The organism is Streptomyces sp. NPDC101151 (assembly GCF_044768335.1).
In the GTDB taxonomy this organism is placed as follows: Bacteria; Actinomycetota; Actinomycetes; order Streptomycetales; family Streptomycetaceae; genus Streptomyces.
On sequence record NZ_JBIWPP010000001.1, the window covers coordinates 55,136 to 112,167 of the forward strand.

A 57,032-nucleotide genomic window follows, 5' to 3' on the forward strand; every position below is an offset into this window, starting at 1 on the left:
ACGGCAACGGCTATCCGGGGGAACGCCAGTCGCTTCGGGAGTGGTGGGGCGTCACCAGCCGCGAGGAGTGGCAGGTCCAGCAGCGGGCCCTGCTCGACCCCGACGGCGCCAACCCCGTCTGGGAGTTCGCCCTCGGACTGCGTCGTACCATCGCCCGCGACTTCGGCGGTCATGTCGACACCGCCTACTGGCGTGACGCGGTCGCCCGGGTGCTGCGCGGGCGTGCGGAAGGGGAGACCGTCATCACCCCGGACGGGGTCACCAGCACGCCCACCGTTCCGGAGGCGGAGACCGAGGCGCGCATCAAGGGCGTGCAGCATCTCGTCGGCCGCATCACGCGGTACGAGGCGCGCTTCCGCGCCGACGGCATCCTCGACGGCAACCGGTTCGTCAGCTCCGTGGACGCCTGGAACTTCGGGCGGGCCTCCGCCATGGCCCGCTGGGGGCTGGGCGCCAGGTACTGCTCACTGCCGGAGGCCGAGTCCGCCGTCATCGAGGCCGGCCGGGCCTCCGCGCGGTCCTACAAGTCCTGGCAGGACTTCGCCGCCGGGTACATCCTCGGGCGCTGTCTGCACTTCGACGACGAAGAGTTCGGCAGCTGGTACACGGACATGGTCGAGGTCCACGGGATCCTGATGTCCGAACCCGGCAGCCCCTGGCTCACCGTCCCCTTCAAGTGAGGCCCGGCCATGTGCATCTCGACGGGTGAGGCCGCCTTCTCCGGCACGATCCTGTACTGCGGACGGCAGCAGCACCCCCTGCACGGCCTCGTCCACGTCATGGGGTACCAGAACACGGCCGTCAATCTGTCGGACGGCCCGAACGCCATGCTGCTTCATCTGCCCGCGCGGCGGCTCACCTCCGAGCACTTCATCTCCGCCGGGCGCAGCGCCGACGTCCTGCACCGCATGGTCGCCGCCGTCGAGACCGGCGAGGCCCAGGACGACGGCATCGCCTGGATGGAGGCGAGTCCGCGGTCCGTCCAGGTCTTCGAACACGACGTGTACACGGTGCTCCTCGCGGCCGACCCGACCCTGATCCCGGCAGCGCTCGCGCAGGTGCCCCCGCGGCGACGCCCGGCTCTCGACCCCGCCCTGCTGGGCTTCTACGCCGACCACTTCCCCGAGCACACCATCGCCGTGTGCTGCTTCGACAACGCCGACGCCCAGCACGCCAAACCCCTGCTGGCCTGGTACCCGCCCCTCGACCCCGATCGGCTGGTCCTGCCCGCGCTGGACAGTCACACGGGCCGGGCGCCGGACCTGAACACCGCGGTTCCCGTGGACCACTGGGTGCTGCTCTCCACCGACCAGGCTCCGTCCGGCTGGGGCGTCCCCGTCGACCATCCGCGCACCATGCGCCACAGCCTGCGCTCGTTCCTTCCCGACGCCGTCGTGGGCCGGTACTTCGGCGATGGGCAGACCCTGCTCAACGGAGACTTCGTCATCAGCCACGACGATCTCCTCGCCGGAGACCTCGACCGCATCGAGCGACTCCCGCCGACCCGCTGCTGACCGCCCGGTCGAAGAGCGTGCCGCACCGGCTGTTTCCGGTCGGTGCCACCTTGAAACACCCTTGACCTGACCATGCCAACCCTTCACCATGAGCGCCAAACCCGCACAGCCGGCCCACAGCAAGAAGCGCAACAGCCGGCACGACAGCACGCACAGCAACACGCACCACACATCCGCACCCGCACGTCGCACTGAAGCACCCCCCAGCTCCACTCCCCACATCCGGCGACCCCGGATTTCCTGGAGACCCAAGGAGAGTTCATGCGACTCCGCATTCGCGGCTCCGGCGCACGCGGCGGCAGGCGTACCGCCGCGCTCGGCGCGCTGCTGGCCCTCGCCCTCGCCGCCCCCGTCTCGGCCACCGCCACCCACGCCACCGCCGACAGCGCCCGGAAGGCCCCCTCCTCCGGCGAGGACATCCGGCAGTACGAGATCCATCAGAGCACCACTCCCGTGACCCGTACCGCCATCCAGGCCTCCGGTGTCACCGTCGACGAGGCGGACGAGGAGACCGTCGTCGTCTCGGGCCGGGCCGGGCAGATCAGGAAGCTACGGCGACTCGGCTACGACGTTAGCCCGCTGGGCGCGGCACCGCAGCGTTCCGGGGCCCGGCTCTACGACTTCCCCGGCGCCGACTCGAAGTACCACAACTACGCCGAGATGAACGCCGAGATCGACCAGCGGCTCGCCGCCTACCCGAACATCATGAGCAAGCGGGTGATCGGGATGTCCTACCAGGGGCGGGACATCGTCGCCATCAAGATCAGCGACAACGTGGGCAGTGACGAGGACGAGCCCGAGGTGCTCTTCACCGCGCACCAGCACGCGCGTGAGCATCTGACCGTCGAGATGGCCCTGTACCTGCTGCGTGAATTCGGCGCCGGGTACGGATCCGACTCCCGGATCACCAACCTCGTCAACAGCCGCGAGATCTGGATGGTGCCGGACCTCAACCCGGACGGCGGCGAGTACGACATCGCCACCGGGTCGTACCGCTCCTGGCGGAAGAACCGGCAGCCCAACTCCGGCTCCTCGTACGTCGGGACCGACCTCAACCGGAACTGGGACTACAAGTGGGGCTGCTGCGGCGGGTCGTCGGGCTCGAAGTCGTCCGAGACCTACCGCGGCTCCGCCGCCGAGTCCGCGCCCGAGGTGAAGGTCGTCTCCGACTTCGTACGGAGCCGGGTCGTCGGGGGCAAGCAGCAGATCAAGGCCGGGATCGACTTCCACACCTACAGCGAGCTGGTGTTGTGGCCCTTCGGGTACACATACTCGGACACGGCCACGGGGATGACGGCGGACGATGCCGCCACCTTCAAGGCCGTGGGCCAGAAGATGGCCGCCAGCAACGGGTACACGCCCGAGCAGTCGAGTGATCTGTACATCACCGACGGGTCGATCGACGACTATCTCTGGGGCGTGCACAAGATCTTCGACTACACCTTCGAGATGTACCCGACGTCCGCGTTCGGAGGCGGGTTCTACCCGCCCGACGAGGTCATCGAGCGGGAGACGTCCCGGAACAAGGATGCGGTGCTGCAGCTGCTGGAGAACGCCGACTGCATGTACCGGGCGATCGGGAAGGCCGCCCAGTACTGCAGCTAGGCCTCCTCGAAGTACGCGTCGAGGACCGCGTCCAGCTCCGACTCCCACTCCTTGAAGCGCGCCCTGGCCGTCGCCTCGATCTCGATCGGGTACCAGCGGCGGTCAGGGGTGTGCACCGTGATGGTGAAACGCTTGCCGAAACGGGGGGACTCCGTCTCGACCGCCGCCACCTCGTCCCAGCGGAACTCGCAGTTCTCCTCGTCCAGGCTGAGCCTGACCCCGCGGTGGTCCGCTACGAACTTGGCCCGGCGGTCGGCGGCCTCGAAGACGGGGCCGCCCTCCGGCGCCTCCTCCTCGGCCTCCGGCTCTGCCGGTGCGTCGGACGCCTGCGCCTCCGGCTCCGGCTCCCCGGCAGGTTCCGGCACCGCCTCCTCCGACTCCGCCGTCGGCTTCGCGTCCTCCGGCTCGGCCTGCGCGGGCGCGGTGAGCCCGGGGATGAAGGCCGGGTCGAATCCGGCGCCCTCGACGGGCTCGCCCTCCAGGGGCTGGCTGCTCGATCCTATGCGCTGCTCCACGGCGGAAGTATGGACGACATTCCTGTGCCGGAACCAGTCGGACGGTCCGACGCACGGGTTGCCCCTGGTCACTCCTCCACGAATCACCCGTTCACGAATCACTTCTCCACGGTTCACTCGTCCATGAAGACGATCCGCCGCGTCCGGCCCCCGTCACCCGGCACCGGCGTCACCGCCGCCCGGCCCGCCGGCACCGCGCGCTCGCGGCCCCAGGCGCGGATCTCCTCGATCTGCTCGGGGTTGCTGACGCTGAGCGGGCGCACCTGGGCGAAGGTGTCCATGACGTACGAGTCCTTCAGCCGGTCGAAACCGCCGCGGCGCACGGCCTCCTCGGCCACGTCGTGCAGTGCGGCCTCCAGGTCGGAGCCGGCGAAGCCCTCGGAGAGGTCGACCAGGCGGTCGAGCTGCTCGGGGGTGGGATCGGCCTGGAGGTAGCGGTGGTGGTAGATGCGGATGATCTCCTTGCGGTCCTGGGCGTCGGGCAGGTCCACGAAGAAGAGCTCGTCGAAGCGGCCCTTGCGCAGCAGCTCCGGGGGCAGGCTGCGGATGTCGTTCGCGGTGGCGACCACGAACGCCCGGGACTGGGACTCCTGGAGCCAGTAGAGGAACTGGCCGATGATGCGCTGCGGGACGCCGGACATGTCGTCGCGGCCCGCCAGGCCCTTCTCGATCTCGTCGATCCACAGCACGCAGGGGGCCACTCGGTCCGCCATCGCCAGTGCCTCGCGGAAGCGGCCCTCCGACTCGCCCAGGTACTTGCCGTGGATGCTGGCCATGTCCAGGCGGTAGAGGGGCAGCTGCCAGTCGTGGGCGATCGCCTTGGCCGACAACGACTTTCCGCAGCCGGGGACGCCGACCAGCAGGACGCCCCGGGGCGGGCGCAGCGCGGTGTGGCGCAGATCGCGGGAGATCATGTCGTGCTTGCGTTCCAGCCAGGTACGCAGGCCGGTCAGGCCGCCGATGGCGTAGTCGCTCTGCTTGAGGTGGACGCGTTCCAGGCCGGTGAGGTCGCTGAAGATGCGGTCCTTGGCCTGGGCGAGGCCGAGGACGTCCTCACGGCGGATGGCGCCCTTGGCGGCGATGGTCGCCATGAGGTTGACGCACTCGGCCTCGGTGACGCCGCTCAGGAACTCGGCCGCGCGGCGGGCGTCCTCCTCGGTCCACTCGATGGGGATGTGCCCGTGGTGGTCGCCGAGGAAGCCGCTGAGGATCCCGTACATCTCCTCGGCGTCGGGCAGGTCCAGACGCAGGCTCATGCCGAGCCGCTGCAGGCCGCTCCAGATGGGGGTGTCCGTGATCAGGACGATACTGCCCATGTTGCTGTCGGCCAGTCGGGCCAGCTCGGCGAAGTGGCGGGTGACCGGGGTGTCCGACTCCAGCTCGTCGGGGTCGACGAAGACGACCGTGGCGTTGGCGCGGCTGCCGAACTGGGCCGCGGCGAAGTCCATCGCGCCGGCGAGCGAACGGTCGTCCTGCACGGGCGCGTTGGTGCGCAGGTCGCGCAGGCCGGTGGCCCGGGTGTAGATCCAGAACGGCATGCTGCTGCGCCGGGACTGGGTGGCCGCCTCGCGCAGCAGGCGCAGGGCGCGCTGCTGTTCGATGGTGCGCATCGCGATGACCGGGACGCGGGCGGAGATGTAGCTGTCGAGGTGGCTGAGGCTCTCGGCGTAGTTCGACATTCGGGCCTTCTGGGAGGTGGTCGGGGACGGCGGGGCCAGGGCCTGTGGCGAACGCCGCGTCGTCCGCCCGGAGGGCGGGCCCGGCGCCCGCCGCGGCAGCGGCCGATGTCGCGGCCGGTGCGTGCTCTCGGCGTGCCGGGCGTCGCGGGGCGGGCGGGACGTTCGCAACCGGCCCTGGTTCCTCAGCCGGGCACGATGCGGCGTCTGGGCGGAGCCGCCGGGTCGTACGCCCAGGCGTCCTGGGCCGGCCGCACCGTGAAGGTGGCGGTCAGCGCGTTGTCGCGCAGGGTGCGGCGGCGGCGCTCCACCAGGCGCGGGTCGGTGCCGCGCCTGGTCTCGGCGTCCAGGTTCCGCTCCAGCTGGGCCTGCACCTCGGTGATCTGGTTGTCGACCAGCTCGGTCAGCGCGGTACGCAGGGACTCCGGGAGGCCGGGGTGGGCGGCCAGGGCGCGGACGCTGTGCAGGCCGGTGCGGGCCTGGGCGAGTTCCCGGCCGTAACTGAACTCGTCGCGGGACTCGCCCAGGGCGCGGACCAGGTGCTCGGCCCAGGTGACCAGGCGGGCGCTCAGGGCACCGGTGAGGTGTTCGGTCAGCCGGACCCAGGTGTCGCTGTCGTACTGCTCCTCGGCGAGCACGGGCAGGACGGCCGGGTCGGCGGGTTCCAGGGCCGCCCAGCGGTGCAGGAAGCCGACCCAGGCCTGGTAGGGGCCGCCGTCGCCCCACAGGCCGCTCATGCCGTACTGCCCGGCCGGCGTACGACGGTCTCGCCGGGCGGCACCGGCTCCCAGTCCGGCAGCCCCTCCACGACCCGGCGGAGCCTGCTGGTTTTCCTTTCCTGCTGCGGGCGACGCTGCGCGGCCCACGGGGAGGACTGGGAGCGGCCGGAGTCGGCGGAGGCGGCCCAGGGGGAGGCGGCGGACTGCTGTGCGGTGCCGCTGCCGGCGGGCTGCGGGGCGGCCGCCCAGGGCGCGGGGGCGGCTCCCTGGGCCTGCGGTGCGGCCCCGGTCTGCCCGGTCGCGGCCCAGGAGCGCTGGGACGCGGTCGCCGACGGCGGTGCCGTGGTGTTCCCCGGCGGCACGGCACCCGCCTCGTGCGGCGCGGGGTGTGCGGCGTTCGCCCACGGCGACCGGTCCGGTGCGCTGCGCGGCGCCGGCGGCGTCGGGTCGGGCTGGTGGGCGGGCGGCGTTGGGGTGCTCATCGGGCGCTGTCCTCCTCGGGCTCGGGCACGGTGTCCTTTCGGGCCGACGCCTCGGGCGCGGACTCCTTACCGGTCTGGGCCTCGGCCACAGACTCCTTGCCGGTCCGGGACTCGTCTGCGGACCCCTCTCCCGGCTGGGGCTCGGCCGCGGCCCCCTGACGAACCTGAGACGCAGGCACGGCGTCCTCACGGACCGGAGCCCCGGGCGCGGCCCCCTCACCGGTCCGGGCTTCGGCCGCGGACCCCTTGACCGTCTGCGCCGCGGCCGCGGCCTCACGCGCCCACGCCTCGGCCGCGGCGTCCTCACGGGCAGCCGGAACCCCGGGCGCGGGCTCCCTGCGTACGGTGCGGCCCTCGAACGGTGAGGCGCCGCCGCCCGCCGTCGGCAGGGTGGCGATCAGCTCGCGCACCTTGGCCTCGGTCCGGTCGGCGGCCGTGAACTTCTCGTACCAGTCGGTGAGTTCGGCGGAGGCGCCGCGCAGCTGGTGCAACGACTCCGTCTTGGCCCGCTCCAGCAGTTCGCGCGCCGCGTCCTGGGCGCGCTGCGCGGTCTGGGCCTGGTTGCGCAGGATCAGTCCCCAGACGAGGGCGACGATCGCCGCGGCGCCGATCGCGAAGGCGGGCCAGGTGCCGGCCAAGAAGAGCAGGATGGCCGCGACGACGCCCACCGGCGGGGCCACCTTCTTCAGCCACGGGAAGGCGAACGCGTCCACGAACGGGCCCGTGCAGTGGTCCCAGTGGTCGCTCAGGGCCTTCTCCAGGGATGCCAGCGGCTGGGTGAACGAGCCGACCCAGGTGGGCAGCTGGAAGAGCCGCGAGCCCACGGAGTGGGAGGTGGCGAACTGGGCCTGCACGTCCTGCGGCACGGCGGCCCGGTAGTCGCGGGTGTGGGCGGCGTGCGCCTGCTGGAACCAGTCGTGGCAGGCCGCGACGGAGAGCCGCTGGGTGGCCGGCGAGGTGCCGATGGCCTGCGGGTTGAGCGCGGCCGTGGTCTGCACGGTGAGGTAGTCGAGGGTCTCCTCGTACGAGGCCGCGTCCGCGTCCGCGATCCTGCGGGCGGTGCTGAGGTCGCCGTCGTGGTCGACCACCGCCTGGTTGAAGGCGAGGTCGCGGCGCAGCGGAAGTTCCTCGTTGTCGTACTCGGAGACCAGCCGGTCGAGGATGTCGTCGACGGCGTCCTCGATGCGCTCGGACGGCTGGAACTCGCGGTCCATGACGGCCTTGTACTTGTCCAGCACCGGCTGCTGGCCGCGTGCGGAGGAGAGCACGCCGTCGAGGGTGACCCACTGCGGGGAGACGGCGGCCAGGCGCGGGAACTCGGCGGCCTGGGAGGGGCCACGCAGGGACTCCAGCTCGTCGCGCCAGCGCCGGACCTGCTTGGCCTGCGCCTCGGCGCTGTCCATCAGCTGGGACCGCCACTCGGCGAGGGTGCGGTCCAGCAGCTCGCGGCCGACCGGGCCGAACGCGCCCTGGGCGATGGCCTCCAGGATGACCGCGAACTCGCGGCCCAGCGCGGCCGGGTCCTGGGCGAGGAGGTAGTGGCGCAGCCAGCGCACCGCCGACTCCGGGCGGCCCTGGCGGCGCAGGACGAGCGCGAAGAAGAGGGAGGTGCGGTCGGGCGAGCGGCGGAACGCCTCGTCGACGGCGCGGTCGCACAGGGTGCGGTCGTCCGCGGACCAGGAGGCGAGGGCGACCAGGGCGGGGGCGAGCCAGTAGCGGGGGGTCTGGAGCATCAGCTGGTCGCCGACCATCCGGACGTTGTCCTCCGAGACCAGGCCGATGTCGAAGGCCTGGAGCATGCCGACCGCGGTGCGGCGGACCGTCTTGTGGTGGCCGTACTCGTGGTCGATCTTGTCCTCGATGGCCCCGATGCGAGTCTCGGCGCGCTGCACGTTCGCGGTGGCCTCGGCCTGCTTGACGAAGGCCATGAACTCGTCGCGCAGCTGCTGGAGTTCGGTGCGTGTCTGCTGCTGGTTGGCCTCGACGGTGGAGACCTGGCCGGAGACGGAGCCGACCTGTTCGCTGAGTCTGATGACGAGGTTGCTGACTTCCTGCACCTTGCGGTGCAGCGCGAGGTCGACCTCGGACATGCGGAACTCCGTTCGAGTGCTGCGGGGTGAGCGGGTTGGGGTCAGGGCCGGACGACGGTGCCGTCGTCCAGGACGGGCAGGATCAGGCCGTCGTCGTAGACCTCGACGTAGGCGTAGCCGCCGGAACGGGCGAGCATGCGGGCGGCCGAGAACGGCTCGGGCATCGGCTCGGCGGGCGAGAAGTGCCGGACGATGACGTGGAAGAGGTTCAGCTGGTGGTCGACGTACGGAGGGCCCAGGTGGCAGCGGGCCACGAAGCCGAGCGGCACCGAGGCGTACGCCGTCGTGTAGTGATCGCGGACCCACTCGGCCAGGGACCGGCAGGCCTGCTCGTCGAGACCCGCGTCGAGCCGGCCCACGGCGTCCGTCAGCTTCCGGGAGCGCGGCGTGTACAGCTCGCGGCGTACGACGCCGGGCGCCGGGTTCGCGGACGCTGCGCCCGGCCGGGTGCTCAGGCCCTGTTGTGTGTTCGGGCCCTGCTGCGCCGGCCGCACGACACGGCGCGGCCGTTCGGTGTTCCCCATGTGTCCCCCGAGAGTCATGGGTGGTGAGCGGTTGTGCGAGGCACGGAAGGTGAAGATTAGTGACGTCTCGTCAAGAGTGCATCTCCGTACGCCGTATTGACCCCATGTGACACTGGCAAACTCTCCCCCATGGGGAGGATCAAAGCGCTCCTGGTGGGCATCGACGACTATCCGGCGTCCGTGGCGAGTGCGCTCGGCGGATGTGCGAACGACATCGCCGAGGCGCGCCGGCTGCTGACGGACCTGGCCGGTGAACGGGCCGACGTCACCGTCCTGTCGAACGCCGAGGCGACCGTGGACGCGGTGACGGACACGGTGCTGCGGCACCTGGGCTCCGCCGGTCCCGGGGACACCGCGCTGCTCTGGTTCTCCGGGCACGGTACGCAGGAGGCCGCCGGCGGAGGTGATCTGCTGATCGAGGCGACGGGCCTGAACCAGGCGCTGGTGTGTGTGGACGGGCCGCTGCTGGACAAGCGGCTGGGCGCGCTGCTGGACCGGGTCGCGGCGGGCGGTGCCCAGGTCACGGCGGTCCTGGACTGCTGTCACTCGGGCGGTGCGACACGGGAGGCGGAGCTGACCGCGCGGTACGCGCCGCCCCGGCCGGGCTGGGACCTGGCCGAGCGGGAGGTACGGGGGCCCGGCGGGCCGCCAAGGCATGTGCTGCTGGCGGCGAGCCGGCTGGACGAGCCGTCGTACGAGGGCTGGTTCGAGGGGCGCCGGCACGGGGCGTTCACGCACGCGCTGGTCGGCGCGGTGCGCGCGGCCGGCCCGGGTGCCACCTGCCGGGAACTGCTGGCGGCGGCCGCGGCGCGGGTGCAGCGGGCGGGCAGCACCCAGCATCCGGTGCTCTTCCCTGACCTGCCGGGCGGTACGGCCGACCGTCCGCTGCTGGGCGGCGCGCCCCGGACGGCGGGTCCGCACCTGCTGCGCTACGGCGCCGACGGCTGGGAGGTGGACTGCGGCGCCGTGCACGGACTGCGGGAAGGCGGTGCCGAGGCGCGGGGCACCACGTTCACGGCGCTTGAGGAGGGGCCGGGCCGGGGCGCCCTACGGGCGCTGGAGGTGTCGGCCGCGCGGACGCTGGTGGTGCCGGTGGACTGGGAGCCGGAACCGGAGCGGGTGCACCCGGTCGCCCTGTCGGAGGTCGCGCTGCCGCCGGCCAGTGTGGCGGTGGACGGCTCCGCCGAGGACGTACGGCTGCTTTCGGCGGAACTCGGGCCGCTGGTACGGCTGGTGGACGGGCCCGAGAAGGCGCTGGGGCTGCACTTCCGGGTGCGGGTGCGGGACGGACGGACGCAGGTGCTGCGGCGCGACGGTACGCGGTTCACGGCGGACCTGCCGCTGCGGGGACCGGTGGACGCCGGGCGGGTCGCGGTCTGTCTGGCCCATCTCGCCCGCTGGCACCAGGTGCGCGATCTCGCCCCGCGGCCCTCGCTCCTGGACGGTCTCGTGGAGCTGGAGATCACCCCGTGGGGCTCGGACGAGCCACTGCGGCCGGACGCGTCGGGCGAGATCGTCTGCGCGTACGGCAGCGGCCTTCGCCCGCCGTGGGTGTCGATCCGCCTGCACAACCGTTCCGCCGACCGGACCCTGTGGTGCGTGCTGCTGGATCTGACCGACACGTATGCGTCCAGTTCCGTGCTCTTCCCGGGCCACTTCGTCGGGCCCGGCCGTACGGGCCACGCGCTGGACGGCGAACCGGTGCAGCTGTCGCTGCCCGCCTCCCGGGCCGTCGCCCCCGGGGCGGAGGCCCGGGACTGGCTCAAACTGATCGTCTCCGACCGGGAGTTGAACACGCTGCCGTTCAAGCTGCCCGCCTGGGACACGGTCGCCGGGCCCCGGGATCTGGGTCCGGTGCTCGGCGCGGGCGGCCGCTGGACGGCGGTGACCGTGCCCCTGCGCACGCTGGTGCCGAGGCGGGACACTCCGACGGGGGTCAGCGGCCCAGGTGGGTGAAGCCGGCCCAGGCGCTCAGGTCGTGCGGGTCGATCCTGCGGGCCCACTCGGCCAGGAACTCCGGTAGTCCGGGAGGCAGTTCGCGCTCGGGGTTGAGCATCCACAGCTGGGCCCGGCGCAAGGCCCGGGCCGGGGGTTCGCCGTGGGTGCGCAGGAAGTGATGGGTGAGGAACATCAGCACCGAGGTCGCCTCGTCCGGCACCGGCCACAGCGAGCCGACGACCGAGCGGGCGCCGGCGGCGAGGAAGGCGGTGGCGAGGCTGTAGGCCTCGTTGTGGCCGCGGCCCGAGACGTGGCTGCGGCAGGCGGCCAGCAGCACGAGGCCGAGCCGGTCGCCGCCCGCGCCGGTGATCTCCTCGGCCGCCAACTGCCCGTCGTGCAGGGCGAGGTAGGCGCTGCGGCGGGCGTTGGCGGCGACGGACGCGTGGCACGCGAGGTGCAGCACTCCCCCGTCGTGCGCTCCCCCGCCGTACGACGGATCGCGCAGCCAGCGCAGCACCTCGCCCGGGGTGCCGGGGCCGTCGGTGGGGCCGGTGGCGCGGCGGCCCAGGAAGCGGGCCTCGGGGTAGAAGGCGCGCTGCACGGCGTCGGCCTCCTCGCCCGCGTGGCGCAGGTCGCCGGTCGGGTTGCCGACGATCAGGGCGGCCCCGGTGTGCTCGGCGGCGGGGCGGGCGGCCACCTGGCACAGCAGGCGGGCCGAGGCGGCGTAGGAGATCTCGGCTGCCTGCAGCGCGTACTGCCGGCCGCGCGGCCCGCCCGCCTCCCAGGCCGCGTGCCAGGGCACGAGCCCGAGCTTCCCCATGGGCACCAGCACCAGCCGCGGCAGCCGCCCGGCCGGCACTTCGAAGGACTCCAGCAACGGCCGCATCGCCGCGTACCAGGCCCACCCGCACAGCCGGTCGAGCTGGGCACTCAGGGAGGGCGGGGCGGCGGGACGGCGGCCGGGGACCGGGCCGAGGTCGCGGGGCTGGGTGAGAGCGGAGGTGCCCGTTGCCTCGGCCGGGGCGTACTCCCCCGGGATCGGGCCGCCCTCGCGGGACAGGCCCTCCCCCGGTCCGTACTCCCTCAGCGGCGCCGCGTCCTCCGTCAGCGTCGGCAGGGGCACGGCGTGCACCGTGCCCCGCGAGGTGACGAGCAGGGCGGTGCCGGGGGTGTCGTCCGTGGCCGGTACCAGGTAGACCAGGGCGTCCTTGGTGAGGGTGCGCAGGGCCGCGGCGATCTCGTCGGGGGCGGGTGGGTCGAGGAGCCGGGCCTGGTGGGGGGCGTCGGTGCCGGTGAGGGCGGCCAGGACGCGGCGGCGCAGGGTGCTGGGCACGGTGAGGGTGGTCCGCGCGGCGGCGAGGGGGTCGGTGGGCTCTTCCGTCGGGCCGGCTCCGGCGGCCCGCCAGTCGGCCGCCAGGTCGGTGTGTCCGGTGGCGGTGAGCAGGTCGGGGACGGTCGCCGAGGTGAGGGTCGCGTGCAGGACGAGTCCCCGGCAGGCGTCCAGGGCCTGCAGGGCCTCCTCGGGGCGGTCGTCCTTCAGACACCAGCCGGCCACCTCCAGCGCGGCCCGGGTGGCCTGCGCGGCGGCGACCGTCGCGTGGTCGGTGCCGGACTGCAGCAGGGCGGCCCAGGCGTGGCCGCGCAGGGACTTCAGGCCGAGGGCGCGGGCGCCGGCCCGGTCGCGGCGGTGCACGTCGTCGCGGGTGCGGTGGGCGCGGGCGAGAGCGAGGCCGGTGTCGGCGTAGAGCCGGTGCTCGGGGCCGCCGGCCTCCGCGAGGGCACCCTCCAGCAGGGTGATGCCCTTGGCCAGGCGCTCGCGCCGGCGCACCCGGTCGATCTCCAGCTCGGACAGGGCGCAGTGGGCGATGCCCAGGCCGTTCGCGTAGCGCAGCCGGCTGTCGCTGCCGGGCTCGGACAGCTCGTGGGCCTCCCGGAGCAGACCGATGGCCTCCACGAGGCCCGGTCCGTCCTGCTGGACGGTGGCCCTCGCAAAACGGGTCATACCGGTGTCGCCGAGCACCCAGGCGCGGTGGTCGCGGGGCAGCCGGCGGGCCTGGCGCCGCAGTTCGGCCGCGCTGGGGCGGGCGGCGAGCGGCGGCAGCGGGGGTACGCCGAGGTGCTGAGCGAGGTTGTCGCGGCCGATGCGGGCGTTCTCCAGGAGGATGAGGATCTCGATACGAGAGGGGTCCTCGCCGCTGAGCGCGGCGTGCCCCTCGGTGAGTTCGGCGATGTACCGGTCGGCGGCGGCCAGGTCGCCGCGCCGGACGGCGGAGTGCGCGTCGAAGCCCGCCTGCTGGAGGTCCATCAGACGGCGCAGATGGGCGGGCAGGGCGGGGTCGGAGCGCAGCCGCCGCCAGGTGGCGGCACCGGCCTCCATGTCGTCGTCGGCGCCGCCGGTCTGGCCGCGCTGGGTCTGGGCCAGGAAGCGGGCGAGAGCGAGGGCGTAGCCGGGTTCGTCGCCGAGGCCGCCGTCGGCCTCGGCACGGTCGAAGTGGGCGAGCACCTCGTCCAGCCCGGCGCCCGAGCCGCTGCTCATCTCCTGGTGCAGCCGGGCGACGCCGGCGATGGCGTTCGCCGGACCCCGCCAGGCGGGGTCGCGTTCGGCCCGTTCCAGCACCGCCCGGGTCAGCTCCTGGCGGTGCTCGGCGGTGACGTAGGTGCCCTCGGGGTCGACGAGGGTGAGGTTGCTCAGCATCAGCGAGGCGAGCTGGGCCCGGCCGGGGCTGCCCGGTTCGAGGGAGCGCAGCCGGGCGAGGGCCTGTTCGAAGCCCTGGATGCGACGGCGGGCGCCGATGACGTCGCGTTCCAGGCCCCGCAGGAACTCCTCCTCCCCGAAGTCGACGAAGGCCCGGCCCTCGCGAAGGTCGTCGAGCAGGCTGTCCCACGTCTGCTTCAGCCGTTCGGCGTCGAGTCCCTCGGGGTGTCCGTCGGTCTCGGGGAGCACTCCGTGGTCGGCGAGGGTGAAGCGGGCCCAGCCGTCGAGCATGCGGGCGGCCTGGAGCTGGTCGTGGTCGTCGGTCCCGGAGTCCAGGACGAGACCGGCGGCCCGCAGCACGTCCCGGGCACGGTCCGGTCGGGGGTCGTCGTGGTGGCGGGACTGCTGGAAGAGGGCGAGGAAGAGCGCGGTGGCGCCGATGTCACCGTCCCGTTCCGGCCGCCAGGTGTCGATGGCCCGGCGGACGAGGGAGATTCCGCGGTCCCTGCCTCCGGGGTCGTCCCGGGCGGCGGCCCGCTCGTACAGCAGCCGCCCGAACATGTCGAGGTACTGCGGCAGCAGCTGTTCCTCGGCGCCGGGCCGCTCCAGCAGTCGGCGCAGCTCGACCTCGGCTGCCAGGCTGTGGCCGACGTCCTTCCAGGTGGCCCAGATCATGGCCCGGACGAGGAGGGCGTTGGCCTCGGCCTCGAACGCCCACTGGGGTTCGGGTCCGCCGGCCCGCCGGGTCTCGGTGAGCGCGGTGTCGAAGGCGTCCCGGGCGGCCTCCAGCTCCTCCCGGTCGGCCCGCACCCGCCCGCGCACCAACGAGGCCAGGCCCAGGCTGTAGCGCAGGTGCGGGAGTTCGGCGGGCGAAGCGGTGTCGAGGAGGGCGCGGTAGTGGCGGGCCGAGACGTCGGCGGCGTCGAGGTCCCCGTGGCGCAGGGCCCGCTGCATGGACAGGAATCCGGCTCCGGCCCGCAGGTCGGCCTCTTCCTCGCTGCCCGGCTCCACGTCCGCCAGGGCGTCGTCGTGCCGGCGCAGGGCCTCCTCCAGCAACTCGGCGGAGTCGGGTTCGGCGAGGCAGCGCAGCTTGGCGCACACGGCGAGGACATGCCGCCCCCACTCCCGCTCCCACGCGAAGTCGGGGTCCTGGCCGGGCAGCCCCTCCACCCCTGCCAGCAGCAGCTCGAAGGAGTCTTCCAGCAGGTGCCGGTCGCCGCCGTCCTCGTACTGGACGCCCCGCAGATGCCCGAACCGGACCCGCCAGGCCGACCACAGCGGCTCGGCGCCGGGATCGCGGAAGGCGTGCTCGAACGCCTCGACGGCCAGGGCGAGTTCCTCGCCCCGGCCGTCGTCGTCCCGCAGCAGATACAGCCGGTGGCTCAGCTCTCCGGCGTACCCGCACAGCTCGGCGGTTGCCGGGTCACCGGCGGAGAGCCGGGCCAACTCGTCGAGTACGGCATCGCGTTCGGCGGTGATGTCACCGAGAGGACCGGCCGGCCGGGAGGAGGAGAAGGTCACACACCCATACTGCCGACCCGAACCCTCCGCCACTGCCCGCCTACACGAACAGGCTCACCACCCCCGCCACCACGAACCCCGCCACCGACAGCACCGACTCCAGCACCGTCCAGGTCCGCAGCGTGTCGCGTTCGGTGATGCCGAAGTACTTGGCGACCATCCAGAAGCCTCCGTCGTTGACGTGCGAGGCGAAGATGGAGCCGGCCGAGATGGCCATGATGACGAGGGCGACGAAGGCCTGGGAGTGGTGGCCCTCGGCGAGGAGCGGGGCGACGATGCCGGCCGTGGTCACGATCGCGACCGTGGCCGAGCCCTGGGCGACCCGCAGCACCAGCGAGATCAGGTACGCCAGCACGATCACCGGCAGACCGACGCCGTTGAAGGTGTCGGAGAGGGCCTGCGCGACGCCGCTCGCCTTGAGGATCGCGCCGAAGACGCCGCCCGCGCCGACCACCAGCAGGATGTTGCCGACCGGCTTGAGGGACGAGGTCGACACGGCTTCGAGGGACTTGCGGGACCAGCCGCGCCGGATGCCGAGCAGGTAGTAGGCGAGCAGCAGGGCGAGGGTGAGGGCGACGAACGGGCTGCCGAAGAACTCGATCACCGAGCGGCCGGTGGAGGGGTCGAGGGCGATCGAGGAGAAGGTGGCGGCGAGGATGAGGACGAGTGGCGTACCGATGATGGCGAGGACGGTGCCGAGCGGCACCGGCTTCTCCTGCGGCGCGACCCCGGCCCTTCGCTGCTCCTCCACGACCGCCCGCTTGGCCTCGTCCGCGGCCTCCACCATGTCCTGCGGGACGGCGACGAAGATCCGCCTGCCGATCCAGGCGGAGAACGCCCAGGCGGCCAGGACGGCGGGGATGCCGCAGACGACGCCCATGAGGATGACCCAGCCCAGCTGGACGTGGAGAAGACCGGCGGCGGCCACCGGACCGGGGTGCGGGGGCAGGAAGGCGTGGGTCATCGACAGGCCCGCGAGGAGCGGCAGGCAGTAGAGCAGGATCGACTTGCCGGAGCGCTTGGCGGCCGCGTAGACCAGCGGCGCGAGGACGAAGATGCCGACGTCGAAGAAGACCGGGATGCCGAAGATCAGGCCGGTCATGCCCATCGCGAGCGGCGCCCGCCGCTCGCCGAACAGGCCGAGCAGACGGGAGGCGAGCACCTCGGCGCCACCGCTGACCTCGAGGATCGCGCCGAGCATCGTGCCGAGTCCGATGATGATCGCGACATGGCCGAGGATGCCGCCCATGCCGGACTCGATGGTGGAGACGGCGTCGGAGCGCTGGACGGTGCCGAAGAGTTCGGTGACCGAGAGGCCGGCGAGCAGGCCGACGGCTATGGAGACGGCGAGCAGGGCGACGAAGGGCTGCAGCCGGACCTTGATGATCAGGAAGAGCAGGAGGGCTATGCCTATGGCGGCGACGGTGAGCAGTCCTGCGGTGCCGTCGAGGAGGAGGAGCAGGCCTCCGGTGTGGGGTGGCGCGGCGGGGGTGGTGGCGGCGAGCGGAAAGGACATGCGGGGGTCCTCTGGGTAAGTGCATCGTGCTTTCGGGCAGGGGGGATCGCGGCACGGCGCCCCGAAGGGTGCCGTGCCGTGCGGGAGGTGCGGGAGGTGCGAGAGGTGCGAGAGGTGGGGACCGTCAGGGGTTCAGCCGAGTACGGCCAGCGCGTCGATCTCGATGAGGAGGCCGGCGGGCAGACCGACGTAGACCGTGGTCCGGGCGGCGGGCGGCTGGGTGAGGCCCTGCTCCTCGAAGTAGGTGTTGTAGATCTCGTTCATCTCGGCGAAGTGGTCCACGTCGGTGAGGTAGACGCGGATCATCATCACGTCGTCCCAGCTCGCGCCGCCCTCCTCCAGGATCGCCCGGACGTTGGCGAGGGTCTGGAGGGTCTGCTCGCGCAGGGTGGGACCGGCCGGCGTCGGGGGCTTGCCCTCCTCGGCGGGCAGGAAGCCGACCTGGCCGGCGACCTGGAGGAGGTTGCCCTTCTTCACACCGTGGGAGAACTTCGCGGGCGGGGTGGTGTGGGTCTTCGGGGTGAGCGCGATCTTCTCGGTCATCAGGGGGTGCCCTTCACTGGCGTTCTTCCGGAGTACTCGCCGCTGATCGCGTCCGCGGTACGGCGCACCTGCGGGAGCAGGGTGAGGAGTTCCTCGGCGGTGACGACGACGTTCGGCGCGGACACCGACATCGCGGCGACCACCCGGCCGTCGGCGCCGCGGATGGGGGCCGCGACGCAGTTGATGGACTCCTCGTGGCCACCGAGGTCGGTGGCCCAGCCCTGTTCGCGCACCTGCTCCAACTCCCGTAGGAACGCAGGGGCGTTGGGGGTGGAACGGGCCGTGTACAGGGGGTAGTCGAGCTTGTCCGCGAGGGCGCGGCGCTCGGGTTCGGACAGGTCCGCCAGGAGCAGCTTGGCGACGGCGGCGACCGTGATGGCGACGGGTTTGCCGATCCGCGAGTACATGCGGACCGGGTACCGGCTCTCGACCTTGTCGATGTAGAGCACCTCGTTCTCCTCGTGGACGGCGAGGTGCACGGTGTGGCCGCAACTCTCGTTGAGGCGTACGAGGTGGGGGTGCGCGATCTCGCGGATGTCGAGGTTCTCCATCGCCTCCTGGGCGAGGGCGAAGAGACGGGCGCCGAGCCGGTAGCGCTGGTCGGACTGCCGGTAGACCAGGCCGTGCTCGTGCAGGGTGCGCAGCAGGCGAAGCGCGGTGGACTTGTGCACGCCGAGCCGGTCTGCGACCTGGCCGAGGTCGGCGGGGCCCTCGGCGAGCAGGGGCAGGATGCTCAGGGCGCGGTCGACGGTCTGACTCATGGGGTGTTCGCCTCCTCCGGGGCCTCGTCGGCTTGCGTCCAGCCGGGGCCGAGTCGAAGTCTCCCCCATGCCCCGTCGTCCAGGGCGGCCAGGCGGTCGGCGTGGCTCCGGGCGGGCGGGGCGGCGAGGTCTCCGGGGACGGTGAGGGTGGCCGCCGCCATGAGGTGGCCGTGTCTGATCCGGTCCCGGAGAGGGAGTCCGCGCAGCGTGGCGGAGAGAAAGCCGGCGGCGAAGGCATCTCCCGCGCCGACCGTCGCTACGACGTCCACGTGCAGGGCGGGCTGGAGGACGGGCGGGTTCGCGGGCGCGGTACGCGGGCCGGCGGCACGGCCGTCCGTGGCCGGGCGGAGCGGCCGGGCGCCGGCGCCGTCCTCCCGTTCGAACGCCGTCGCTCCGCGCGCCCCTTCCTTCACCACCAGCAGCTTCGGCTCGGGCAGCATCCGCCGGACGGCGGCCGGACCGCCCGTGACGCCCCATGCCTGCTCCGCCTCGTCCTCCCCCACGAACACGAGGTCGGCGTCCCGGGCCAGCTCCAGCAGCACTCGCGCCCCCTCGGCGTCCCGCCACAGCCCCGGGCGGTGGTTGACGTCGAAGGAGATGAGCGGCCGCCCCGCGGCCGGCTTCACGAGGTGCCGTACGAGGTCCAGGCACTCCTCCGACAGCGCCGCCGTGATGCCGGAGAGGTGCAGCACGCGCGCGGCTCGAAGCGCCGCCAGGTCCACGTTGTCCACGGTCATCGCGGAAGCCGCCGATCCGGCCCGGTAGTACGCCACCTCGTGCGCGTCGGTGGCCCGGTCGGCCGCCGTACGGAAGTAGACGCCCGTCGGCCGGTCCGCGTCCCGCCGCACATGGGCGACGTCGACGCCGTACCCGCCGACGGTCTCGGCCAGGTGCTCCCCGAAACCGTCGGCCCCCACCCGGCTCACCCACCGCGTGGAGTGGCCGGCGGCCGCCAGTACGCAGGCCACGTTGGACTCGGCTCCGCCGATGGTCCGGTCGAAGGAGGGGACGTCGGCGAGGCGGCCGGGGCGGGTCGGCAGGAAGGTGACCATGGACTCGCCGAGCGCGACGACATCCACGACGTCGGGGGCGGCGCTGGGGTGTCCGTCGGCGGTCACGATGGGGGAGGCTCCTCGTCGGTCCCGGGGTTCGGTCCCGCCGGGCGGCGGCTTCGTTGACCCCGTGTTGGCCGAGATGTTAGACAGCAGTAAGCGACATACGCAATGGGCGTTGCAGTAAGCGCAACGCGCCAGATCAGGAGGCTGAGATGGCCCGTGACACCGGCACCGAAGCGCTCGCCCGCCTCACCGAGGAACGGGTCGACCACCGCTTCAAGGGCCTCCCGCCGGACGCCGTGGGCCTGACCGTCGCCGAGCTGGCCGCCCAGCGCCGCAACCTGTTCACCGACGGCTTCAGCACGCCCGTGCTCGCGCTCTCCGCCGAGCGCCTTGAGCACAACCTGCAGCTCATGGAGACGTACACGGCCCGGCACGGCCTCGCCTTCGCCCCGCACGGCAAGACCTCCATGGCACCCCAGCTCTTCCGGCGCCAGATCGAGCACGGGGCGTGGGGCATCACGCTCGCGGTGCCGCACCAGGTCTGGGTGGCACGGGCGTTCGGGATCGCGCGGATCTTCCTGGCCAACGAACTCGTGGACCCGGCCGCGCTGCGCCGTGTCGCCGCCGACCTGGCGACCGACCCCGACTTCCGTTTCGTCTGTTACGTCGACTCCGTGCGCGGGGTCGAGCTGATGGACACGGCACTGCGCGGCGCCGCCCGCCCGGTGGACGTCGTGGTGGAGCTGGCGGCCGGCGAGGATGCCCGCACCGGCGTGCGCACCGAGGCGGAGTGCGCCGCGGTCGCCGACGCCGTGGCCGCCGCAGGGACGCTGCGCCTGGTCGGGGTCGCGGGCTACGAGGGCGAGGTCCCGAAGGCCGACCCCGAGCGGGTGACGGCCTATCTGCGGCGGCTCACGGCGCTGGCCGCCGACTTCGACAAGGGCGGCCGGTTCGCGGCGGCGGACGAGATCGTGGTGAGCGCGGGCGGCAGCGCGTGGTTCGACGCGGTGGCCGAGGTGTTCGCGGAGCTTCCCGAACTCTCGCTGCCCGCCTTGAAGCTGCTGCGCTCGGGCGCGTACGTCTCGCACGACGACGGGCACTACCGCAGGCTCACCCCGTTCGCCCGTGTCCCCGAGGAGGGCGCCCTGGAGCCCGCCTTCCGTCTGTGGGCACAGATCGTCTCCCGCCCCGCCCCCGAGCAGGCCTTCGCCAACGCGGGCAAGCGCGACGCGGCCTACGACCTGGACCTCCCCGACGCCCAGGTGATCCGCCGGGACGGCATCGAGCGTGCGGCCGCGGGCGTCTCGGTGACCGGCCTGTCGGACCAGCACGCCTGGCTGCGTACGACGGCGGAGGCGGATCTGGAGGTGGGCGACTGGATCGGGCTCGGGCTGTCCCACCCCTGCACGTCCTTCGACAAGTGGCAGCTGATCCCGGTGGCCGAGGCGGACGGGACCGTCGTCGACTACATCCGTACGTTCTTCTGAGGAGCACCGTGGAGGACCTGGTCATCCGTGACGCGGACGTCGTCGACGGCAGCGGTGCGGACTCCTACCGCGCCGATGTCGTGGTCGACGGCGGCCGGATCGTCTCGATCGTCAAGGAGGCCGCGGCGGCGGGCTGCCAGCGGCCCGGCGCCCGGCGGGAGCTGGACGCGGAGGGGCTCGTCCTCTCCCCCGGCTTCATCGACATGCACGCCCACTCCGACCTCGCCCTGCTGCGCGACCCCGACCACAGCGCGAAGGCCGCGCAGGGGGTCACGCTCGAAGTCGTCGGCCAGGACGGTCTCTCGTACGCGCCGGTGGACGACCGCACCCTGGAGGAGGTCCGGCGGGCGATCACCGGCTGGAACGGGTACGGCGACGACATCGACATGGACTGGCGGACGGTCGGCGAGTATCTCGACCGCCTGGACCGGGGCGTCGCCGTCAACGCCGCCTATCTCGTCCCCCAGGGCACGGTCCGCGCGCTCGCCGTCGGCTGGGAGGACCGTGCGGCCACGCCCCGGGAGCTGGACCGGATGCGGCAGCTGGTCGCGGAGGGCCTGGAGCAGGGCGCGGTCGGCCTGTCCTCGGGGCTCACGTACACGCCCGGGATGTACGCCGAGGACGCGGAACTGACCGAGCTGTGCCGGGTGGTGGCGGAGTACGGCGGCTACTACTGCCCGCACCACCGCTCCTACGGCGCCGGCGCCCTGGAGGCCTACGCCGAGATGGTGGCGCTGACCCGGGAGGCGGGCTGTCCGCTGCACCTGGCGCACGCGACGATGAACTTCGGCGTGAACAAGGGCCGGGCGCCCGAACTGCTGGCCCTGCTCGACGAGGCCCTGGACTCCGGCGCCGACATCACGCTGGACACCTACCCCTACACGCCCGGCTGCACCACCCTGGCCGCGCTGCTGCCGAGCTGGGCGAGCGAGGGAGGTCCGGAGCGGATCCTGGCCCGGCTCACCGACCCGGCGACGGCCGAGCGGATCCGGCACGACCTGGAGGTGACCGGCTCGGACGGCTGCCACGGCGTGCCCGTGCAGTGGGAGACGATCGAGATCTCCGGTGTGACCGCCGCGGAGCTGGCGGACCATGTCGGCCGCACCGTCCGGGAGTCGGCGGACCTGCGCGGCGAGAGCCCCTGGACGACCGCCCGCCGGCTGCTGGCCGAGGACCGGCTCGGTACGACGATCCTCCAGCACGTCGGCCACGAGGAGAACGTCCGCGCGATCATGCGGCACCGCACGCACACCGGCGGCTCGGACGGCATCCTGCGGGGCGCCAAACCGCACCCGCGGGCCTACGGCACCTTCCCCCGCTATCTCGGCCACTACGCACGGGAGTCGGGCGTGCTGACGCTGGAGGAGTGTGTCGCGCATCTGACCGCGCGGCCCGCGGCCCGGCTGCGACTGCCGGACCGCGGGCTGGTGCGCGAGGGCTACCGGGCCGACCTGGTCCTGTTCGACCCGGACACGGTCGCACCCGGGGCCACCTTCGCCGAGCCCCGCACTCTCCCGACCGGGATCCCGTACGTCCTGGTCGACGGCCGATTCGTCATCGAGGACGGCCGCCGTACGGACGTACTGGCGGGCCGGGCGGTCCGCCGGACACCGGTGTGACCGCCCGGCCGGGAGGGACTACGGCTTGGGCAGGGTGCAGCCGGAGGCGCTCAGGTTGAGCTTGTTGCCGGTCGTGAAGCAGGCCGGGATCTGGTAGGTCTCCTCGGCGTAGTTGATGCCCTGGCGGACGGTGACCTTGCCGCTCTCGTCGACCTCGCAGGGGTTGTTCTCGGTGCAGCGCTCGCCGTCCTCGTTGCCCGTGTTGTTGACGGCGACGACCTTGCCCGTGGTGGTGTCGATCACCGGGGAGCCGGAGGTGCCGCCGATGGTGTTGCAGGCGGAGGTGTAACGCAGCGAGTCCTTCCAGGTCCAGTCGCCCTCCTTGAGCCGGTAGACGAACCCGTCGGCGTTGCAGCTGTAGATCCGCTTCCAGTAGCCGGAGACGACCTTGATGGCGGTACCGGCGGTCGGGTGCGTGTCCTGCACGGTGAGCGGGCTGATGCCGTACGAGCTCTTGATCGCCGCGTAGGTCGTGGTCAGCCGGTAGATCGTGACGTCCGTGTCCGTCATGGTCGAGTAGACGACCTGGTTGGCGCGGAGCGTGGCGACCTTCGCGCCGGAGGAGTTCAGCAGGCCGAAGGTGCGGCTGGAGGACTGGCCGGTGATGACCTCGCCCGGCTCCGGGAAACCGGTCTCCAGGCAGTGGCCGTTGGTCATCACGAGCGCCGGGTCGCTGTCCGCGGAGTTGGGGAAGCGGATGACCGAGCCGGAGCAGTTGCTGAGCGAGACGGTCCCGGCGAAGGTGACGGTCACCGCCTTGGCCGCCTTGCCCTGCGGTGCGGCGACCGCGGGGGTCGCACCGAGCCCGGCTATCGCCAGAGCGGAGAGCGCGGCCAGGAGAGGCTTGTTCATGTGGGGGTCCCCTCTTACGACTTGGGCGACCGGAGTGCTTCCGGCCACTCGATTGTCATGCGCATTGTCAGCGCAGGAGGGGGGCGGGAACAAGAAGCCGGCTCAGGCCATAGGGGTTTCCCTGTGCGGAGCGACCGCCTTAGGCTTCGTGACGACGGCAGCGAACAGGGCCGGCCCCCTTGATGACCACGCGCGGGGCACCGGGCCGTTCCACCTTGCGGGCGCCGCGCCGTTTGAACACACCGAACAGCCCGAAGCCCCTGACCTCGATGGCGATGTCGATGGCGATGGCGATGGCGATGGCGTCCGGGACGACGATCCCGGTGCCACCCCAGAGCGCGACCGCCCGGATCACGGTCTCCCGAGCGGTGAAGCGGGCCTCGCTCGGAGCGATCCTGCCGCCGCCCCACATCGACCAGGCGGTGAACCGTCCGGGGGCGACCCACCCGCACTCGCGCGCGAAGCCGCCGAACATGCCCAGCGCGAAACGGGAGGTGGGCGCCCGGTCCACCAGCAGCGAGTCCCTGGGCCCGGGTTCGGGCAGCCCGCCTGCGGCGACCGCGGGCTCGCCGAACGTCCGGGCCTCGTGGACCTGTCCGAGGCGGCCGTCCAGCTCGCTCAGCGCCGGCCGGCCGTCCGCCACGGCCGCGCGCACCCGCTCGACGACACGCTCGCGGTCCTCGTCGGAGGCGAGCAGACCGGAAGAGGATGCCGGCTCTCGGGCGCCAGAGGGGCGCACGTGCTCGGTCATGCAGGCAAGTCTCACCGCCGGGCGGACCGGCGCCGCGCACCGGCCGGCCAAGTGGCCGGTACTGGCCCATGGTTGGCGCGGAGTCGTCGCCGGCCGGTCAGTGGTGGTTCCGTCCGCCGCCGTGACCGTGCTTCCAGCCGCGTGGGGAGGAGGACGCGGAGGTCGTCGGGCTCGCATCCGTACCGGCGGACGCGGAGGGGCCGGACGCCGTCGTGGCCGGAGCGGAGGCCGAGGCGGCCGGCCCGCCGCTCGCCCGCGGCCGGGACACGTCGGCGGCCGGGGAGCCGGAGGGTGCGGCCGGCCGGGACACACCGCCGGCCGTCGGGGCGGTCACGGCCGGGGAGCCGGTGTCCGTGCGCGGGCTCGCCGTGGCGGGGTCACCGGCGCCGACGCGTGCGCCGCCCGCCGGACCGGACCTGTCCGGGCCGGGGGAATCCGAGCCGCCCGCCAGCACGGCGATCACCGCGACCGTTCCGGCGGCGCCGAGGGTGCTGGCAAGGATCACCCTCCGGCGGCGGCCGCCCGTGCGCCGCTGCTGCCGCCGGCGGTCGGCACGGCCCTCGACGGGTTCGCGCGGCGCCGGCGCCGCGGGCACCTGCACCGCGGGCAGCTCGGCCGTCTCGTCGTAGGCGTTCTGCCAGCCGTGGGCGGCGGCGGGATCGGCGTACTCCGCGTAGGACGGGGCCGGGCCGGGCTGCGGTCGGTACACGTTCGGCCGGCCGGGAGGCCCGGCGTCCGCTCCGTGCGCGTCGTGCGCCCCCACCCCATGGTCGCGTTCGGTGGACATGGCGGCGGATTCTAGAGACGCAAGTGACTACTGAGACAGCTACCGGCGATAACAGCACAAACCTCCGAGTCTCACGTGGTGGAAAACACGACCCGTGAGGCAATACCGGGCCGTAAGCTCACGGACATGCAGGTGATCCAGTCGACCAAGCTCGCCAACGTCTGTTACGAGATCCGGGGTCCGGTGCTCGAGGAGGCGATGCGGCTGGAGGCGGCCGGTCACCGCATCCTGAAGCTCAACACCGGCAACCCCGCCGCCTTCGGCTTCGAGTGCCCGCCGGAGATCCTCGAGGACATCCTGCGCAACGTCTCCACGGCGCACGGCTACGGCGACGCCAAGGGCCTGCTGGCCGCCCGCCGCGCGGTCGTCATGCACAACCAGACCCTCGGCATCGAGACGGACGTCGAGCACGTCTTCATCGGCAACGGCGTCTCCGAGCTGATCGTGATGGCGATGCAGGGCCTGCTGGACGACGGCGACGAGGTGCTCGTACCGGCCCCCGACTACCCGCTGTGGACGGCGGCCGTCTCCCTGTCCGGCGGTACGGCGGTGCACTACCGCTGCGACGAGCAGTCCGACTGGATGCCCGACCTCGCCGACGTCGAGCGCAAGGTCACCGACCGCACCAAGGCGATCGTCATCATCAACCCGAACAACCCGACGGGCGCGGTCTACGACGAGGCGATGCTCAAGGGGCTGACCGACATCGCCCGCCGGCACAACCTGCTGGTCTGCTCCGACGAGATCTACGACAAGATCCTCTACGACGGCGCCACGCACACCCCGACCGCGAAGATCGCCCCCGATCTGCTCACCCTCACCTTCAACGGCATGTCCAAGGCCTACCGGGTGGCCGGCTACCGGGTCGGCTGGATGTCGATCTCCGGCCCGCGCGCCCACGCCGACTCCTACATCGAGGGCCTGACGATCCTGGCGAACATGCGGCTGTGCGCCAACATGCCGGGCCAGCACGGAGTGGTCGCCGCGCTCAGCGGACGCCAGTCGATCAACGACCTGGTGCTGCCGGGCGGCCGGCTGAAGGAGCAGATGGACGTCGCCTACGACCTGCTCACCCAGATCCCGGGCGTGAGCTGCGTCCGCCCCAAGGGCGCGCTGTATCTCTTCCCGCGCCTCGACCCCCAGGTCTTCAAGATCAAGGACGACCGGCGGATGGTGCTCGACCTGCTGCGCCAGGAGAAGATCATGGTCGTCCAGGGCACCGGCTTCAACTGGCCCGAACCGGACCACTTCCGGGTGGTGACCCTGCCGGCCGCCGGTGATCTCAGGGACGCGGTGACCCGGATCGGAAACTTCCTGGACGGGTACGGCCAGCCGTAGCGGACGGAGAGCGGCGAACCGCAATCCGTGACCCGGCTCAACTTTAGACGAAATCCAAGCTAGGATGGTTTCCTGTCAGAGCACAGGAGGCCATCCCCATGTACGAACCGATCCGCACCAAGTCGGTCCACAGCACGATGGCCGGCACCCCTTCCGACTTCCCCCACCGGTCGCGCGAGGAGGAGCTGGACATCCAGCTGGCCGGACACCTCTCCGCGCTGCTCGCCGTCACCGACGACCTGCGCACCCTGGCCCCGTCCGCCGACCTGGACGCGGCCGCCGAGCGGCTCGCCGGACAGGTGACCCGGCTCCGGGGCGGGCGCGCACCGCTGCGGGCGACCCCCTCCGCCACCGGCACGCCCGAGCCCCTGCACCAGCGGGCGCACGCGCTCGCGGGCCGCGCCCTGGTCGTCGCCGCCTCCCGGGCGGACACCGCGGCGGCCATCCTCGCGGCCGAACGCATGGACGCGCACGCCGCCGCCCTGGCCGGTCCGAAGGAACTGAGCACGGCCCGCTGACCCCGCCCGGGGCCCCCGAACGGCCCCGGTCCGCGTGCACCCGCAGCGACGCGCGGACCGGGCGCCACACACGGCGTTGGCTTGAGCCGAGAGCCGAGATACGTCTCGCCGTAGGGGTTCGTCTCGTACTGCGACTGCCGGCCGTTCGTGGCTTGTCGCGCCCACGCGGCGGAGCCGCATGTCGACTCGGTCCCGCGCCCCTCGGGGGCGTTGCAGTGCCGGGGCCGGTATGTCACCCCCCGTTCACCGCCCGAATCGGGGAATGTCGGATTCCGGGAGCACGCTCCCCCGCGTGAGACGTATCGCGGGAATAGTCCTCGCGGTCCTGCTGATCGGCGGCGTGGTGGCTGCCGTCGTCGCGGGGCGGCACGGTGAGGACAAGGGCACGGCAACGAAGACCGTGCGTGGAGTGATCGGATCGGAGAAGGCCGACTTCTTCGCCGATCCCGACGTGGTGAAGGCCCTCGCCGCCAAGGGCTACACCGTGAAGACGGAGGCTTCGGGGTCCTGGGCCATGGAGGGCCTGGACCTCAAGGGGTACGACTTCGCCTTCCCTTCCAGCCAGGCGCCGGCCCGTCAGCTGGCCGCCAAGTACCACGTGCAGGAGCCGCTGCCCCGGCCCTTCTACTCGCCGCTCGTGGTCGTGGCCCACCGCAGCGCGGCCGAGGTGCTGAAGGCCAACGGACTCGCCGTACTCGACGGCCGGAGCCGCGGCACGCTGAAGATGGGCGCGTACCTGGACGCCGCCCGGCACGACCGCACCTGGCAGCAGCTCAAGGGCGCCTCGCGGCACGGGGAGCTGACCGGCACCCTCTACATCGCGAGCACCGACCCGGAGAGCTCCAACTCCGGCGCCCTCTACCTCGCCGCCGCCTCCTACGTCGCGAACGGCGGCAAGGTGGCCGCGGGCAAGGCCGACATCGAGCGCACCGCACCCCTGCTGCACCAGCTGGTCAGCGTCCAGGGCGCCCAGCAGTCCAGCTCGGACGCGGTCTTCCGGGACTTCATCAGCGGCGCCGGAAACCCGCTGGTGCTGGTGTACGAGTCGCAGGTCGCCTCGCTGCTCGCCGAACAGCACGGTTCCGGCCCGGACGACCTCGTGGTCCTCTACCCGGACACCACGGTCAACAGCGACCACACCGTCGTACCGCTCGACGCGAAAGGCCGGGCGCTCGGGGAACTCCTCAGCACCGACCCCACCCTGCGGGGGCTCGCCGTCCGGCACGGATTCCGGCCGCAGGGCGACGCCGCCGAGTTCGTCGCGGCCACCGCGGACCGCACCGCCTACCTCAACCAGCAGCTGACCGGCGTCCGGCAGGCGCCCGTGCCCACCTCCGCGGTGCTGCACGAGATGGCCCGCCGGGCGCGCGGATGACCGGGGGGAACCAGCAAGTGACCAGCAAGGACAACGAGTTCACGCTCACACCGCCGAGCGACGCCGAGTTCTCCCTCACCCCGCCCGAGGCCGTCGCACCCGTGCCCCGGGAGAAGGCCGGCGGGCTCGTGCCCGTCGAGGACGGCGTCCGTGCCGACATGGCGCGCAAGGCCGCCGCCTATGTCGAGGGGCTCGCCTCGCTCGACGCCCGCTCACCCGAGTTCGCGGGCAAGGTGGGCGAGATCACCGCCCTCGGCGCCGGCGAGATGCGCACCGCCGCGGCCCAGTCCAACCGTATGCTGGAACGCACCGTGCGCAGCCTGCCCGACAAGGGCGGGGACGCCCAGTCGAAGGTCGCCGGCTCGCTGGTGGAACTCCGCCGGGTCGTCGAGGACCTGGACCCGCGCGACCTGCCCGCGAGCAGGGGACGCAAGTTCCTCTCCAAACTGCCCGGCGGCAACAAGCTGCGTGACCACGTCGCCAAGTACGCCTCCGCACAAGGCACGTTGAACAGGATCGTGGGCTCGCTGCGCGGCGGCCAGGACGAACTGCGGCGGGACAGCGCCGCGTTGCAGACCGAGCGGGTCCGCCTGTGGGAGACCATGGGCAAGCTCCAGGAGTACGTCGTCCTCACCGCTGCCCTCGACACGGCCGTCGAGGAGCACATCACCGGCATCGAGCCGGCCGATCCGCAGGCCGCCGACACGCTGCGCGCCGACGTGCTCTTCCCGGTCCGGCAGAAGCACCAGGACCTGCTCACCCAGCTCGCGGTGTGCGCACAGGGCTACCTCGCCATGGACGTCGTACGCCGCAACAACGACGAGCTGATCAAGGGTGTCGACCGGGCCGCCACGACCACCGTCTCGGCCCTGCGCATCTCCGTGATGCTGGCCTCCGCCCTGGACAACCAGAAGAAGGTGATCGAGCAGGTCAACGCGCTGCGCGGCACGACCGAGGACCTCATCCGGGCCAACGCGGACATGCTCACCACCCAGAGCGGCGAGATCCAGCGCATCGCCGCCGACCCGGCCGTCGGCGCGGAGACGCTGCGGTCGGCGTTCCAGCAGATCTACCGCACGCTCGACGCCATCGACACCTACAAGGTGCAGGCGACCGAGGTGATGGCCTCGACGGTCCGGTCCCTGACGGACGAGCTGCAGAACGCGAGCACGTACCTGGAGCGCAGCCGGTCCCAGGGCGCGCTGGAGGGCGGAACGGCATGACGAGACGGACCGCACGCGTACTGGCCCTGCTCGCCACGACGGCCGCCCTCCTCACCGCCTGCACGGCAGAGGAGCAGCAGGACGACACCTCCGCCCCGAAGCCCGGCACCCTCCGTGTTCTCGCCTCCAGCGAACTCAGCGACATGACCGCCGTCTTCGACCGCGTCCGCAAGGACACCGGCGTCACGATCCGCCCCACCTACATGGGCACCCTGGACGCCGTCGACCTGCTCGCCCGGGGCAAGGCCGACGGGGCGTACGACGCGCTGTGGCTGTCCTCGGACGACTATCTGCGGCTGCGCCCCGACGCGGCGAAGAAGGTGCTCTCCGAGACGCCGGTCATGTCCAGCCCGGTCGCGATCGGCGTCAAGCCGGCCACCGTCCAGACCCTGGGCTGGAAGCCCGAGCAGGTCACCTGGTCGCAGATCGAGCAGGCCGTGCAGGACGGGAGGCTGACCTACGGCATGACCGACCCGGCCCGCTCCAACTCCGGTTTCTCCACCCTCGTCTCGGTCGCCTCGGCCCTGTCCGGAGCCCAGTCCGCGCTGACGGACGCGGACGTCGCCAAGGCCACGCCGAGGCTGAAGGAGTTCTTCAAGGGCCAGAAGCTGACCTCGGGTTCCTCCGGCTGGCTGGCGACGGCCTACAGGCGGCGCGGCACCGTGGACGCCCTGCTCAACTACGAATCCGTCCTCAAGGGCATCCCGGGTCTGACCGTGATCCACCCCCGCGACGGCGTCGTCACGGCCGACTACCCCTTCTCCTCGCTCACCGCGACCGACGCCCGCACCCGTGAGGACGTCCGCAAGGTGACCGCGGACCTGCGCACCGATGCCGTGCAGAAGCTCATCACCGGCACCACCCACCGCCGGCCGGTCGTCGCCTCGGTGCCGCCCGCGTCCGGCCTGGACACCGGCCGGCGGCGCGAACTGCCCTTCCCGGGCAGCCGTTCCGTCGCCGACGGTCTCCTCCACTCCTACGAGAACGAGCTGCGCCGCCCCTCCCGCACCGTGTACGTCCTCGACACCTCCGGCTCGATGGAGGGCGACCGGCTGGCGGCGCTGAAGACGGCGCTCTCCGGGCTCACCGGCGACTTCCGCGACCGTGAGGAGGTCACGCTGATGCCGTTCGGCTCGGACGTGAAGAGCGTACGGACGCACGTCGTGGACCCCGGGAACCCGAAGGGCGGAGCGGACGCCATCCGGCGGGACACCGAGGCGCTCGAGGCCGACGGCAACACCGCGATCTACACCTCGCTGGAGAAGGCCTACGGGCACCTCGGCGCCGATCGCGACACCTTCACCTCGATCGTGCTGATGACCGACGGCGAGAACACCGCGGGCGCGAAGGCAAGGGACTTCGACGACTTCTACCGCCGGCTCACCGGCGCCCGGCGGGACATCCCCGTCTTCCCGATCCTTTTCGGCGACTCCGACCGCTCGGAGCTGGCACGCATCGCCGACCTGACCGGCGGCCGCCTCTTCGACGCCCGGCAGGGCTCGCTGGACGGCGCCTTCGAGGAGATCCGTGGCTACCAGTAAGGTCCTCGGCTATCTCGAGTCCCGCAAGAACCTGGCCGGCGGCGCCTGCGGGCTGCTCGGCCTGGTGCTGACGTTCACCGGGGTCGCGGGCCCGTACTGGCCCGTGGTGGTGGCCGGGCTCTACGGCGCGGGCGCGCTGATCGCCCCGCCGGAGCGGCCGGCCCTGCCCGACTTCCCGGACCCGTCGGCGCAGCTGGACGCGGTGCGCGAGGACTTCGCGAAGCTCGGCGGCTATCTGGCCGGCATCGATCTGCCGCCCGCCCTCGCCGCCCGGCTCACCGAACTGACCGATCTGCTGGCCGCGTTGCTGGAGCCCGGCTGGGTCGCCGAGGCGCTCGCCCAGGACCCGGAGGGTGTGCACGCCGTCTCCCGGGCGGTGCGGCAGGACGTCCCCGAGGCCGTCGACACCTTCGTACGGACCCGGTGGTGGACCCGGCTGGCGCCCGGCACCGAACCGCCCGAGCGGCATCTGGAACGGCAGCTGGGCCTGCTGCGGCAGGAGGCGGAGCGGCTGGCGGCGGAACTCGGGGAGGCCGAGGCCCGCCGCCAGGAGTCCCACACCCGGTACCTGGAGGACCGGGGCGGGAACCGCGACGGCGGACTCAGCGCGTGACGTTCACCGTCGCCGACGCCGTCGAGCCCGTGCGCAGGTCGTCGTCCGGCCGGCTGACCGTGAAGGTCACCGAACGCCGGGTCCGCGGCAGGTCGGCGATGGTGAACGTGCCGTCGGCGGCGACGGTCACCGAGGACAGGGTGCCCGTGCCGAGCCGGTCCGTGCGCTTCACGGTGAGCGTGGCCCGCTCGGGCAGGGCCTTGCCCTGGGCGGTGAACGTGCCCCCACAGGCCGAGCTGGGCACCTCACCGGTGTCGGTGAGACGCCGGTGAAGGCCATGGAACAGGTGTGAAGATCCGGTGGGCAAGGCGGCGCGCGCGGCCGGGCCCCGCACGCCGTTGTGCGGGGCCCGGCCGGGGTTGTCACCGCGGCCGGCCGTGACGATCGCTGGTCAGGGCATCCGGACCGGCCGCGGAGTCTTTCGTGCGGGCGTCAGCCCAGGCGCTGCACCAGCGCGCGGTACTGGTCCCACAGCTCCTTCGGGGTGTGGTCGCCGAAGGTGTTGAGGTGCTCGGGGACGAGGGCCGCCTCCTCGCGCCAGACCTCCTTGTCGACCGTGAGCAGGAAGTCGAGGTCGGACTCGGCCAGTTCGAGGCCGTTCGTGTCCAGCGCGTCCCGTGTCGGCAGGACGCCGATCGGGGTCTCGACGCCCTCGGCCCGGCCGTCCAGCCGCTCCACGATCCACTTCAGGACGCGGCTGTTCTCGCCGAAGCCCGGCCAGACGAACTTGCCCTCGTCGTTCTTGCGGAACCAGTTGACGTAGTAGATCTTCGGCAGCTTGGACTGGTCCCCTTCCCGGCGCGCGGCGGCCTCGCCCACGTCGATCCAGTGGGCCATGTAGTCGCCCATGTTGTAGCCGCAGAACGGCAGCATCGCGAAGGGGTCGCGGCGCAGCTCACCGACCTTGCCCTCGGCGGCGGCGGTCTTCTCGGAGGCCACGTTCGCGCCGAGGAAGACGCCGTGGTTCCAGTCGAAGGACTCCGTCACCAGCGGCACCGCGGTGGCGCGGCGGCCGCCGAAGAGGATCGCCGAGATCGGCACGCCCTTCGGGTCCTCCCACTCCGGCGCGATGATCGGGCACTGCGAGGCCGGGACGGTGAAGCGGGCGTTGGGGTGGGCGGCCGGAGTCCCGGACGCCGGCGTCCAGTCGTTGCCCTTCCAGTCGGTCAGGTGGGCGGGCGACTCCTCGGTCATGCCCTCCCACCACACGTCGCCGTCGTCGGTGAGGGCGACGTTGGTGAAGACCGCGTTGCCCCACAGCGTCTTCATCGCGTTGGCGTTGGTGTGCTCACCGGTGCCGGGCGCGACGCCGAAGAAACCGGCCTCGGGGTTGATCGCGTACAGCCGGCCGTCCTCGCCGAACCGCATCCAGGCGATGTCGTCGCCGATGGTCTCCACGGTCCAGCCGGAGACCGTGGGCTCCAGCATGGCGAGATTGGTCTTGCCGCAGGCGCTCGGGAAAGCGGCGGCGACGTACTTGGACTCGCCCTGCGGCGGGGTGAGCTTGAGGATCAGCATGTGCTCGGCCAGCCAGCCCTCGTCGCGGGCCATGACGGAGGCGATGCGCAGGGCGTAGCACTTCTTGCCGAGCAGCGCGTTGCCGCCGTAGCCGGAGCCGTACGACCAGATCTCGCGGCTCTCCGGGAAGTGGGAGATGTACTTGGTCTGGTTGCAGGGCCAGGGGACGTCCGCCTGGCCGGGCTCCAGCGGGGCGCCGAGCGAGTGCACGGCCTTGACGAAGAAGCCGTCGTCGCCCAGCTCGTCGAGGACGGCCTGGCCCATGCGCGTCATCGTGCGCATGGAGACGGCGACATAGGCGGAGTCGGTGATCTCCACGCCGATCGCGGACAGCGGGGAGCCGAGCGGTCCCATGCAGAACGGGACGACGTACATGGTCCGGCCGCGCATCGAACCGCGGAACAGGCCGCCCTCCCCCTGGGAGCCCTGGAAGATCTCCCGCATCTCGGCGGGGGCCTTCCAGTGGTTCGTCGGGCCGGCGTCCTGCTCCTTCTCCGAGCAGATGAAGGTCCGGTCCTCGACGCGCGCGACGTCGGTCGGGTCGGAGGCGGCGTAGTAGGAGTGCGGGCGCTTGATGGGGTCGAGCTTCTTGAAGGTCCCCTTGCCGACGAGCTCCTCGCTCAGCCGCTCGTACTCGGCCTCGGATCCGTCACACCAGACCACGCTGTCCGGCTGCGTCAGTTCGGCGATCTCGTTGACCCACGAGATCAGTTCCTGGTGGTGGGTGGGGATGCCGACGGGAGCCGCGATGTCGCGCGCCACGATTGCTCCTAATTGAGGGATTTTTTGTCTTGTCGCCCCGTGGGGGCCGCGACCCGGATGCTTCACAGTGTCGACTGTTTGGCGCTCATCCGGTGCCGACCGCACTCATTTGATCATCCGATTCTAGTGCCCATCTGTCCAGAGGGCATCACAGGTGAGCGACGTGAGGAATCCCACGGTTTCCGTGATTCTTTGCGTGCACGTGGAGTTCAGCAGAAGGACTTTTTGCGTTGCGTCCACTCACGGGCGCGCGCTGACGCGCGACTTACGGAGCCGTAGGTACCATGCCCCGCATGACTGCGTCCGTCCCCGACGCGCCCACGGACACGCCGGCCGCCGGCCGCGGTCCCGCCGCGCTCTCTTTGCCGCATCCGGTCAAGCCCAGGCTTCGCGGCTGGCTGCACCTCGGCATGTTCCCGGCCGTACTCATCGCGGGGCTGGTGCTCACCGCCCTCGCCGACTCCACCAGAGGCCGCATCGCCTGCGGCATCTACGTCCTGACGGCATGCCTGCTGTTCGGCGTCAGCGCGCTGTACCACCGGGGCAACTGGAGCCCGCGGATGGACGGCGTACTGCGCCGCCTCGACCACGCCAACATCTTCCTGATCATCGCGGGAACCTACACTCCGCTGACGATGCTGCTCCTGCCCAGCGCCAAGGGCCAGTGGCTGCTGTGGGGCATCTGGGCCGCGGCCGCGGCGGGCATCGTCTTCCGCGTCTTCTGGGTCGGCGCACCGCGCTGGCTCTACACCCCCTGCTACATCGCGATGGGCTGGGCAGCCGTCTTCTTCCTGCCCGACTTCATGCGCACCGGCGGTATCGCCGTCCTGGTCCTGGTGATCGTCGGCGGCCTCCTCTACAGCGCGGGAGGCGTGATCTACGGCATCAAGCGCCCGAACCCGTCACCGCGCTGGTTCGGCTTCCACGAGGTCTTCCACTCCTTCACCCTCGCCGCGTTCGTCGTCCACTACGTCGGCATCTCGCTGGTGGCGTACCAGCACGCGTAACCCCTCCACCCCTCCCGCTTCTTGGCCACGGCTCTCGAGCCGTGGCCATTTTTGCTATGGCGTTTCTATGCTGACAGTAGATTGCCATTGACAGGCAATAGATTTTGACAGCTACTCTCACTTCATGGCTACTGTGACGCACATCGACGACACACGGCGCGACCCCCGCCGCTGGTGGGCCCTCGGCGCCCTGGTCGCGAGCATGCTCGTGCTCGGCTTCGACATGACGATCCTCAACGTGGCGCTGCCGACCATGGCGGAGCAGCTCGGCGCCACGACCGGTCAGCAGCAGTGGATGGCGGACGCCTACGTCGTCGTCTTCGCGGCGCTGATGCTCCCGGCGGGCCTGCTCGGCGACCGGTTCGGGCGGCGGCGGATGCTGATCACCGGGCTCGTGATCTTCCTGGCCGGCTCCGTGGTCGGCGCCTTGGCCGGCGACGTCGACGTGGTCGTCGCGGCCCGCGCGGTGATGGGCATCGGAGCAGCGTTGATCACACCGCTGGCGATGTCCGTGCTGCCGTCCCTGTTCACGCCCGACGAGCAGGGCAAGGCCCTCGGCCTCGTCTCCACCGGCTCCGCACTGGGCCTGCCGCTGGGACCGATCATCGGCGGCTGGCTGCTCGACCACTTCTGGTGGGGCTCGGTCTTCCTGATCAACATCCCGATGGTCGCGATCGGCATCGTCGCCTGCGTCCTGCTGCTGCCCGAGACCCGCGACCCGGCCTCCCCCCGGGTCGACAGCCTCTCCACCGCGTTCACCGTCGGTGGGCTGGGCGCCCTCATCTACGCGATCATCGAGGCCCCCGACCACGGTTGGGGCGATCCGCTGATCCTCGCCGTGTTCGCCGGAGCCGCGGTCCTGATCACCGGGCTGGTGCTGCGCTCGCGCCGGGTGCTGCGCCCCATGCTGGACATGAGCCTGCTCGCCCAACGCGGCTTCCTGCTCAACACCGTCGCCGCGACCCTGGTGATGTTCGTGCTGTCCGGCCTGATGTTCGTGCTGCCGCCCTACCTCCAGGCCGTCCTCGGCAACGACACCCTCGGCACCGGCATCCGGATGCTGCCGATGGTCCTCGGTCTGTCCGCCGCCGCGAAGTTCGCTCCCCCGGTCTCCGCGCGCTTCGGGCCACGCGCCACGGTCAGCGCGGGTCTGGTCGTGCTGGCCTTCGCCGCCCTGCTCGGCAGCCGGACGACGACCGGCTCGGGCTACGGTTTCACCGCCCTGTGGCTCACCGTCGCGGGCCTCGGCTTCGGCTTCTCGCTCGTACCGTCCATGACCGGCGCACTCGCGACCCTGCCCCGGGACCGGGCCGGCAGCGGCTCCGGCCTGCTGATGACCCTGCGCCAGGTCGGCTCCGCGATCGGCATCGCCCTGCTCGGCAGCCTGCTGGCCAACGTCTTCCGCGACCGTCTCGAGGTGACCGGCCTGCCCGCGGCCGCCGCCGACACCGCCGGGGACTCGGTCGTCGCCGCGCACCTGATCGCCGGGAGGACCGGCTCCGCGCACCTCGCCGCCTCCGCGGACAGCGCCTACGTCCACGGCATGGGCGTGGTCCTGCTGGTGTGCGCTGTCGCCGCCCTGGTCTCCGCGTTGCTGGCCGCCGCGTTCCTGCCCAACGCCCCGGTCGTACGACGCACGGAACGCGAGAAGACCCCGGTCGTGGCCGCGCCCGCGGCAGATGCCGGACAATGACGGGCATGACGGCCGCACAATCCCCCGCCTCCGCCGCCGACCGACCCCGCCTCGGCCTGCGTGAACGCAAGAAGATCAAGACGCGGGAGGCGATCCGCACGGCGACGTACGCCCTGATCGAGCAACAGGGCTACGACGCCACGACGATCGACCAGATCGCCGAACGGGCGGAGGTGTCACCGTCCACCGTCTTCCGCTACTTCCCGACCAAGGAGGACATCGTCCTCACGGACGAGTACGACGCGCTCATGCTGGAGGAACTGCGCCACCGGCCCGCGGACGAGCCGTGGACGGAATCCCTGCGGCACGTGATGAAGAAGGCCGTCCGCATGGGGCTCGAGCTGGAGGGCGAGACCACCCGGCTGCGGGCGCATCTGATGGTCCAGGTCCCCGCGGTGCGCTCGCGGATGATGGAGAGCATGTCGGCCACCGGCCGCATGCTCTGCCAGGCCATCGGGGAGCGCAGCGGCCGGGACCCGGGGAGCCTGGAGGTGCGGGTCTTCGCGATGTCCCTGATCGGCGGGCTGCACGAGGTCTCCATCTACTGGGCGGAGAACGACTTCCCGGACGACCTGGAGGTCCTCGTCGACCGCGCCATCGACGTGATCGCGCACGGCCTTCCCCCGAAAAACGCCTGAGTAGCAAGCCCTCGGCCGTGGCATCCTGACCGGGTGAACGGTCCCGAGATCCACGTCGAGTTCGCCCCCGACCTCGCCCTGTTCGTCCCGAGCGAGCGACGCCGGGGTGCCACCCCCCTCGCCACCGACGGCGCCTCGACCCTCGGCCACGTCGTCGAGTCGGCCGGCGTCCCGCTGACCGAGGTCGGATCCCTGTGGGTCAACGGCCGCGAGGTGGCGAGGTCGTACGTCCCCGCCGCCGGCGACGTGGTGGACGTCCGCTCTGTCCAGCGCCCCCAGCAGGTCCCCGGCGCTCCCCTGCGCTTCCTCCTCGACGTCCATCTCGGCACGCTCGCCCGCCGGCTGCGCCTGCTCGGCGTGGACACCTCGTACGAGTCGACGGACATCGGCGACCCGGCCCTCGCCGCCCGCTCGGCCGCCGAGCGGCGGGTCATGCTCAGCCGCGACCGGGGCCTGCTGCGCCGCCGCGAACTGTGGGCCGGCGCCTACGTCTACAGCACCCGCCCCGAGGACCAACTGGGCGACGTCCTTGGACGGTTCCGCCCCGAACTGCGTCCCTGGACACGCTGCACCGCCTGCAACGGACTGCTCAGGGAGGCCACCAGGGAGGAGGTGGCGGACCAGTTGCACGGCGGCACACAGCGGTCGTACGACGTCTTCGCCCAGTGCACGGACTGCGGCCGCGCGTACTGGAAGGGCGCGCACCACGACCAGCTCGAAGCCATCGTGGAGCGCGCCCTGACGGAATTCAGCGGCCGGAACTGACGCGCCCCCCACAGGCACGGGGACACTGCGCGACCAGCCACTGCGTACCCGCGGCGACAGGCCCTAGCGGACGTCGCCCTTCCCGCACGCGACCCCGTCCCTGTTGCGGTCCAACCCCAGCGGATCGTCACCACCGTTGACCTTCAGCCGGCCATAGTGGTTCTGCTTCAGCCAGGTGCAGCGGGCCGCGGCCGACTTCTTCACCCGGGGCGGGAAGTCCGTCGGCACACACACGTTGACCGAGCCGTAGTGCCGGTCGCAGCCGGAGATCGTCGGACTGACCTTCTGCGACGTCTTCTTCTTGCCGGGCCCGGAGACCTTGCCCCGGAGGGAGTCGGCGAAGGAGTGGACGTGCGCCGAGGCGTCGGAGGCGCTGAGCGCGGCCGGGCCCTGCAGATGCACCCACTTGGCCACCGACGGCACCCCGTTGGCGTCCACCGCGAAGAGCATGTACCAGCCGGGCGGGGCCAGGTTGGGGTTGCTCGTCACATTCAGGTCGACGTTGTTGCCGTCGACGGACAGCGGCAGGTCGACGAACCGCTGGTTCGGGTCGGAGGAGTGGGTGACCGCCGCCGGACGGATCAGCTCCGCCTTGGCGATGGGCCGGTCGACGGTGATCCGCTGGGTGTCGCCGTACTTCCACTCCTGGTTGATCACCGAGGTGATCGTCGGGCGGGTGCCCTTGTAGAGGTAGGGCGGGGTGTAGATCGACACATTGTGGTTCCAGGTGCCGTTGCCCGGGTTGTCACCGGTGGCCATCACACGGCCGTCGGGCAGCAGGAACGCCGAGGAGTGGTAGCCACGGGACTCGGGGTCGGCGGCGACGGGGTCGAAGGTGTTGGTGCCCGGGTCGTAGATCGAGGACTCGTAGACCGGGTTGGCGCGGTTGTGCAGCGCGCCGCCCGTCTCCAGCACCTTGCCGTCGGGCAGCAGGACGGCGGACACGTACATCTTGCCCTGGTTGCCGGTCTCGGCGATCTTGCCGCCTCCGAGGTCCACCGTGCCCTGCGGGAGCGGCGGCCCGGCCATGTACGACGGGTTCGCCTGCTTGAGGTCGATCACGTCGGTCAGACGGTTGGCGTCCGGGTTGGAGTCGATGTTGCCGCCACCGAGGGTGAGGACCTTCTGGTCCTGCGCCGGAGGCAGCAGCACGCTCGCCGACTGGTCCCGTTCGTCCTTGTTCTGCAGCCCCGGGATCTGGGTGACCGTGTTGGCGTTGTAGTCGTAGATCGCCGAGCCCGTGCCGGGGATGTTGTTGCCGAAGACATGGCTGCCCGTGTAGAAGAGGCGGCCGTCCTGCATGAGGACCATCGACGGGTACAGACCCCAGTACGACCAGGTCTGGTTGACCTGCCACAGTGCCAGCCACTTCTGGTCCTTGTCCGACCAGTACTCGGCCGTCACCGAGCCCGTGGAGTCCTCGCGCAGCCCGCCGAAGGAGATGACGTCACCGTTGCCGAGTTCGGTCGCCGACGGGTACCAGTGGCCGTCGTTGAGATCGTTGGTCTTGCTGTACTTCTCGGTTTTCGGATCGAAGATGTACGAGTCCTTGAAGCCCTCGTAGCCGTGCCCGCCCGGGACCGGGTAGGCCTTGTTGCCGCTCATGACGAGCACCCGCCCGTCCTGGAGCTGCACATGGCCCGCGCAGAACATGTCCTTCGGCGTGGGGACGACCTTGTAGGTGCCCTTCGCCGGGTCGTACACCGCGCTGGTGAAGCTGCCGGCGTCGAAGTTCTCCTCGCTGTTGCCGGAGCCAGCGATCAGCAGCACCTTGCCGTTGTTGAGCACGACGGAGTGCATCGAGCGGACCGGGTTCTGCGTGGGCAGCACCGACCAGCTGCCGTTGGCGCACTGGTCGCCCGTGCCGCTGCACTGGGCGGGCGGGAGCGTGTCCGGGACCTGCTCCATCGTGTAGTCGTCGGTGGTCGCCGAACCGGTGCCGTAGACCGAGACGCCCCAGGTGATCCGGTCGGTGCCGGCCGGGACCTCGGGAGTGCGGACCGTTCCCTGCGTCCAGGCGGACGCCAGGTCCAGGGTCTTGAGGTCGGTCCAGTACTGCCAGCCGGCGGTGGTGTCGTGCCGGAAGAGCGTGATGTTGGCGTCGGGTGTCGTGGTCTTGTACCAGAGCCCGAGGTCGTACTGCTTGCCGACGGTCACCACCGGCGCGCACGCGGTGGACTCGGTGATCAGCGCCTTGCGGTCGCCGTCGACCCGGCGGGTCAGCGTGACCTTCATGGCCTTGGCACCGGAGTGGGCGTCGGCGGTGGTCTGGAAGCTGAAGTCGTTGTCGCCCCAGCCGGACTTCTCCCAGCAGTACGGCATGTCGTCCGTACCGGCGGTCTCGAAGCCCGGGTTCTTGACGAGGTTGGCGGCCTCGGCGCTCTGCGGCGAGGTGAGGAGCAGACCGGCGGTCAGGGCCCCCACCCCGACCAGCGCGGTCCGTCTGCGGTGTCTGTTCACACGGCTCTCCTAGCGGTTGTACGACCCCCGGTCTTGCGGCGCGGGAGGTAGACCAGCGCTTCGGTCCCGGCGAAGCGCAGGACGAACGTCGTCACCAGTGCGAGCGCGGTGGCGGGCAGCGCGCCCATCCCGAACCGGTCGACGAACAGCGCGATCAGCGGGATGCGCAGCACCAGGTCCGCGTTGGCGAGCGCCGCGAACCGGCCCAGGCGGTCCCACCAGCGGCGGTGCGCCCGCCGGTCGCGGAACAGCAGATGCTCGATGAGCAGGAAGTTCCATGCGACGCCGAGCTGGTTGGCGAGGATCTCGGCGGGCACGTAGTGCAGGCCGAGGACGGTCAGCGCCCACAGCCCGACCAGGTTCGGCACGAAGCCGCTCGCGCCGATCAGCCCGAAGCCGACCAGGCGGGCGACCGGTGAGGCGGTGCGCAGTCCCACCAGGTGGCGCAGGAAGCGGAAGCCCTCCTGCGCGCTCGACTTGGACTCGCCGGCGAACCGGTCCTGGAAGACGAACGGCACCTCGGCGACCCGCCGGGGCCTGCTCCGTACGGCCAGCTCCAGAAGGATCTTGTAGCCGAGCGGCTTGAGCACCTCGGCCGTGACCGCGCTGCGCCGGATGGCGAAGAAGCCGCTCATCGGGTCGCTGATGCCGTGCAGCTTGCGCGGGAAGAGCGCCTTGGTCAGCCAGGTCGCGCCGCGCGAGACGGCCACCCGGTAGCTGCCGGCGAGCCCGGCCCGGCTGCCTCCCTTGATGTACCGGGAGGCGACCACGAGCCCGGCGTTCGTGCGCTCGCCGGTGGCCACCAGCTCGGGTACCAGGGACGGCGGGTGCTGGCAGTCGCCGTCCATGACGACGATCCACTCCGAGGTGGCCGCCTTCAGCCCCTCGACCACGGCCCCGCCGAGCCCGCCGGCCGGTTCCTCACGGTGCAGCACGGTCACCGGGAACGGGCAGTCCTGCGCGGCCGCGCGGATCACCTCGGGGGTGTCGTCGGTGGAGTCGTCCACGAAGACGACCTCGCAGGGCAGCCGGGCGGGTACCGACTCGGTGATCTGGTGCAGCAACTGCCGGATGTTCGCGGACTCGTTGAAGGTCGGTACGACGATGGTGACGGCGCCGGGTTCGGCGACTTCGGCGCCCTGTACGGCCGGGTCGCCCAGCTCGCCGGGAACGGTGTATTCGCTCATCGCGCGCCTCCCGCGGCGGCCGTCCGGATCTGCCGGATCTCGATGCGGTCGTCTCCGGTGCCGAAGGTGGCGACCGGCTCGGAGTGCTGGATGGCGGCCTTCACGTTCGGCAGGTCCTTGGCGTCGCGGCGGACGGTCGGCGAGGCGACGACGTAGTCGATGTCCCGCCAGCCGTGCGGCATGGTCTTGGTGACGGCCGGGTCGAGGTCCGCCTTGTAGAACCAGATGGCACCGAGCCCGGGCCGGTACCCGGCGTGCACGAGGTCGAGCCACAGGGCGTCGTCGACGAGGACCCGGGTCTTCCTCGGGTCCTCGACCTGTGTGCTGAGCCAGGTGGAGGCCTGCCGGTAGGGCTTGTTGGCGTCGGTGGTGACGGCGGTGCGGTTGCCGTCGTACCAGTGCGGTACGACGTAGGCGCCGGCGGCGAGGGCCAGTACGGCGGCCAGTGCGTACCGGCCGCCGGTGAGATACCGCTTCTCGCCCTCGGCCCGCCACCGGCGCAGTACGCCGTGGGTGACGGAGGCGGCGCCACCGGCGAGGACCAGGGCGAGGAAGGGCAGCGCGCCGATGATGTACATGGCGGGCAGATAGCCGCTCGGCCGCATGGCCACGGCGGCCAGGATCGCCACGGTCAGGGCCGGTCCGGCCAGCGCGCGGGCGGTGACCGACCAGCGCCAGGTCACGATCAGCAGCAGGGCTCCGGCGAGACCGCCCAGCGGCAGGACCCGGTCGTAGTACAGCCAGGAGTGCAGCACCCCGTAGGAGCCGGAGGAGGTGTCCAGGATGAAGCCCGAACCGGGCCTGGACATCTGGTACTTGATGCCGTCCCAGAGCGAGACGTGCCCGCTGCCCGGGAACAGCTCTCCCTTCAGCAGGGCGAAGAGCGGGTAGGAGAAGCCGATCAGCGCGCAGGCGGTGACGGCTCCGGTGAGGGCGAACTTGCGGGTGTCGCGGTGGCTGTGCCGCCACATGGTGACGAACAGGGCGGGCAGGACGACGAGCATCGTCTCCTTGGTGAGCACGCCCGCGGCGGCCGCGAGGCCCGCGCCGAAGTGGTGCCACAGATGCCGGCTGGGCGAGGCGGCCAGGCAGAACGCCAGCAGCAGCCACATGACGGCGATGTTGTCCAGGAAGATCTCCCGCTGGAGCACGACGGCCAGCGGGGAGAGGCCGAACAGGGCCATGCCGAGCCCGGCGGCCCAGCGGGGCAGGGAGAGTCTGCGGCCGAGGACGTACACCAGCACCGCGCTGATACCGCTGATCACGAGCATGGTGATCCGCATGGAGCCGACGGTCATCGAGCCGGGGCTGATCGCGGAGGGTATCCAGGTGAGCAGGGCTATCTGGAGCCAGCCGAGCGGCGGGTGGTCGTACCAGTAGGTGTAGTGGGCCAGGCCCTCGCCCTGCTGGACGGCCCAGGCCTGGGCGAGGTAGGTGCCCTCGTCGTCGCTGAGGGTCGGGTAGTCGGCGATGTTCCAGCCCTGGACGACGAGGATCGCCGTGAGCAGGAGTCCGCACAGCAGCAGGTCGGGACGGGAGGAACGGAGACGTTCCGGCGGCTTTGTTCGGCCGGTCGAACGCGCCTCAGGCGCAGGCCGGGGCTGCGCGGGGACCTTGTCGGTGGTCACCGCGGGGAGAGTGGAGGTCACGCAGGAACGTCCTCTCGGATCGGCTCGGCCGCGGTGAGGTGCGCGCCGACATGAGTGGTCAGCTCCCAGTCGTTCCGTCCGCGTTGCTCGCGCCACACGGCGCGGATCGCGGCCCCGGCGAGGAGGACCTGGTAAAAGGGGCCGCCCACGATGAGCTTGGCGTAGTGGACGAGGCGGACCCTGAGCCCGTACTGCTTGCCGAAGTCGTGCAGTCCGACCACCTCGAAGACGAAGGTGACGGCGGCCGTGACCAGCGGCAGGAAGGTGAGGAAGGCAACTCCGACGGGCACGTCGAGGAAGAGCGCGACGGCCGCGTTCAGCGGGATGATCACGCCGGAGAAGGCCTGCAGGAACGGGGTCATCAGCGTGTACCGGGCCAGCAGCCGCTGGCGCAGGGCGGGCAGTTGCTTCCAGTCCTTCTTCCGGTACACCTGCAGGAAGCCCTGGTTCCAGCGGGTGCGCTGCTTCAGCAGCGACATCAGCGAGCCGGGGGTCTCCTCACGGGTGACCATGTCGGAGTCGTAGGCGACGACGACCTTCTTGCCGACACTGGACAGGCGCACGCCCAGATCGCAGTCCTCGGCGAGGCAGTTCGGGTCCCAGCCGTCCGCTTCCCTGAGGACGTCGGTCCGTACGAACACGGTGTTGCCGCCGAGCGGGATGAACCCCTTCTGCGCGTGCAGGTGCAGCCGGGAACGGAACCAGAAGAAGTACTCCAGGCAGTTGCGCAGGCTGTACCAGCTGGAGTGGAAGTTGATGAGCTGGACACCGCCCTGGACGACGTCCGCCTCGGTCGTCCGGAAGGCGTGGTCGACGTGCGCGAGCAGCTCCGGGTGGACCTGGTCCTCGGCGTCGAAGACCCCGACGACGTCGCCGCGGCAGTGCGGCAGCGCCGTGTTCATGGCCTTCGGCTTGTTCTTCTTCTCGTGGGTGTCGACGACCACCCGCACCCGCGGGTCACGGGCGGCGGCCTGTTCGGCCACCGCCGTGGTCTCGGGGTCGTCGTGCCCGACGATCACGATGATCTCGAAGTCGGTGTGTGTGGACTCCAGCAGGCGCTGGATGGTGTGGTCGAGTACGGCCTGCTCATGCCGGGCAGGCAGGAGCAGGGAGAACGACACATGCTCCTCTCCGTCCGGTCTGCTGAACCGGGTGGAGGCGAGCACCTCGGGCGTGCGCCACGCGTGCATCTGCCACCACAGGGTGAAGGCCGCCATCCAGAACAAGGCCAGTGAAACGGCAGCAACGAAGACAGACGTCAGCAAAAAGATCCCCCCAGATCCCCGATACCCCCTGTGCGCGCAACGGTCAGTCACACCCGTCACGCCGCTGTGGAGAGACTAAGGGGGATTTGTGAAGCGCGGGAGCTGTTCCGATAAATAGCGTGTTTCGGAACGGTGGTGCGGGTAGCGGGATCTATCCGAACACCTGCCCACATCGGGACAGTTCACCACCTCTGCTCCCCCGCGCTCTCACGCCGCTCAGGTGGTGTTCAACGCCGCGCCCAACCGCTCCGGATCCGTCGTAGGGACGTCACATGTGAAGTTACGGCAAATGTACGCCGCCGGTTCACCGCCCACGAGCGGACGATCGACGAGCAGCGGGAACTCGTCGCTGTCCGGGGTCCCGGCAGCGACGACGGCGCCCGGTGCGGTGGCGAGGAGTGCCGTGCGGTGCAGGGCGGCCGTCGTCCCGTCGGCGAGGGACGGCCCTACGATCGCGATCTCCCGGGGCCCGTCGAGCAGCGCCTCGGCGGCGGCCAGTCCCCATCCGATGAACCGTGGCACGCGCGGCCCGAGCGCCTTGACGACGCCCAACGCCCGTTCCGCCGCCACCCGGTGGGGTTCCGAACCGGTGTGGGCCGCATAGCCCAGCAGGGCGCCGGCCGCCGCGGTCCAGCCGGACGGGGCGGCGTTGTCGGTGGGGTCCTGCGGCCGGCGGATGAGCTGCTCGGCGTCGGAGGCGGTGTCGTACAGGGCGCCGTTGTCGGGGTCGGTGAAACGGGCCAGCACATGGTCGAGGAGCAGCCCGGCGAAGTCCAGCCAGACCCCCTCGCCGGTCACCGACGCGAGAGCGAGGAAGCCCTCGGCCACGTCGGCGTAGTCCTCCAGTACGCCCGCGTTGGGCCCCACCCGTCCGTCCCGGCTGGTCCGGGCGAGCCGGGCGTGCTCGTCCAGATGGACCCGTACGAGGAGATCGGCGGCACCGACGGCGGCCTCGATCAGATCGGGCCGGCCGAAGTAGGCGCCGGTCTCGGCGAGTGCGGCGATCGCGAGTCCGTTCCAGGCGGCGACGACCTTGTCGTCCCGTCCGGGAGCGGGACGCTCAGCACGCTTCGCCAGCAGGCGGTCCTTGACGGATGCCATCTTCTCGGCATCGAACACGTCCTCACTCTGCGGGAGTTGAAGGACCGACTGGCCGTGCTCGAAGGTGCCCTCCTCCGTCACCCCGAAGTACCGGGCGGCGAGTTCGGCGTCCTGGTCGCCGAGGGCGTCCTTGAGCTGTTCGGGGGTCCACACGTAGTACGCGCCCTCGACGTGCCGCCCGCTGCCGTCGTCGCTGTCGGCATCGAGTGCCGAGGCGAACCCGCCGTCGGTGGTGCGCAGTTCGCGCACCAGGAAGTCGGCGGTCTCCAGCGCGACCCGCCGTGCGAGGTCACCCAGTCCGTCATCGGCTCCGTCGTGGGCGGTGGCCCGCCACAGATGCGCGTAGACGCGGCACAGCAGGGCGTTGTCGTAGAGCATCTTCTCGAAGTGCGGCACCACCCAGTCGCGGTCGACGGAGTAGCGGGCGAACCCGCCGCCGAGCTGGTCGTACATGCCGCCCCGGGCCATCCGCTCACAGGTGTCCCGGGCCATCTGCAGGGCGCCCTCGGCGCCGGTGCGCGCGTGGTGGCGCAGCAGGAACTCCAGGACCATGGACGGCGGGAACTTCGGCGCGCCGCCGAACCCGCCGCGCTGCGGGTCGTACTCGCGGGTGAGCCCGAGGAGGGCCTGGGCGAGTTCCTGTTCACCGGGAACCCGGTCCCCCTGATAGCCGATCTCCCGCTCGGCGAGGTCGCGCACGATCTTGCCGGCGACCTCGCCGACCTCCTCGCGCCGCTCGTCCCAGGCCTGCCGTACGCCTTCCAGCACCTGCCGGAAGGAGGGCATGCCGTGCCGGGGCGCGGGCGGGAAGTAGGTGCCGAAATAGAAGGGTTCGGCGTCCGGGGTGAGGAACACGGTCATGGGCCAGCCGCCCTGGCCGGTGGCCGCCTGGACGGCCTCCATGTAGACGGCGTCGACGTCGGGGCGCTCCTCGCGGTCGACCTTGACGCTGACGAAGTGCTCGTTGAGGTAGTCGGCGGTGGCCTGGTCCTCGAAGGACTCGTGGGCCATGACATGGCACCAGTGGCAGCTGCTGTACCCGACGCTCAGCAGGAGGGGTCTGCCGGTCCTGCGGGCGGTCTCGAAGGCCTCGGCCGACCAGGGCCACCAGTCGACGGGGTTGTCGGCGTGCTGGAGCAGATACGGGGACGTCTCATGGGCCAGTCGGTTCACCGTTCCACTCTCCCACGGGGTCCGCTACCGCGTAGAAACGCATCGACACCGGGCGTGCCCCCTCCGGTGCCGCCTCGCGCGTGCGGCCGTACCGCTCCAGCAGGGCGTGGTACTCCCGCATGAAGGCGAGGAGTTCCTCCCTGGTCATCCAGGTGCCGTGGCGCTGGACCTGGGCCCAGCCCTCGGGGCCGCGGTACTCCTGGTGGGCACGGCGGAAGAGGGCCGTGTCGACCTCGATCTTGAGGTGGGCGAGCTGTGCGGCGGCCGCGTACTCCTCGGGGGACATCGCGGCCGGGTCGGGTGTGGTGTGGCTGAAGGGCAGCACCCGCCACCAGCGCTCGCGCCCGCCGGACTTCTCCGGGATCTCCTCGATGAGCCGCTGCTCGGCGAGTTTGCGCAGGTGGTAGCTGGTGGTGCCGGAGCTTTCGCCGAGTTCGCGGGCGAGGACGGTGGAGTTGGCCTCGCCGTGCCGGCCGAGGTAGTCGAGGATCCGGCGGCGCAGGGGGTTGCCGAGGGACTTGTAGAGAGCGGTGCGCTCAAGGCTGGTCATCTCGGGCATGCCGTCGGTCATGCGGCCACCGTAACCCTGAGAACCCTGAGTCGTCCCCGATGTCTGCCGAATTTTCTTTGCAGAAATTTCTCTGCGGTCTAGTGTGGGGGTCGGAACGCGATCGGAAGGCGATCGGAAGCGCGACGGAGCGGGGGACCCGTGATGGAGACGACCAAGGCGCCGCTGAAGGCGAAAGCGCCGCTGAAGAGGTGGACGCTGATCCTGCTCGGGGCGGGGTCCGCCCTGCTGGTGCCGTGGATGGTCGTGCTCGCCCTGACCCTCCCGGCCAGCACGGAGGTACGGCACTGGTCGCTGGCCTGGATCGGCCTCGACGCCCTCATGACGGCAGGCTGCGCCACAACGGCGTTGCTCGGCCTGCGCACCGACCCCCGAGCCCGCCTCACGGCCTCCGCCACGGCGGCGGTGGCGGTGCTGGACGCATGGTTCGACATAACGACGTCCCAGTCGGGCAGCGACCTCGCACAGGCCCTGGCGTGCGCGGTGGCGGAGGCGGCCCTGGCATGCGCCTGCGTGGTGCTGGCGTTGTCGGAGCCGCAGAAGAAGGCCGCGCACAAGGGAGTTGCCACGAAATCCTCACCCACGCCCTGATCGCCGCCCCCTCGCGTTCCCGCCTCCCCCGAAGGACACTCGTACGCAAAGGAGTTGCCGCCGGAGGGGGACGGGACATGCGGGAAGGCCACCGGGCGGAGGCCGAGCGGCTGCTGGAGCGGGCCGTGGAGGAGGAGGTACGGCGCTCCGGCGGACGGACCGACGGACAGCTGCTGCTGCCGCGGGCACGCGGCTCGCTGGACGCCATGGCACAGACGGCCGCCGAGGAGTACGAGGCCTACACCCACGCGCTCGACGAGGCCGACGCCGGCCGTCTCACCTTCGGCCAGCGCTACGCACGCGAGGGCGCCGGAACAGCCTTACTGGTGGCCGCTGTTGCCGCGGTGGCCGCCGCCGTCACCGACCTGTCCCTCGGCACCGGCACCGGTACGGCCGTCGGCGCGGGAGTCACCGTGGGCGTGGTGGGGGCCGCGGCCACGGTGGTGAAGGTGGCCGGTTCCCATCTGCCCGCCGCCCACCATCGCGCCGGCGCGGCCGGCCAGCCCGGCGGCCCGGACCAGCTGCGGCTGCAGTGGCTGACCGCCCTGGAGGTGCGCGGTATCCGCCCCTACCTCGACCAGCAGCGGGTGCTCAGCGCCTCCACGGGCCCGAAGAAGACGAGCGGTCCGGCGCTGCGCGGCGCGGACAAGAGCGCGGCGGCCCGCAGGCGTACGGTGCTGGAGCAGTCCTTCGGCCAACTGCCCGAGCCGGACGGCCCGTTCGCGGGACGCCGGCAGGAGCTGGCACGGATCAGGCAGTGGGCACAGTCGGCACGGGCGGCGACCGAGACCCGGCCGACGGTGGTCGTGCTGCACGGCGAGCCGGGCTCGGGCCGTACGACGCTCGCGGTCCGCGCGGCGCACGACCTCAGGGACCACTTCCGTGGCGCGGTCGTCGTGGACCTGCGCGGCGGCAGCCGGGAGGAGCCGCCGCTGCCCACCCGGGACGCCCTGCTGCACCTGCTCAACCGGCTCGGCGCACCCCGCGAGCAGCTGCTGTTCCGCGAACGCTCCTCCCCCGACCAGCAGGTCAAGCGGCTCGGCGAGCTGTACCACCAGCACCTGACCGGCCTGCCGGTCACGATCGTGCTGGACGACGCCTCGGACCCGGAGCAGGTGCGCGCCCTGGTGCCCGAGCACTCCGACAGCCTGGTCCTGGTCACCGCGAGCAGGCCTCTGGAGCTGCCCGCGGACCTTTCGGCCTGGGTGCACCACCTGCCGGTGGAGGCGCTGGACGCGGCGGGCGCCGAAGAGCTGCTCGGCACGGCCGCACAGGACGCGTCGGGGCCCTACGACGCCGAATCCACCGACCGCATCCGCCAGTTGTGCGGGGGCCTGCCGCTGGCGCTGCACGTCGCGGGCTCGTCGCTGGGCCCGCGCTCGCCCCGGCAGCTGGCCACGGACCTCGCCGCGTACGGCCCGGTGGAGCCGGTCGAGCGGGTGCTGTGGCTGCGCTACACCGACCAGCCGGAGAGCGCGCGCCGGCTGCTGAGAAGGCTCGCCCTGGCCGGCCGGGCCTCGCTCGGCGGGGCGGCCGCCGCAGCGCTGCTGGCCACCGACGAGCAGGAGGCCGAGCGCCGGCTGGCCGCACTCGCACGGGCCGGCCTGATCGACCATGTGCGCGGCAGTCGCTACCGGCTGCACGACCTGGTGCGTGCCTTCGCCCAGGCCCGGCTGCTGGACGAGGAGGATCCGGGCGAGCGCACGGCAGCGCAGGAGCGGCTGATCGTGAACTACGCGGAGCTGGCCGACTCGGTGCTGCGGCTGGTCGACGGCAACATGTCGACGCGTTCTGACCGGTTCGGGCCGCACGGCTTCACCTCGCTGGACGAGGCGCTGCGCTGGCTGGACGACGAGTCCAGCTTCATCACGGCGGCCCTGCGCCACGCGGAGGGCGTGAACCAGGCGGCCGTGCTGAACCTGCTCGGCGCCCTGTGCGACTACTGCCTGCTGCGCGGCGACCTCTACCGGCTCGGCGAGATCAGCGAACTGGCCCAGGCCGTCGACGAGGGCCTGCTGGTGCGCTCCGTGCAGTGGCGCACGGGCATCGCGGCCCGCCAGCTCGGCGAGCTGGACAAGGCGCGCACCACCCTGACCTCGGTCGTGGATCTCTACCGGGAGGCCCACCACGAGGCGGGCGCCGCCCGGGCCCTGTGCTCGCTCGGGATCACCCTGCACCACCAGGGCAACCTGACCGAGGCGGCCGCCAGGCTCCAGGAGGCGCTGGACCTCCAGGCGGCTCCGGAGCTGGCGACGGACCGCGCCTGGACGATGCACGCGCTGGCGGCGGTCCAGCGCGACCGCGCCCGTCTGCCGGAGGCCCTGGACCTGCTCACCCGCTCCCTGGTCCAGCACCGCGAGGGCGGCTCGCTGCACGGCGAGGCCTGGGCCCACTTCCAGCTCGGCCAGCTGGCCCTGCGCATGGGCGACGTACCGCGCGCGGAGACGGAGCTGCGGGCCGCCCTGGAGCGGTACGGCCGTACGCACGACGCCCGCGGGGAGGCCTGGGCGCTGACCCAGCTGGCCCGGGCGCGGCTGGTCGACGGCGACGCCGGCCCCTCCGTCGACGACCTGCGCCGCGCGGCGGCCCGGCACCGGGAGAACGAGGACGTGCGCGGCGAGGCCTGGACGCTGTACTACCTCGGCCAGGCCCTGGAGGAGACCGGCGAGCTGGACCAGGCGGTCCGGGACCTGGAACGCTCCCGGCAGATGTTCTCCCGGATGCGCGACGTCTACGGCCTGGCCTGCGCCCGGCACCACTCGGCCCGGGCCACCCGGGACCAGCGGGCCGCGCAGACCGGCTCGCTGCGCAACTCGGGTTTCGCGCGCCAGCTGCTCGTGGACGCCCGTGCCGACTTCCAGCGGATCGGTGTCGCCCATGGCGAGGCCTGGACCTGCCTGGAGCTGGCGGTGGTGGACGCGGGCAACGCCCGGATCCAGCAGGCGCTCGCCCTGTGCGACGAGGCGCTGACCCTCTTCACGTCCTACGGCGACCGGCGCGGCGAGGACTGGGCGCGCTTCCTGCGCTGCACCCTGCTGCCGTACGCGGCGCCGGGCGGGGTCGACGTGGGCACGGCGGTCGCCCAGGAGGAGCTGGCCCAGCTGGCACGCGCCGCGCATCCGCTGCGGGACGACAAGCTGCACGAGTGGGTCCCGGCCTACGCCCTGCTGCTGGAGCGGGGCGTGAGCCTGGAGGCGGGCTGGCAGGCCTGGCGGCTGCGCATGACGCCGGACCGCCACGCCCGGGAGGTGATGGGAGTGGCGGTACCGGCCGGGCGCTGACCTTCCGGTCAGCCCGTCTGGGCGGCGGAGTCGGCCTTCTTCTCGGCCTCGGCGTCCGGGGCTTCCTTGAAGTCGACCTTCTGCATGTGCTTGTTCATCGACTTCATCAGGCCCCAGACCGCCAGGGCCATCACCGCGAAGACGATGAAGCCGAGGACGCCGGGGGTGACCTTGTTCTCGTCGACCTCCTTGGCGAGGGGGACGAGGTGCGTCAGTGCCAGGCTTGCGCTCATGTCATGCATTGTCGCGGATGCCCGCGAAGAGGTCGTCCTCGGGGAGGGAGGTGTCGACGAGCGACTTCGCCAGCTCGTACTCCTCCGTCGGCCAGACCTCCTTCTGCAGCTCCATCGGCACCCTGAACCAGCCGCCGTCGGGGTCGATCTGCGTGGCGTGGGCGATCAGCGCCTTGTCACGGATCTCGTAGAAGTCGGCGCACGGCACATGGGTGGTGAGCGTGCGCTCGGTGCGCTCGAACTCGCTCCAGCGCTTGAGCCACTCGCCGTACGGCGACTCCAGGCCGCGGTCCAGCATCGCCTGGTGCAGCGCCTCGGTGCGGGGACGGTTGAAGCCCTGGTTGTAGTAGAGCTTGAGCGGCTGGTACGCCGGGCCGAACTCGGACTCCGGGTACTTCTCGGTGTCCGCCGCGCCCTCGAACGCCACCATCGAGATCTTGTGGGTCATGATGTGGTCGGGGTGCGGGTAGCCGCCGTTCTCGTCGTAGGTGGTGATCACCTGGGGACGGAAGGAGCGGATCTGCTTGACCAGCTCACCGGCCGACTTGTCCACGTCCTCCAGGGCGAAACAGCCCTCGGGCAGCGGGGGCAGCGGGTCGCCCTCGGGCAGGCCGGAGTCGACGAAGCCGAGCCACTCCTGCGCGACGCCGAGGATCTCGCGGGCCTCGTCCATCTCCTTCTTGCGTACCTCGTGGATGTGCTCCTCGATGTATTTGTCGCCCTGCAGCTTGGGATTGAGGATGGACCCGCGCTCTCCGCCCGTGCAGGTCACCACCAGCACGTCCACCCCCTCGGACACGTACTTCGCCATGGTCGCCGCGCCCTTGCTCGACTCGTCGTCGGGGTGCGCGTGAACGGCCATCAGTCGCAACTGGTCAGTCAAGACTCAATCCTCGGTATGTCGGCGCCCCCGCGTCTTGGGGTGCGTTCGGCGGCTTCTATAGTGACCGAATCGGGGGGCGAATAATTCCGCGGAGAGGACGATCATGGGCTCGGCAAGCACGCGGCTCCCCGAGGGCCGCTACGGCCGTTCCTCGGACGAGCGTGCCGACCGCAAGCTCAGGATCGCCGGATCGGTGCTGGGCGCGGCCCTGCTCGCACTCATCGGCTATTTCGCCTACCACTACCTGGCGCAGAACGAGATCAGCGCCCAGGTGATCACCTTCCAGGCATCGGACGACGCGGTCCAGGTGCATCTGGAAGTCCACAAGGACTCAGGCGCCACCGGGTACTGCACCCTGCGCTCCCAGTCGGCCGACGGCGCCGAGGTGGGCCGGGCCGACTTCCGCTTCACGGGTTCGGCGACGCGCATCGACAAGGTCGTCACGCTCCGTACGACGGCCAAGGGGACGACGGCCGAGCTGCTCGGTTGCCACGCCGGCTGATCCATCACCCCGAACACTCACACGCTGACCTGCGTTGATGCGATTCTGATGGCTTATGTCCTCCCCCTTTCGCCATTGAATTGTTAGGCTCGTGGTTTCGCCCTTCCAAGAGGGAACATGCTTCTGGGTAGGGCGATGCTTTGTATTCCCAGTACCGACGAGGAGCACCCTGTGACCCAGACCAGCGAGAACGTCACCTGGCTGACCCAGGAGGCGTACAACAAGCTCAAGGATGAGCTTGAGTACCTTACTGGTCCTGCGCGCACGGAGATCGCCGCCAAGATCGCGGCCGCGCGCGAGGAGGGCGACCTGCGCGAGAACGGCGGGTACCACGCGGCCAAGGAGGAGCAGGGCAAGCAGGAGCTGCGTGTGCGCCAGCTGACCCAGCTCCTGGAGAACGCGCAGGTCGGCGAGGCCCCGGCGTCCGCGGACGGAACCGTCGCGCCCGGCATGGTCGTCACGATCGCCTTCGACGGTGACGAGGACGACACCCTGGACTTCCTGCTCGCCTCCCGCGAGTACGCGAGCTCGGACATCGAGACGTACTCGCCGCAGTCGCCGCTCGGCGCCGGCGTCATCGGCCACAAGGTCGGCGAGGACGCGGAGTACGAGCTGCCGAACGGCAAGAAGGCCTCGGTGCGGATCCTGAAGGCCGAGCCGTACTCGGGCTGATCCCGCCCCTGGTTTCGCATCCCGCCCCCGGCGTCCGCGTGACGCCGGGGGCGCTGCATGTCGTCAGGCGGTCGCCGAGCGGTACTTGCGGACGGCCAGGGTGCGGAACATGACGATGATCAGGACCGAGTAGAGCATCGACGCCCAGACCGGGTGCTCCATGGGCCAGGCGTGCGAGGTGGACTGGCCGGGGTTCCCGAAGAGCACGCGGGCGGCCTGAACGGTGGCGCTGAACGGGTTCCACTCCGCGATGTGGCGCAGCCACGGGGTCATGTTGCTGGTGTCCACGAACGCGTTGGAGATGAAGGTCACCGGGAAGAGCCAGATCAGTCCGCCGGAGGTGGCCGCCTCGGGGGTGCGCACGGTCAGACCGATCAGGGCGCCGATCCAGGTGAACGCGTATCCGAGCAGGAGCAGCAGGCCGAAGGCCGCGAGGACCCTGGCGGCGTTGGTGTCCTGGTAGGTCCCGACCCGCCAGCCGACCAGCAGCGCGACGACGGCCAGGACCAGCAGGGTGAGGGCCGTCTGGACCAGGTCGGCGAGGGTCCGCCCGGTGAGCACCGCACCGCGTGCCATGGGCAGGGAGCGGAACCGGTCGATGAGGCCCTTGTGCATGTCGTCGGCGATGCCGGCGCCGGAGCTGGCGGTGGCGAAGGTGACGGTCTGCGCGAAAATGCCGGCCATCAGGAAGTTCTTGTAGTCGATCGCGCTGGTGCTGCCGTCGATCTTCATGGAGCCGCCGAACACGTAGGTGAACAGCACCACGAACATGACCGGCTGGATCAGCCCGAAGATCAACATCTCCGGGATTCGGGACATACGGATCAGATTGCGCTTTGCAACGATCAATGAGTCGCGGATGGACCGGCCGATGGGGTTGCCGGGGGCCGCGATGCGCACGGTGTCGGTGACGGCACTCACTTCACGGCCTCCTTGGCGTTCGCCTCGTCCTGTCCGGCGGCCTCGGCGACGTGTCCGGTCAGGGACAGGAAGACGTCGTCGAGGGTCGGGCGGCGCAGTCCTATGTCGTCCATCTCGATCCCTCGGGTGTCCAGCTCCCGGATGACCTCGGCGAGCAGCTTGGCGCCGCCGGTGACGGGGACGGTGAGCTTGCGGGTGTGCTCCTCGACCGTGGTCTCGCCCTTGCCGAAACCCCGCAGGATTTCGACGGCGCTCGGTATGTGCTCGCGTTCGTGCACCACGACCTCGACGCGCTCGCCGCCGGTGCGGGCCTTGAGCTGGTCGGAGGTGCCCTTGGCGATGACGCGGCCGTGGTCGACGACAGCGATGTCGTGGGCGAGGTGATCGGCCTCTTCCAGATACTGCGTGGTGAGCAGCAGCGTCGTACCGCCGGAGACGAGCTGTTTGATGACCTCCCACAGCTGCTGGCGGTTGCGCGGGTCGAGGCCCGTGGTCGGCTCGTCCATGAACATCACGGGCGGTGAGACCACTAGGGCGGCGGCGAGGTCGAGCCTGCGGCGCATGCCTCCGGAGTAGGTCTTGGCGGGGCGGTCGGCGGCGTCCGCGAGGTTGAACTGTTCGAGCAGCTCGGCTGCGCGCTGCTTGGCCGGCTTGGCCCTCATCTGGTACAGCTGCCCGACCATCTGCAGGTTCTCCCGGCCGGTCAGGTATTCGTCGACGGCCGCGAACTGGCCGGACAGGCCGATGGAGCGGCGCACGGTGTCGGGATGCTTGAGCACGTCCACGCCCGCGACGAGCGCCTTGCCGCTGTCGGGGCGCAGCAGTGTGGTCAGACAGCGGACCGCGGTCGTCTTGCCGGCGCCGTTCGGCCCGAGCAGACCGAGGACCGTGCCCTCGGGGACATCGAGGTCGACGCCGTCCAGTGCCCTTACGTCACCGAAGGTCTTCACCAGGCCTTCGGCATAGATGGCGCCTGGCATATGAGTCTCCACGTCATTGGGGATTCTGCGGAAAAGGGTAGGTTTGCGCGCTCGACTCCGCCTGTGGTTTTCCACCTGGGGCTTTCCGCGTCTGCATCGGCGGTCCGGCGGCCATGGCGCACACCATAACGCGATGTATCGCGTCACTCAATGGTTTTGCCCGACCGAATGACGCCACCGGTCCGGGCCTCGGCCGGCCTCAGTCGATGACCGTGTAGCCCGCCCCGCGCAGGGCCTGGCCGACCTCGGCGCAGTGCGCCGGGCCCTTCGTCTCGAGGTGCAGCTCCACCTCGGCCTCCGTGAGCCCGAGCCGGGGATCGGTGCGTACGTGGCTCACGTCGAGGACGTTGGCGTCGACCGCTGACAACACCCCGAGGAGCGTGGCAAGGGCGCCCGGCCGGTCCGTCAGCCGCAGCCGAACGGCCAGGTAACGGCCCTGCGCGGCCATGCCGTGCCGCAGCACCCGCTGCAGCAGCACCGGGTCGACGTTGCCGCCGGACAGCAGGGCGACGACCGGGCCGGGGAAGGCGCCGGGCTCGCCGAGCAGGGCCGCGACCGGGCTCGCCCCGGCCGGTTCCACGACCAGCTTGGCCCGCTCCAGGCACAGCAGCAGCGCGGCCGACAGCTGGTCCTCGCCGACCGTGCGCACCTCGTCCACCAGCTGCTGGACGATCCCGAACGGCACCAGGCCCGGCCGCCCCACCTTGATGCCGTCGGCCATCGTCGCCGGGTTCTGCACCGACACCGGACGGCCGGCCGCGAGCGAGGGCGGGTAGGCCGCGGCACCCTCCGCCTGCACCCCGACGATCCGCACGTCCGGCCTCAGTGCCTTCACCGCGACCGCGACACCCGCCGCGAGCCCGCCGCCGCCGATACCGACGACGATCGTGCTCACCTCCGGGCACTGCTCCAGGATCTCCAGGCCGATGGTGCCCTGACCTGCGATGACGTCCGGGTGGTCGAAGGGGTGGATGAACACCGCGCCGGTCTCGGCCGCGTACTCCTCGGCGGCGGCCAGCGTCTCGTCGACCACCTGGCCGTGCAGGCGCACCTCGGCGCCGTACTCCCGGGTCGCGCTGATCTTCGGCAGCGGGGCGCCCTTCGGCATGAACACGGTGGCGTGCACACCGAGCAGCGCGGAGGCGAGTGCCACACCCTGCGCGTGGTTCCCGGCGCTCGCGGCCACCACGCCGGCGGCACGCTCCTCCGGCAGCAGCCCGGAGATCCGGACGTAGGCGCCGCGCAGCTTGAACGAGCCCGTCCGCTGCAGGTTCTCGCACTTGAGGTGCACCGGCGCGCCGACCATCTGGGACAGGTGCCGGCTGCTCTCCATCGCGGTCACGCGGGCCACGCCGGAGAGCATCTTCTGGGCTCCGCGCACATCGTCGAGGGTGACGGAACGCAAGGAGTCAGCCGTGCCGTAGCTCATGACGCAAGTCTCGCAGTTCACGGTCGCACACGGCAGGGGTGACCAAGCTCCGAGACCGGTTTGGTCGGCGCCGGTACGGCCCGCCCCCGGGCCGCGTACCCTGTCCCCCAACCCAGCAGCCCTTCATGAAGCGAGCCTCCGGCCATGCCCACAACACCTGAAATGTCGATGGACATGACGACCGTCGGTGACACCGGTCTCCTCGACACTCTCCAGCACGAGGTGGCGCTGTTCGCCCGCCGTGCCGAACAGACCCGGCTCGGCGGCGTCGGACAGGTGCGCAACTCCATGGACCGCGCCGCGTACCTGCTGCTCAACCGCCTCGACAAGGAAGGCCCGATGGGCGTCAAGGCGCTCGCCGCGAGCATGGGGATCGACTCCTCGACGGTCACCCGGCAGGTGGCCCCCCTGGTCGACACCGGGCTCGTCAAGCGCACCTCGCACCCGGAGGACGGGCGTGCGGTGGTGCTCCAGCTGTCCCCGCGCGGGGCCT

At 71.5% G+C, this 57,032-nt stretch carries 48 protein-coding genes (2 of these 48 running past the window's edge); 21 read left to right on the plus strand and 27 right to left on the minus strand.

Features of this window, described 5'->3' with window-relative positions; all coding sequences use genetic code 11:
* From ACIRU3_RS00290 to ACIRU3_RS00300, 3 genes are all read left to right on the plus strand, one after another.
* Nucleotides 1-680, plus strand: partial view of a DUF1266 domain-containing protein gene (locus ACIRU3_RS00290; protein ID WP_404049200.1) — the 3' portion only. The gene continues 631 nt to the left of window position 1, outside the view; 680 of the gene's 1,311 nt are visible here — the last part of the coding sequence; its start codon lies off the left edge, out of view; its stop codon occupies nucleotides 678-680.
* 9 nt (nucleotides 681-689) lie between these two features.
* Nucleotides 690-1,514 carry a hypothetical protein gene (locus ACIRU3_RS00295; protein WP_404049203.1) on the plus strand — a complete coding sequence of 275 codons (825 nt, stop codon included), beginning with the start codon at nucleotides 690-692 and terminating at the stop codon, nucleotides 1,512-1,514.
* 261 nt (nucleotides 1,515-1,775) lie between these two features.
* A complete protein-coding gene (locus ACIRU3_RS00300) occupies nucleotides 1,776-3,119 on the plus strand; it encodes a M14 family metallopeptidase (RefSeq protein ID WP_404049205.1) in 1,344 nt (447 codons plus the stop codon).
* Here ACIRU3_RS00300 and ACIRU3_RS00305 read toward each other — a convergent pair.
* From ACIRU3_RS00305 to ACIRU3_RS00330, 6 genes are all read right to left on the minus strand, one after another.
* Nucleotides 3,116-3,634, minus strand: coding sequence for a hypothetical protein (locus ACIRU3_RS00305; RefSeq protein WP_404049208.1), 519 nt, complete (start codon nucleotides 3,632-3,634; stop codon nucleotides 3,116-3,118). The genes ACIRU3_RS00300 and ACIRU3_RS00305 overlap by 4 nt on opposite strands.
* Nucleotides 3,635-3,747: 113 nt before the next feature.
* A complete protein-coding gene (locus tag ACIRU3_RS00310; RefSeq protein WP_404049210.1) occupies nucleotides 3,748-5,313 on the minus strand; it encodes an AAA family ATPase in 1,566 nt (521 codons plus the stop codon).
* A gap of 182 nt (nucleotides 5,314-5,495) precedes the next feature.
* A complete protein-coding gene (locus ACIRU3_RS00315) occupies nucleotides 5,496-6,047 on the minus strand; it encodes a hypothetical protein (RefSeq protein ID WP_404049213.1) in 552 nt (183 codons plus the stop codon).
* Nucleotides 6,044-6,511, minus strand: coding sequence for a hypothetical protein (locus tag ACIRU3_RS00320; RefSeq protein WP_404049216.1), 468 nt, complete (start codon nucleotides 6,509-6,511; stop codon nucleotides 6,044-6,046). The genes ACIRU3_RS00315 and ACIRU3_RS00320 overlap by 4 nt, the downstream gene beginning before the upstream one ends.
* On the minus strand, nucleotides 6,508-8,601 hold the full coding sequence (locus ACIRU3_RS00325) for a hypothetical protein (protein WP_404049218.1): 2,094 nt from the start codon (nucleotides 8,599-8,601) through the stop codon (nucleotides 6,508-6,510). The genes ACIRU3_RS00320 and ACIRU3_RS00325 overlap by 4 nt, the downstream gene beginning before the upstream one ends.
* Before the next feature lie 41 nt (nucleotides 8,602-8,642).
* A complete protein-coding gene (locus tag ACIRU3_RS00330; RefSeq protein ID WP_404049219.1) occupies nucleotides 8,643-9,125 on the minus strand; it encodes a hypothetical protein in 483 nt (160 codons plus the stop codon).
* A 129-nt stretch (nucleotides 9,126-9,254) separates the two neighbouring features.
* Here ACIRU3_RS00330 and ACIRU3_RS00335 point away from each other — a divergent pair, with 129 nt between their 5' ends.
* A complete protein-coding gene (locus ACIRU3_RS00335; RefSeq protein ID WP_404049222.1) occupies nucleotides 9,255-11,081 on the plus strand; it encodes a caspase domain-containing protein in 1,827 nt (608 codons plus the stop codon).
* Here the strand turns inward: ACIRU3_RS00335 and ACIRU3_RS00340 are convergent.
* From ACIRU3_RS00340 to ACIRU3_RS00360, 5 genes are all read right to left on the minus strand, one after another.
* On the minus strand, nucleotides 11,062-15,279 hold the full coding sequence (locus ACIRU3_RS00340) for a CHAT domain-containing protein (protein ID WP_404049225.1): 4,218 nt from the start codon (nucleotides 15,277-15,279) through the stop codon (nucleotides 11,062-11,064). The genes ACIRU3_RS00335 and ACIRU3_RS00340 overlap by 20 nt on opposite strands.
* A 40-nt stretch (nucleotides 15,280-15,319) precedes the next feature.
* Nucleotides 15,320-16,795: a GntP family permease gene (locus ACIRU3_RS00345; protein ID WP_404049227.1), complete on the minus strand. Its 1,476-nt coding sequence runs from the start codon at nucleotides 16,793-16,795 to the stop codon at nucleotides 15,320-15,322.
* A gap of 132 nt (nucleotides 16,796-16,927) precedes the next feature.
* Nucleotides 16,928-17,338: a RidA family protein gene (locus ACIRU3_RS00350; RefSeq protein WP_404049230.1), complete on the minus strand. Its 411-nt coding sequence runs from the start codon at nucleotides 17,336-17,338 to the stop codon at nucleotides 16,928-16,930.
* Nucleotides 17,338-18,099 carry an IclR family transcriptional regulator gene (locus tag ACIRU3_RS00355; protein WP_404049232.1) on the minus strand — a complete coding sequence of 254 codons (762 nt, stop codon included), beginning with the start codon at nucleotides 18,097-18,099 and terminating at the stop codon, nucleotides 17,338-17,340. The genes ACIRU3_RS00350 and ACIRU3_RS00355 overlap by 1 nt, the downstream gene beginning before the upstream one ends.
* Nucleotides 18,096-19,217, minus strand: coding sequence for a sugar kinase (locus tag ACIRU3_RS00360; RefSeq protein WP_404049235.1), 1,122 nt, complete (start codon nucleotides 19,215-19,217; stop codon nucleotides 18,096-18,098). Before ACIRU3_RS00360 ends, ACIRU3_RS00355 begins: the two co-directional genes overlap by 4 nt.
* Nucleotides 19,218-19,366: 149 nt before the next feature.
* Here ACIRU3_RS00360 and ACIRU3_RS00365 point away from each other — a divergent pair, with 149 nt between their 5' ends.
* Nucleotides 19,367-20,644: an alanine racemase gene (locus tag ACIRU3_RS00365; protein ID WP_404049238.1), complete on the plus strand. Its 1,278-nt coding sequence runs from the start codon at nucleotides 19,367-19,369 to the stop codon at nucleotides 20,642-20,644.
* An 8-nt stretch (nucleotides 20,645-20,652) separates the two neighbouring features.
* Entirely contained in the window at nucleotides 20,653-22,263 is a 1,611-nt protein-coding gene (locus ACIRU3_RS00370; protein WP_404049241.1) for an amidohydrolase family protein, read from the plus strand.
* 18 nt (nucleotides 22,264-22,281) lie between these two features.
* On the opposite strand, the gene ACIRU3_RS00375 is transcribed toward ACIRU3_RS00370, so the two are convergent.
* The 3 genes from ACIRU3_RS00375 to ACIRU3_RS00385 all read right to left on the minus strand — a co-directional run bounded on the left by ACIRU3_RS00375 (nucleotide 22,282) and on the right by ACIRU3_RS00385 (nucleotide 24,653).
* On the minus strand, nucleotides 22,282-23,115 hold the full coding sequence (locus tag ACIRU3_RS00375; RefSeq protein WP_404049243.1) for a trypsin-like serine peptidase: 834 nt from the start codon (nucleotides 23,113-23,115) through the stop codon (nucleotides 22,282-22,284).
* A gap of 139 nt (nucleotides 23,116-23,254) precedes the next feature.
* Complete coding sequence (locus ACIRU3_RS00380) at nucleotides 23,255-23,866, minus strand: DUF1707 domain-containing protein (protein ID WP_404049246.1); 612 nt, start codon at nucleotides 23,864-23,866, stop codon at nucleotides 23,255-23,257.
* Nucleotides 23,867-23,963: 97 nt separating this feature from the next.
* Nucleotides 23,964-24,653: a hypothetical protein gene (locus ACIRU3_RS00385; protein ID WP_404049249.1), complete on the minus strand. Its 690-nt coding sequence runs from the start codon at nucleotides 24,651-24,653 to the stop codon at nucleotides 23,964-23,966.
* Nucleotides 24,654-24,779: 126 nt separating this feature from the next.
* Between ACIRU3_RS00385 and ACIRU3_RS00390 the strand changes: the two genes are divergently transcribed.
* The 6 genes from ACIRU3_RS00390 to ACIRU3_RS00415 all read left to right on the plus strand — a co-directional run bounded on the left by ACIRU3_RS00390 (nucleotide 24,780) and on the right by ACIRU3_RS00415 (nucleotide 31,261).
* Complete coding sequence (locus ACIRU3_RS00390) at nucleotides 24,780-25,991, plus strand: pyridoxal phosphate-dependent aminotransferase (protein WP_404049251.1); 1,212 nt, start codon at nucleotides 24,780-24,782, stop codon at nucleotides 25,989-25,991.
* 98 nt (nucleotides 25,992-26,089) lie between these two features.
* Complete coding sequence (locus tag ACIRU3_RS00395; protein ID WP_404049254.1) at nucleotides 26,090-26,509, plus strand: hypothetical protein; 420 nt, start codon at nucleotides 26,090-26,092, stop codon at nucleotides 26,507-26,509.
* Between the two features lie 292 nt (nucleotides 26,510-26,801).
* Entirely contained in the window at nucleotides 26,802-27,884 is a 1,083-nt protein-coding gene (locus ACIRU3_RS00400; RefSeq protein WP_404049257.1) for a hypothetical protein, read from the plus strand.
* Nucleotides 27,881-29,107 (plus strand): toxic anion resistance protein, encoded by a 1,227-nt coding sequence (locus ACIRU3_RS00405; RefSeq protein WP_404049260.1) that lies wholly within the window; start codon nucleotides 27,881-27,883, stop codon nucleotides 29,105-29,107. Before ACIRU3_RS00400 ends, ACIRU3_RS00405 begins: the two co-directional genes overlap by 4 nt.
* Nucleotides 29,104-30,648 carry a substrate-binding domain-containing protein gene (locus ACIRU3_RS00410; protein ID WP_404049263.1) on the plus strand — a complete coding sequence of 515 codons (1,545 nt, stop codon included), beginning with the start codon at nucleotides 29,104-29,106 and terminating at the stop codon, nucleotides 30,646-30,648. The genes ACIRU3_RS00405 and ACIRU3_RS00410 overlap by 4 nt, the downstream gene beginning before the upstream one ends.
* Nucleotides 30,635-31,261: a hypothetical protein gene (locus ACIRU3_RS00415; RefSeq protein WP_404049265.1), complete on the plus strand. Its 627-nt coding sequence runs from the start codon at nucleotides 30,635-30,637 to the stop codon at nucleotides 31,259-31,261. The genes ACIRU3_RS00410 and ACIRU3_RS00415 overlap by 14 nt, the downstream gene beginning before the upstream one ends.
* Here ACIRU3_RS00415 and ACIRU3_RS00420 read toward each other — a convergent pair.
* Together ACIRU3_RS00420 and ACIRU3_RS00425 are read right to left on the minus strand one after the other, a co-directional pair.
* The gene (locus ACIRU3_RS00420; protein ID WP_404049268.1) at nucleotides 31,251-31,505 is read right to left on the minus strand and encodes a hypothetical protein; all 255 of its coding nucleotides are present in this window, start codon (nucleotides 31,503-31,505) and stop codon (nucleotides 31,251-31,253) included. The genes ACIRU3_RS00415 and ACIRU3_RS00420 overlap by 11 nt on opposite strands.
* Before the next feature lie 188 nt (nucleotides 31,506-31,693).
* The gene (locus ACIRU3_RS00425) at nucleotides 31,694-33,541 is read right to left on the minus strand and encodes a phosphoenolpyruvate carboxykinase (GTP) (protein WP_404049271.1); all 1,848 of its coding nucleotides are present in this window, start codon (nucleotides 33,539-33,541) and stop codon (nucleotides 31,694-31,696) included.
* A gap of 293 nt (nucleotides 33,542-33,834) precedes the next feature.
* On the opposite strand from ACIRU3_RS00425, the gene ACIRU3_RS00430 reads away from it, so the two are divergent.
* The 4 genes from ACIRU3_RS00430 (at nucleotide 33,835) to ACIRU3_RS00445 (ending at nucleotide 37,644) form a co-directional block, all read left to right on the plus strand.
* Nucleotides 33,835-34,548, plus strand: a complete 714-nt coding sequence (locus tag ACIRU3_RS00430; RefSeq protein ID WP_404049273.1) for a hemolysin III family protein — start codon at nucleotides 33,835-33,837, stop codon at nucleotides 34,546-34,548.
* A gap of 124 nt (nucleotides 34,549-34,672) precedes the next feature.
* Nucleotides 34,673-36,241, plus strand: coding sequence for an MFS transporter (locus tag ACIRU3_RS00435; RefSeq protein ID WP_404049276.1), 1,569 nt, complete (start codon nucleotides 34,673-34,675; stop codon nucleotides 36,239-36,241).
* Complete coding sequence (locus ACIRU3_RS00440) at nucleotides 36,238-36,879, plus strand: TetR/AcrR family transcriptional regulator (RefSeq protein WP_404049278.1); 642 nt, start codon at nucleotides 36,238-36,240, stop codon at nucleotides 36,877-36,879. The genes ACIRU3_RS00435 and ACIRU3_RS00440 overlap by 4 nt, the downstream gene beginning before the upstream one ends.
* Nucleotides 36,880-36,912: 33 nt before the next feature.
* Entirely contained in the window at nucleotides 36,913-37,644 is a 732-nt protein-coding gene (locus ACIRU3_RS00445; RefSeq protein ID WP_404049280.1) for a Mut7-C RNAse domain-containing protein, read from the plus strand.
* A gap of 63 nt (nucleotides 37,645-37,707) precedes the next feature.
* Here the strand turns inward: ACIRU3_RS00445 and ACIRU3_RS00450 are convergent, their stop codons facing one another.
* The 6 genes from ACIRU3_RS00450 to ACIRU3_RS00475 form a co-directional block, all read right to left on the minus strand.
* On the minus strand, nucleotides 37,708-40,104 hold the full coding sequence (locus ACIRU3_RS00450) for a galactose oxidase-like domain-containing protein (protein ID WP_404049283.1): 2,397 nt from the start codon (nucleotides 40,102-40,104) through the stop codon (nucleotides 37,708-37,710).
* Entirely contained in the window at nucleotides 40,101-41,291 is a 1,191-nt protein-coding gene (locus ACIRU3_RS00455; protein ID WP_404049286.1) for a glycosyltransferase, read from the minus strand. The genes ACIRU3_RS00450 and ACIRU3_RS00455 overlap by 4 nt, the downstream gene beginning before the upstream one ends.
* Nucleotides 41,288-42,940 (minus strand): ArnT family glycosyltransferase, encoded by a 1,653-nt coding sequence (locus ACIRU3_RS00460; protein WP_404049288.1) that lies wholly within the window; start codon nucleotides 42,938-42,940, stop codon nucleotides 41,288-41,290. Before ACIRU3_RS00460 ends, ACIRU3_RS00455 begins: the two co-directional genes overlap by 4 nt.
* Nucleotides 42,937-44,205 carry a glycosyltransferase gene (locus ACIRU3_RS00465; RefSeq protein ID WP_404049290.1) on the minus strand — a complete coding sequence of 423 codons (1,269 nt, stop codon included), beginning with the start codon at nucleotides 44,203-44,205 and terminating at the stop codon, nucleotides 42,937-42,939. Before ACIRU3_RS00465 ends, ACIRU3_RS00460 begins: the two co-directional genes overlap by 4 nt.
* A gap of 216 nt (nucleotides 44,206-44,421) precedes the next feature.
* Entirely contained in the window at nucleotides 44,422-46,479 is a 2,058-nt protein-coding gene (locus tag ACIRU3_RS00470; protein ID WP_404049293.1) for a thioredoxin domain-containing protein, read from the minus strand.
* Nucleotides 46,460-47,050 (minus strand): ArsR/SmtB family transcription factor, encoded by a 591-nt coding sequence (locus ACIRU3_RS00475; protein ID WP_404049295.1) that lies wholly within the window; start codon nucleotides 47,048-47,050, stop codon nucleotides 46,460-46,462. The genes ACIRU3_RS00470 and ACIRU3_RS00475 overlap by 20 nt, the downstream gene beginning before the upstream one ends.
* Nucleotides 47,051-47,191: 141 nt before the next feature.
* Here ACIRU3_RS00475 and ACIRU3_RS00480 point away from each other — a divergent pair, with 141 nt between their 5' ends.
* Complete coding sequence (locus tag ACIRU3_RS00480) at nucleotides 47,192-47,638, plus strand: hypothetical protein (RefSeq protein WP_404049297.1); 447 nt, start codon at nucleotides 47,192-47,194, stop codon at nucleotides 47,636-47,638.
* A 77-nt stretch (nucleotides 47,639-47,715) separates the two neighbouring features.
* Entirely contained in the window at nucleotides 47,716-50,919 is a 3,204-nt protein-coding gene (locus ACIRU3_RS00485; protein ID WP_404049300.1) for a tetratricopeptide repeat protein, read from the plus strand.
* Between the two features lie 8 nt (nucleotides 50,920-50,927).
* Here ACIRU3_RS00485 and ACIRU3_RS00490 read toward each other — a convergent pair whose 3' ends face one another.
* Both ACIRU3_RS00490 and mca read right to left on the minus strand, forming a co-directional pair.
* On the minus strand, nucleotides 50,928-51,152 hold the full coding sequence (locus ACIRU3_RS00490; protein WP_404049303.1) for a hypothetical protein: 225 nt from the start codon (nucleotides 51,150-51,152) through the stop codon (nucleotides 50,928-50,930).
* 1 nt (nucleotide 51,153) lies between these two features.
* Nucleotides 51,154-52,035, minus strand: a complete 882-nt coding sequence (gene mca, locus ACIRU3_RS00495; RefSeq protein WP_404049307.1) for a mycothiol conjugate amidase Mca — start codon at nucleotides 52,033-52,035, stop codon at nucleotides 51,154-51,156.
* A gap of 103 nt (nucleotides 52,036-52,138) precedes the next feature.
* Between mca and ACIRU3_RS00500 the strand changes: the two genes are divergently transcribed.
* Nucleotides 52,139-52,537 (plus strand): DUF4307 domain-containing protein, encoded by a 399-nt coding sequence (locus ACIRU3_RS00500; RefSeq protein WP_404049310.1) that lies wholly within the window; start codon nucleotides 52,139-52,141, stop codon nucleotides 52,535-52,537.
* Between the two features lie 171 nt (nucleotides 52,538-52,708).
* Nucleotides 52,709-53,209 carry a transcription elongation factor GreA gene (gene greA, locus ACIRU3_RS00505; protein WP_404049313.1) on the plus strand — a complete coding sequence of 167 codons (501 nt, stop codon included), beginning with the start codon at nucleotides 52,709-52,711 and terminating at the stop codon, nucleotides 53,207-53,209.
* 63 nt (nucleotides 53,210-53,272) lie between these two features.
* Here greA and ACIRU3_RS00510 read toward each other — a convergent pair whose 3' ends face one another.
* The 3 genes from ACIRU3_RS00510 to ilvA all read right to left on the minus strand — a co-directional run bounded on the left by ACIRU3_RS00510 (nucleotide 53,273) and on the right by ilvA (nucleotide 56,539).
* The gene (locus ACIRU3_RS00510; RefSeq protein ID WP_404049316.1) at nucleotides 53,273-54,130 is read right to left on the minus strand and encodes an ABC transporter permease; all 858 of its coding nucleotides are present in this window, start codon (nucleotides 54,128-54,130) and stop codon (nucleotides 53,273-53,275) included.
* Complete coding sequence (locus ACIRU3_RS00515; protein WP_404049319.1) at nucleotides 54,127-55,110, minus strand: ATP-binding cassette domain-containing protein; 984 nt, start codon at nucleotides 55,108-55,110, stop codon at nucleotides 54,127-54,129. The genes ACIRU3_RS00510 and ACIRU3_RS00515 overlap by 4 nt, the downstream gene beginning before the upstream one ends.
* Before the next feature lie 199 nt (nucleotides 55,111-55,309).
* Nucleotides 55,310-56,539, minus strand: a complete 1,230-nt coding sequence (ilvA, locus tag ACIRU3_RS00520; protein WP_404049322.1) for a threonine ammonia-lyase — start codon at nucleotides 56,537-56,539, stop codon at nucleotides 55,310-55,312.
* Nucleotides 56,540-56,701: 162 nt separating this feature from the next.
* Between ilvA and ACIRU3_RS00525 the strand changes: the two genes are divergently transcribed.
* Nucleotides 56,702-57,032, plus strand: the 5' portion of a protein-coding gene (locus ACIRU3_RS00525; RefSeq protein ID WP_404050498.1) for a MarR family winged helix-turn-helix transcriptional regulator. 173 nt of this gene lie beyond the right edge of the window; 331 of the gene's 504 nt are visible here — the first part of the coding sequence; it begins with the start codon at nucleotides 56,702-56,704; the stop codon falls past the right edge of the window.

Coding starts and splice junctions, on each gene's coding strand:
- ACIRU3_RS00375 (WP_404049243.1), bottom strand. CDS start 23,115: ATGAACAAGCCTCTCCTGGCCGCGCTCTCCGCTCTGGCGATAGCCGGG.
- ACIRU3_RS00350 (WP_404049230.1), bottom strand. CDS start 17,338: ATGACCGAGAAGATCGCGCTCACCCCGAAGACCCACACCACCCCGCCC.
- ACIRU3_RS00455 (WP_404049286.1), bottom strand. CDS start 41,291: ATGAGCGAATACACCGTTCCCGGCGAGCTGGGCGACCCGGCCGTACAG.
- ACIRU3_RS00515 (WP_404049319.1), bottom strand. CDS start 55,110: ATGCCAGGCGCCATCTATGCCGAAGGCCTGGTGAAGACCTTCGGTGAC.
- ACIRU3_RS00410 (WP_404049263.1), top strand. CDS start 29,104: ATGACGAGACGGACCGCACGCGTACTGGCCCTGCTCGCCACGACGGCC.
- ACIRU3_RS00500 (WP_404049310.1), top strand. CDS start 52,139: ATGGGCTCGGCAAGCACGCGGCTCCCCGAGGGCCGCTACGGCCGTTCC.
- ACIRU3_RS00480 (WP_404049297.1), top strand. CDS start 47,192: ATGGAGACGACCAAGGCGCCGCTGAAGGCGAAAGCGCCGCTGAAGAGG.
- ACIRU3_RS00355 (WP_404049232.1), bottom strand. CDS start 18,099: ATGAGTCAGACCGTCGACCGCGCCCTGAGCATCCTGCCCCTGCTCGCC.
- ACIRU3_RS00405 (WP_404049260.1), top strand. CDS start 27,881: ATGACCGGGGGGAACCAGCAAGTGACCAGCAAGGACAACGAGTTCACG.
- ACIRU3_RS00430 (WP_404049273.1), top strand. CDS start 33,835: ATGACTGCGTCCGTCCCCGACGCGCCCACGGACACGCCGGCCGCCGGC.
- ACIRU3_RS00485 (WP_404049300.1), top strand. CDS start 47,716: ATGCGGGAAGGCCACCGGGCGGAGGCCGAGCGGCTGCTGGAGCGGGCC.
- ACIRU3_RS00440 (WP_404049278.1), top strand. CDS start 36,238: ATGACGGGCATGACGGCCGCACAATCCCCCGCCTCCGCCGCCGACCGA.
- ACIRU3_RS00475 (WP_404049295.1), bottom strand. CDS start 47,050: ATGACCGACGGCATGCCCGAGATGACCAGCCTTGAGCGCACCGCTCTC.
- ACIRU3_RS00295 (WP_404049203.1), top strand. CDS start 690: ATGTGCATCTCGACGGGTGAGGCCGCCTTCTCCGGCACGATCCTGTAC.
- ilvA (WP_404049322.1), bottom strand. CDS start 56,539: ATGAGCTACGGCACGGCTGACTCCTTGCGTTCCGTCACCCTCGACGAT.
- ACIRU3_RS00365 (WP_404049238.1), top strand. CDS start 19,367: ATGGCCCGTGACACCGGCACCGAAGCGCTCGCCCGCCTCACCGAGGAA.
- ACIRU3_RS00390 (WP_404049251.1), top strand. CDS start 24,780: ATGCAGGTGATCCAGTCGACCAAGCTCGCCAACGTCTGTTACGAGATC.
- ACIRU3_RS00300 (WP_404049205.1), top strand. CDS start 1,776: ATGCGACTCCGCATTCGCGGCTCCGGCGCACGCGGCGGCAGGCGTACC.
- ACIRU3_RS00320 (WP_404049216.1), bottom strand. CDS start 6,511: ATGAGCACCCCAACGCCGCCCGCCCACCAGCCCGACCCGACGCCGCCG.
- ACIRU3_RS00325 (WP_404049218.1), bottom strand. CDS start 8,601: ATGTCCGAGGTCGACCTCGCGCTGCACCGCAAGGTGCAGGAAGTCAGC.
- ACIRU3_RS00330 (WP_404049219.1), bottom strand. CDS start 9,125: ATGGGGAACACCGAACGGCCGCGCCGTGTCGTGCGGCCGGCGCAGCAG.
- ACIRU3_RS00395 (WP_404049254.1), top strand. CDS start 26,090: ATGTACGAACCGATCCGCACCAAGTCGGTCCACAGCACGATGGCCGGC.
- ACIRU3_RS00435 (WP_404049276.1), top strand. CDS start 34,673: ATGGCTACTGTGACGCACATCGACGACACACGGCGCGACCCCCGCCGC.
- ACIRU3_RS00335 (WP_404049222.1), top strand. CDS start 9,255: ATGGGGAGGATCAAAGCGCTCCTGGTGGGCATCGACGACTATCCGGCG.
- ACIRU3_RS00315 (WP_404049213.1), bottom strand. CDS start 6,047: ATGAGCGGCCTGTGGGGCGACGGCGGCCCCTACCAGGCCTGGGTCGGC.
- ACIRU3_RS00380 (WP_404049246.1), bottom strand. CDS start 23,866: ATGACCGAGCACGTGCGCCCCTCTGGCGCCCGAGAGCCGGCATCCTCT.
- ACIRU3_RS00490 (WP_404049303.1), bottom strand. CDS start 51,152: ATGAGCGCAAGCCTGGCACTGACGCACCTCGTCCCCCTCGCCAAGGAG.
- ACIRU3_RS00345 (WP_404049227.1), bottom strand. CDS start 16,795: ATGTCCTTTCCGCTCGCCGCCACCACCCCCGCCGCGCCACCCCACACC.
- ACIRU3_RS00310 (WP_404049210.1), bottom strand. CDS start 5,313: ATGTCGAACTACGCCGAGAGCCTCAGCCACCTCGACAGCTACATCTCC.
- ACIRU3_RS00385 (WP_404049249.1), bottom strand. CDS start 24,653: ATGTCCACCGAACGCGACCATGGGGTGGGGGCGCACGACGCGCACGGA.